The organism is Pseudomonas sp. GWSMS-1 (genome assembly GCF_049847425.1).
Lineage (GTDB): Bacteria > Pseudomonadota > Gammaproteobacteria > Pseudomonadales > Pseudomonadaceae > Aquipseudomonas.
The window spans coordinates 2,786,579-2,842,805 of record NZ_JBMHHV010000005.1 but is presented as its reverse complement, the minus strand read 5'-3'; the positions used below and the strand labels follow the sequence as shown (position 1 = coordinate 2,842,805).

The 56,227-nt window shown below is 59.0% G+C and carries 50 protein-coding genes, 1 tRNA gene and 8 pseudogenes (2 of these 59 cut by a window edge); 30 read left to right on the top strand and 29 right to left on the bottom strand.

Features of this window, described 5'->3' with window-relative positions; all coding sequences use genetic code 11:
* From rlmF to ACEPAJ_RS17045, 9 genes and pseudogenes are all read right to left on the bottom strand, one after another.
* Positions 1–554 carry the 5' portion of a 23S rRNA (adenine(1618)-N(6))-methyltransferase RlmF gene (rlmF, locus tag ACEPAJ_RS17085; RefSeq protein ID WP_425916428.1) on the bottom strand. The gene continues 475 nt to the left of window position 1, outside the view, so the window shows 554 of its 1,029 coding nt (coding positions 1–554); the start codon lies at positions 552–554; its stop codon lies off the left edge, out of view.
* Between the two features lie 93 nt (positions 555–647).
* The gene (locus ACEPAJ_RS17080; RefSeq protein WP_425916426.1) at positions 648–1,211 is read right to left on the bottom strand and encodes a VTT domain-containing protein; all 564 of its coding nucleotides are present in this window, start codon (positions 1,209–1,211) and stop codon (positions 648–650) included.
* Positions 1,212–1,226: 15 nt separating this feature from the next.
* Positions 1,227–1,523, bottom strand: a complete 297-nt coding sequence (locus ACEPAJ_RS17075) for a winged helix-turn-helix domain-containing protein (protein WP_425916424.1) — start codon at positions 1,521–1,523, stop codon at positions 1,227–1,229.
* Positions 1,524–1,592: 69 nt separating this feature from the next.
* Positions 1,593–2,969 carry a sodium:proton antiporter NhaD gene (gene nhaD / locus ACEPAJ_RS17070; protein ID WP_425916422.1) on the bottom strand — a complete coding sequence of 459 codons (1,377 nt, stop codon included), beginning with the start codon at positions 2,967–2,969 and terminating at the stop codon, positions 1,593–1,595.
* Between the two features lie 156 nt (positions 2,970–3,125).
* Positions 3,126–4,646, bottom strand: coding sequence for a Na+/H+ antiporter NhaC (gene nhaC / locus ACEPAJ_RS17065; protein WP_425916420.1), 1,521 nt, complete (start codon positions 4,644–4,646; stop codon positions 3,126–3,128).
* A gap of 130 nt (positions 4,647–4,776) precedes the next feature.
* Positions 4,777–7,607: pseudogene (locus ACEPAJ_RS17060) on the bottom strand (valine--tRNA ligase).
* A 116-nt stretch (positions 7,608–7,723) separates the two neighbouring features.
* On the bottom strand, positions 7,724–8,125 hold the full coding sequence (locus ACEPAJ_RS17055) for a DNA polymerase III subunit chi (RefSeq protein WP_425916418.1): 402 nt from the start codon (positions 8,123–8,125) through the stop codon (positions 7,724–7,726).
* 177 nt (positions 8,126–8,302) lie between these two features.
* Positions 8,303–8,722, bottom strand: coding sequence for a DNA polymerase III subunit chi (locus tag ACEPAJ_RS17050; protein ID WP_425916416.1), 420 nt, complete (start codon positions 8,720–8,722; stop codon positions 8,303–8,305).
* Positions 8,723–8,885: 163 nt separating this feature from the next.
* Positions 8,886–10,376: a leucyl aminopeptidase gene (locus ACEPAJ_RS17045; RefSeq protein ID WP_425916414.1), complete on the bottom strand. Its 1,491-nt coding sequence runs from the start codon at positions 10,374–10,376 to the stop codon at positions 8,886–8,888.
* Positions 10,377–10,519: 143 nt separating this feature from the next.
* Between ACEPAJ_RS17045 and lptF the strand changes: the two genes are divergently transcribed.
* Together lptF and lptG are read left to right on the top strand one after the other, a co-directional pair.
* Positions 10,520–11,641, top strand: a complete 1,122-nt coding sequence (lptF, locus tag ACEPAJ_RS17040) for an LPS export ABC transporter permease LptF (protein ID WP_425916412.1) — start codon at positions 10,520–10,522, stop codon at positions 11,639–11,641.
* A complete protein-coding gene (gene lptG, locus ACEPAJ_RS17035; RefSeq protein ID WP_425916410.1) occupies positions 11,634–12,695 on the top strand; it encodes an LPS export ABC transporter permease LptG in 1,062 nt (353 codons plus the stop codon). Before lptF ends, lptG begins: the two co-directional genes overlap by 8 nt.
* Positions 12,696–12,758: 63 nt before the next feature.
* Here the strand turns inward: lptG and ACEPAJ_RS17030 are convergent, their stop codons facing one another.
* The 9 genes from ACEPAJ_RS17030 to ACEPAJ_RS16990 form a co-directional block, all read right to left on the bottom strand.
* Positions 12,759–13,253: an RDD family protein gene (locus ACEPAJ_RS17030; RefSeq protein ID WP_274088112.1), complete on the bottom strand. Its 495-nt coding sequence runs from the start codon at positions 13,251–13,253 to the stop codon at positions 12,759–12,761.
* A 181-nt stretch (positions 13,254–13,434) separates the two neighbouring features.
* Positions 13,435–13,647 (bottom strand): cold-shock protein, encoded by a 213-nt coding sequence (locus ACEPAJ_RS17025; RefSeq protein ID WP_425916407.1) that lies wholly within the window; start codon positions 13,645–13,647, stop codon positions 13,435–13,437.
* A gap of 2,550 nt (positions 13,648–16,197) precedes the next feature.
* Positions 16,198–16,566, bottom strand: coding sequence for a hypothetical protein (locus tag ACEPAJ_RS17020; RefSeq protein ID WP_425916405.1), 369 nt, complete (start codon positions 16,564–16,566; stop codon positions 16,198–16,200).
* Between the two features lie 72 nt (positions 16,567–16,638).
* On the bottom strand, positions 16,639–16,770 hold the full coding sequence (locus tag ACEPAJ_RS17015) for a hypothetical protein (protein ID WP_425916403.1): 132 nt from the start codon (positions 16,768–16,770) through the stop codon (positions 16,639–16,641).
* A gap of 875 nt (positions 16,771–17,645) precedes the next feature.
* Entirely contained in the window at positions 17,646–19,436 is a 1,791-nt protein-coding gene (locus tag ACEPAJ_RS17010) for a DUF927 domain-containing protein (RefSeq protein WP_425916401.1), read from the bottom strand.
* Positions 19,433–20,302, bottom strand: coding sequence for a toprim domain-containing protein (locus tag ACEPAJ_RS17005; protein WP_425916399.1), 870 nt, complete (start codon positions 20,300–20,302; stop codon positions 19,433–19,435). Before ACEPAJ_RS17005 ends, ACEPAJ_RS17010 begins: the two co-directional genes overlap by 4 nt.
* A complete protein-coding gene (locus ACEPAJ_RS17000) occupies positions 20,290–20,430 on the bottom strand; it encodes a hypothetical protein (protein WP_425916397.1) in 141 nt (46 codons plus the stop codon). The genes ACEPAJ_RS17005 and ACEPAJ_RS17000 overlap by 13 nt, the downstream gene beginning before the upstream one ends.
* Positions 20,431–20,433: 3 nt before the next feature.
* Complete coding sequence (locus ACEPAJ_RS16995) at positions 20,434–20,745, bottom strand: DUF3077 domain-containing protein (protein ID WP_425916395.1); 312 nt, start codon at positions 20,743–20,745, stop codon at positions 20,434–20,436.
* Complete coding sequence (locus ACEPAJ_RS16990; protein WP_425916393.1) at positions 20,742–20,903, bottom strand: hypothetical protein; 162 nt, start codon at positions 20,901–20,903, stop codon at positions 20,742–20,744. Before ACEPAJ_RS16990 ends, ACEPAJ_RS16995 begins: the two co-directional genes overlap by 4 nt.
* Before the next feature lie 330 nt (positions 20,904–21,233).
* On the opposite strand from ACEPAJ_RS16990, the gene ACEPAJ_RS16985 reads away from it, so the two are divergent.
* Both ACEPAJ_RS16985 and ACEPAJ_RS16980 read left to right on the top strand, forming a co-directional pair.
* Positions 21,234–21,506: a BrnT family toxin gene (locus tag ACEPAJ_RS16985; protein WP_274086984.1), complete on the top strand. Its 273-nt coding sequence runs from the start codon at positions 21,234–21,236 to the stop codon at positions 21,504–21,506.
* Positions 21,487–21,792, top strand: coding sequence for a BrnA antitoxin family protein (locus ACEPAJ_RS16980; protein ID WP_274086983.1), 306 nt, complete (start codon positions 21,487–21,489; stop codon positions 21,790–21,792). The genes ACEPAJ_RS16985 and ACEPAJ_RS16980 overlap by 20 nt, the downstream gene beginning before the upstream one ends.
* 109 nt (positions 21,793–21,901) lie before the next feature.
* Here the strand turns inward: ACEPAJ_RS16980 and ACEPAJ_RS16975 are convergent, their stop codons facing one another.
* The 5 genes from ACEPAJ_RS16975 to ACEPAJ_RS16955 all read right to left on the bottom strand — a co-directional run bounded on the left by ACEPAJ_RS16975 (position 21,902) and on the right by ACEPAJ_RS16955 (position 25,090).
* Complete coding sequence (locus tag ACEPAJ_RS16975; protein WP_322948429.1) at positions 21,902–22,279, bottom strand: hypothetical protein; 378 nt, start codon at positions 22,277–22,279, stop codon at positions 21,902–21,904.
* Positions 22,280–22,498, bottom strand: a complete 219-nt coding sequence (locus ACEPAJ_RS16970; RefSeq protein WP_425916390.1) for a helix-turn-helix transcriptional regulator — start codon at positions 22,496–22,498, stop codon at positions 22,280–22,282.
* A 113-nt stretch (positions 22,499–22,611) separates the two neighbouring features.
* The gene (locus ACEPAJ_RS16965) at positions 22,612–23,490 is read right to left on the bottom strand and encodes a hypothetical protein (protein WP_425916388.1); all 879 of its coding nucleotides are present in this window, start codon (positions 23,488–23,490) and stop codon (positions 22,612–22,614) included.
* A 99-nt stretch (positions 23,491–23,589) separates the two neighbouring features.
* The gene (locus ACEPAJ_RS16960) at positions 23,590–24,798 is read right to left on the bottom strand and encodes a tyrosine-type recombinase/integrase (RefSeq protein WP_425916386.1); all 1,209 of its coding nucleotides are present in this window, start codon (positions 24,796–24,798) and stop codon (positions 23,590–23,592) included.
* 207 nt (positions 24,799–25,005) lie between these two features.
* Positions 25,006–25,090 (bottom strand) — tRNA-Leu (locus ACEPAJ_RS16955).
* A 112-nt stretch (positions 25,091–25,202) separates the two neighbouring features.
* Here ACEPAJ_RS16955 and queA point away from each other — a divergent pair.
* The 6 genes from queA (at position 25,203) to ACEPAJ_RS16925 (ending at position 31,255) form a co-directional block, all read left to right on the top strand.
* The gene (gene queA, locus ACEPAJ_RS16950; protein ID WP_425918078.1) at positions 25,203–26,252 is read left to right on the top strand and encodes a tRNA preQ1(34) S-adenosylmethionine ribosyltransferase-isomerase QueA; all 1,050 of its coding nucleotides are present in this window, start codon (positions 25,203–25,205) and stop codon (positions 26,250–26,252) included.
* A 14-nt stretch (positions 26,253–26,266) separates the two neighbouring features.
* Positions 26,267–27,382, top strand: a complete 1,116-nt coding sequence (gene tgt / locus ACEPAJ_RS16945) for a tRNA guanosine(34) transglycosylase Tgt (protein ID WP_425918076.1) — start codon at positions 26,267–26,269, stop codon at positions 27,380–27,382.
* Between the two features lie 39 nt (positions 27,383–27,421).
* The gene (gene yajC, locus ACEPAJ_RS16940) at positions 27,422–27,757 is read left to right on the top strand and encodes a preprotein translocase subunit YajC (RefSeq protein ID WP_339410434.1); all 336 of its coding nucleotides are present in this window, start codon (positions 27,422–27,424) and stop codon (positions 27,755–27,757) included.
* Positions 27,758–27,819: 62 nt separating this feature from the next.
* Positions 27,820–29,688, top strand: coding sequence for a protein translocase subunit SecD (gene secD, locus ACEPAJ_RS16935; RefSeq protein ID WP_425916383.1), 1,869 nt, complete (start codon positions 27,820–27,822; stop codon positions 29,686–29,688).
* Between the two features lie 9 nt (positions 29,689–29,697).
* A complete protein-coding gene (gene secF / locus ACEPAJ_RS16930; RefSeq protein ID WP_425916381.1) occupies positions 29,698–30,603 on the top strand; it encodes a protein translocase subunit SecF in 906 nt (301 codons plus the stop codon).
* 124 nt (positions 30,604–30,727) lie between these two features.
* Positions 30,728–31,255 (top strand): glycine zipper 2TM domain-containing protein, encoded by a 528-nt coding sequence (locus tag ACEPAJ_RS16925; protein WP_425916379.1) that lies wholly within the window; start codon positions 30,728–30,730, stop codon positions 31,253–31,255.
* Positions 31,256–31,307: 52 nt separating this feature from the next.
* On the opposite strand, the gene suhB is transcribed toward ACEPAJ_RS16925, so the two are convergent.
* Positions 31,308–32,123 (bottom strand): inositol-phosphate phosphatase, encoded by an 816-nt coding sequence (suhB, locus tag ACEPAJ_RS16920; protein ID WP_425916378.1) that lies wholly within the window; start codon positions 32,121–32,123, stop codon positions 31,308–31,310.
* Positions 32,124–32,267: 144 nt separating this feature from the next.
* Between suhB and trmJ the strand changes: the two genes are divergently transcribed.
* The 20 genes and pseudogenes from trmJ (at position 32,268) to ACEPAJ_RS16820 (ending at position 49,986) form a co-directional block, all read left to right on the top strand.
* Positions 32,268–33,047: a tRNA (cytosine(32)/uridine(32)-2'-O)-methyltransferase TrmJ gene (trmJ, locus tag ACEPAJ_RS16915; protein WP_425916373.1), complete on the top strand. Its 780-nt coding sequence runs from the start codon at positions 32,268–32,270 to the stop codon at positions 33,045–33,047.
* Positions 33,040–33,815: pseudogene (gene cysE / locus ACEPAJ_RS16910) on the top strand (serine O-acetyltransferase). Before trmJ ends, cysE begins: the two are co-directional and overlap by 8 nt.
* Before the next feature lie 139 nt (positions 33,816–33,954).
* Entirely contained in the window at positions 33,955–34,446 is a 492-nt protein-coding gene (gene iscR, locus ACEPAJ_RS16905; RefSeq protein ID WP_274086971.1) for a Fe-S cluster assembly transcriptional regulator IscR, read from the top strand.
* Between the two features lie 48 nt (positions 34,447–34,494).
* On the top strand, positions 34,495–35,709 hold the full coding sequence (locus ACEPAJ_RS16900) for an IscS subfamily cysteine desulfurase (protein WP_425916371.1): 1,215 nt from the start codon (positions 34,495–34,497) through the stop codon (positions 35,707–35,709).
* 47 nt (positions 35,710–35,756) lie between these two features.
* Positions 35,757–36,143, top strand: a complete 387-nt coding sequence (gene iscU, locus ACEPAJ_RS16895; protein WP_425916369.1) for a Fe-S cluster assembly scaffold IscU — start codon at positions 35,757–35,759, stop codon at positions 36,141–36,143.
* Positions 36,144–36,155: 12 nt separating this feature from the next.
* Positions 36,156–36,479, top strand: coding sequence for an iron-sulfur cluster assembly protein IscA (gene iscA, locus ACEPAJ_RS16890; RefSeq protein ID WP_298187603.1), 324 nt, complete (start codon positions 36,156–36,158; stop codon positions 36,477–36,479).
* 7 nt (positions 36,480–36,486) lie between these two features.
* Positions 36,487–37,008: a co-chaperone HscB gene (hscB, locus tag ACEPAJ_RS16885; RefSeq protein ID WP_425916366.1), complete on the top strand. Its 522-nt coding sequence runs from the start codon at positions 36,487–36,489 to the stop codon at positions 37,006–37,008.
* A gap of 40 nt (positions 37,009–37,048) precedes the next feature.
* Positions 37,049–38,914 (top strand): Fe-S protein assembly chaperone HscA, encoded by a 1,866-nt coding sequence (gene hscA / locus ACEPAJ_RS16880; protein WP_425916364.1) that lies wholly within the window; start codon positions 37,049–37,051, stop codon positions 38,912–38,914.
* A gap of 2 nt (positions 38,915–38,916) precedes the next feature.
* Complete coding sequence (fdx, locus tag ACEPAJ_RS16875; RefSeq protein ID WP_322950565.1) at positions 38,917–39,258, top strand: ISC system 2Fe-2S type ferredoxin; 342 nt, start codon at positions 38,917–38,919, stop codon at positions 39,256–39,258.
* Between the two features lie 14 nt (positions 39,259–39,272).
* The gene (gene iscX, locus ACEPAJ_RS16870) at positions 39,273–39,473 is read left to right on the top strand and encodes a Fe-S cluster assembly protein IscX (protein WP_274086965.1); all 201 of its coding nucleotides are present in this window, start codon (positions 39,273–39,275) and stop codon (positions 39,471–39,473) included.
* Between the two features lie 93 nt (positions 39,474–39,566).
* Positions 39,567–39,998, top strand: a complete 432-nt coding sequence (gene ndk, locus ACEPAJ_RS16865) for a nucleoside-diphosphate kinase (RefSeq protein WP_274086964.1) — start codon at positions 39,567–39,569, stop codon at positions 39,996–39,998.
* 23 nt (positions 39,999–40,021) lie between these two features.
* Positions 40,022–41,169: pseudogene (rlmN, locus tag ACEPAJ_RS16860) on the top strand (23S rRNA (adenine(2503)-C(2))-methyltransferase RlmN).
* 13 nt (positions 41,170–41,182) lie between these two features.
* Positions 41,183–41,941, top strand: a complete 759-nt coding sequence (pilW, locus tag ACEPAJ_RS16855; RefSeq protein ID WP_425916361.1) for a type IV pilus biogenesis/stability protein PilW — start codon at positions 41,183–41,185, stop codon at positions 41,939–41,941.
* On the top strand, positions 41,941–42,921 hold the full coding sequence (locus tag ACEPAJ_RS16850; protein WP_425916359.1) for a RodZ domain-containing protein: 981 nt from the start codon (positions 41,941–41,943) through the stop codon (positions 42,919–42,921). Before pilW ends, ACEPAJ_RS16850 begins: the two co-directional genes overlap by 1 nt.
* Position 42,922: 1 nt before the next feature.
* Positions 42,923–44,031, top strand: a pseudogene (gene ispG / locus ACEPAJ_RS16845) (flavodoxin-dependent (E)-4-hydroxy-3-methylbut-2-enyl-diphosphate synthase).
* A gap of 18 nt (positions 44,032–44,049) precedes the next feature.
* Positions 44,050–45,336, top strand: a pseudogene (gene hisS, locus ACEPAJ_RS16840) (histidine--tRNA ligase).
* Between the two features lie 100 nt (positions 45,337–45,436).
* Positions 45,437–46,019: pseudogene (locus ACEPAJ_RS16835) on the top strand (tetratricopeptide repeat protein).
* A gap of 329 nt (positions 46,020–46,348) precedes the next feature.
* Positions 46,349–47,113 (top strand): annotated as a pseudogene (locus ACEPAJ_RS16830) (PQQ-binding-like beta-propeller repeat protein).
* 156 nt (positions 47,114–47,269) lie between these two features.
* Positions 47,270–48,740 (top strand): annotated as a pseudogene (gene der / locus ACEPAJ_RS16825) (ribosome biogenesis GTPase Der).
* A gap of 97 nt (positions 48,741–48,837) precedes the next feature.
* Positions 48,838–49,986 carry a pyridoxal phosphate-dependent aminotransferase gene (locus tag ACEPAJ_RS16820; protein WP_425918074.1) on the top strand — a complete coding sequence of 383 codons (1,149 nt, stop codon included), beginning with the start codon at positions 48,838–48,840 and terminating at the stop codon, positions 49,984–49,986.
* Positions 49,987–50,129: 143 nt separating this feature from the next.
* Here the strand turns inward: ACEPAJ_RS16820 and ACEPAJ_RS16815 are convergent, their stop codons facing one another.
* The 5 genes from ACEPAJ_RS16815 to xseA all read right to left on the bottom strand — a co-directional run.
* Positions 50,130–51,422, bottom strand: coding sequence for an OprD family porin (locus ACEPAJ_RS16815; RefSeq protein WP_425916357.1), 1,293 nt, complete (start codon positions 51,420–51,422; stop codon positions 50,130–50,132).
* A gap of 256 nt (positions 51,423–51,678) precedes the next feature.
* Positions 51,679–53,349 (bottom strand): 2-isopropylmalate synthase, encoded by a 1,671-nt coding sequence (gene leuA / locus ACEPAJ_RS16810; protein WP_425916355.1) that lies wholly within the window; start codon positions 53,347–53,349, stop codon positions 51,679–51,681.
* 319 nt (positions 53,350–53,668) lie between these two features.
* Positions 53,669–54,925, bottom strand: a complete 1,257-nt coding sequence (locus ACEPAJ_RS16805) for a mechanosensitive ion channel family protein (protein WP_425916353.1) — start codon at positions 54,923–54,925, stop codon at positions 53,669–53,671.
* 102 nt (positions 54,926–55,027) lie between these two features.
* Positions 55,028–55,852 (bottom strand): peptidoglycan DD-metalloendopeptidase family protein, encoded by an 825-nt coding sequence (locus ACEPAJ_RS16800; RefSeq protein WP_425916351.1) that lies wholly within the window; start codon positions 55,850–55,852, stop codon positions 55,028–55,030.
* Between the two features lie 51 nt (positions 55,853–55,903).
* Positions 55,904–56,227, bottom strand: partial view of an exodeoxyribonuclease VII large subunit gene (xseA, locus tag ACEPAJ_RS16795; protein WP_425918072.1) — the end only. It continues 1,056 nt past the right edge of the window; only the last 324 of its 1,380 coding nucleotides appear in the window; its start codon lies off the right edge, out of view; its stop codon occupies positions 55,904–55,906.

Genomic DNA, 56,227 nt, shown 5'->3' with positions numbered 1-56,227 from the left:
GCGTCTCGCAAACCGGGGTTGGCCTGCACGATGGCCTTGGCTGAGGCGATGGCCTCGGCGGCAATGTCCGAGCCGAGAAACTGCCAGGCGTATTCGCGGTTACCCAACAGTGGGTAGATGCAGTTGGCGCCTACGCCGACATCCAGCGCGCGCACCTGGGCGCCGCGCGGGATCTCGCCAGCATTACTGGCGGCGAGCAGGTCTGCCAGGTAATGCAGGTAGTCCGCGCGGCCAGGGATCGGTGGGCACAGGTAATCTGCCGGAATATCCCACTGATTGATGCCATAGAACTGCTTGAGCAGCGCCCGGTTGAAGACCTTGACCGCCGCCGGGTTGGCGAAGTCGATGCTCTCATTGCCATACGGGTTGATGATCACAAACGCCGCCAGCTCCGGGCTGGCCTTGATCAGCGCGGGAAAGTCATAGCGGCCCTGATGGCGATTGCGCGGGTGCAGCAGCCCCTTGGCTGTATCGGGTTTGGCCGCAGCAGGCTTGCTGGGCGTAGGGCGCGGCGTTGCGGGTTTACGGCTGGGGCGTTTTGGCGGCAGGGACATGGCAGGCGGATCGCAGGCTTGGGGCGCGGGATTTTCCCACAGCTGGGCGCAGGTTGCTTGCTGGCAGTCTGTAAACTGCTCAGTGCCGGGCGGCTAGTGGGCAATATTCAGCAGTATCGCCAGGTAATCGAAGAACACGCAGTACAGGGCAATCGGCAGCGGCAGGCCCAGCAATGTGCCGAGCAGGTAGCTGCGAAAGCGCACGCCGGACAGCGCCAGTGTGTAGTTCAGCGCCGGCACGGTCTGAAACAGCATGCGCAAGATGATGATGCTGGTCAGTGGGCGGCGATCAAGCCCGCTCAGCAGGCGCTGCGCCAAGGGGCTGTTCAACTCGCGCAGGGCGTTACCGCCCAGATAACGAATGGTCACGTAGGTGGCGATGCAGGACACGCAAGCGGCTACGTAGGTGACGATGCCGCCATAGAGCCGGCCCAGGGCAAGCACCGCTGCAGCGAGAAACACCCAGCCAGGAATCTGGATCAGGTTGCCGAGGGCGAACAGCAGGGTAAACAGCAACAGGCCTGCGACCGGGTGCATAAGAATCAGCGCCTGCAGGGCCGGCAGATTGAATTGCGCGCGGATACCCAGGGCTTCGAACACGACGAACAAACCCAGGAGAAACACCATGACCAGTAACAGACGGTGCGAGCTGCGCATGCGGGTCTCGCGGGGTCAGGGATAACCGAGGGTGGCTTTGATCTGCCCCAGGTTCGCGGCAATCCACTGTGGATTGATCGCGCCCCAGCTGCGGATCACGTAGTGGCCAGCATTGTTGCGCTCGCCGGCGTCCTGCTCGAAGGTGCAGTCAATGTCCAGCTCGGCCAGCGCCGCGAGGGTGTCCTGGGCAGTGCGCCGGGGCATGCCGGTGGCCTCCATCAGTGCCGGCACGCTACAGGCCGTGCCGCTGTCGATCAGCCAGGCCACGTAGAGGCGGCGGTAAAAGCTGGTTTTGGTCTTGCTGACATCCATCAGTGCGGTGCTCCTGCGTTTAATCCAGGCGCGCGGTCAGTTGAGCGCGCCCTCTCCGGGTGAAGATAATCAGCCCAGGGTGGCAATGCCAATGTAGGTGGCTGCACCGGCGATATAACCGACAAAGGCCAGCAGGCTGATTTTCTTCAGGTACCAGATGAAGTTGATCTTCTCCATGCCCATGGCCGCCACGCCGGCCGCTGAGCCAATGATCAGGCAGCTGCCGCCGGTGCCGGCGCAATAGGCGAGCATTTCCCAGAAGGTGCCGTTGACCTGGAAGTTGCTCAGCCAGGTCGTATCCGCCCCGGCCAAGGCCAGCGCTTCTGGGCTCACCAGGGGGTACATTTTCATCGCGCCGGCCACCAGTGGCACGTTATCGACCACCGATGACAGCAGGCCGATGGCGATGTTGATGGCATAGACATCACCCAATCCTTCGCGCAGCAAGGTCGCGACCTGGGTCAGATGGCCGGCAGTGGCCAGGCTGGATACCGCCAGCAGGATGCCGAGGAAGAACAACACGCTGGTGGTGTCGATGCGGCGCAGCACGCCGACCACTGATAGTGGGTGTTTGTCTTCATCGTTTTTGCCGCGGTGGATGATTTCAGTCACCACCCAGAGCACGCCCAGGCCAAGCAGAATGCCCATGTAAGGCGGCAGGTGGGTCACGGTCTTGAACACGGGGACGAACACCAGTGCGCCAATCCCCAAAACAAACACCAGGTTGCGCTCGAATGGGGTGGTCGGGTCGCGGCGTTCTTCGGCCAAAGGCTTGACCTCGGCGCGCTGGATCTCACCCTTCATGGTCACGCTGAGAATCAACAACGGCACCAGCAGACACACCAGGCTCGGGATAAACAGGTTGGTCACGATACCGCTGGTGGTGACCTGGTTGCCGATCCACAACATGGTGGTGGTGACGTCGCCAATCGGTGACCAAGCGCCGCCGGCGTTGGCCGCGATCACCACGATGCCGGCGTAGAACCAGCGTTCTTTCTGATCCGAGACCAGCTTGCGCAGCAGCGAGACCATGACGATGGTGGTGGTCAGGTTATCCAGCGCCGCTGAGAGGAAGAAGGTGATCAGCGCGACGGTCCACAGCAGGGTGACGCGCTTGTTGGTGCGGATACGGTCGGTGATGACCTTGAACCCTTCATGGGCGTCGATCAGCTCGACGATGGTCATCGCGCCCATCAGGAAGAACAGAATCTCGGAGATCTCGCCCAAATGGTGGCGCAGTTCCTCGGTGACGTGGTGGCCATTGCTGCTGGCGCCGGCCGTGCCTGAGCCAATCAGCGGCAGAATGGTGTCGGCACCGAGCACCAATAAGGTCCAGCAGATCACCGCGGTGAGGATCGCCGAGGCGGCCTTGTCGATTTTCAGTGGGTGTTCGAGGGCGATGCACAGGTAACCGAGGACAAAGATCAATGCCATCAACGCATACATGGTCAGAATTCCATTTGCAGGGCTTTTTTATTGAATTAGAGGTGCCAGAGGTTTTGATGCGTCGACGAAGATGCCTGAATTGCTCAGAAATTGGCAGGCTATTTATCGCGCAGCCAGTGCGCCTGCGCCCTGCATGGGCGATTTCTGACTGATCGGTTAGTGCTGCAGCGCCCCAGTTGCGCGGTGTTGCGCAACTGGGGCGGGCTTTTCGATTAAGCCTGCGGCAGGGCGTCGCGCACAGCCGTGGGGGGGCGCAACCGGTTGCGGCGGGAAGATAAACGCGAGGAACATCGCCAGCAGCGGCATCAGTAAGTTAAAGAAGCAGTACGGCAGGTAGCTCAGGGTCGCGACACCGAGGGTGGCCGCCATGTAAGCCCCGCAGGTGTTCCACGGCACCAGCACCGAGGTCAGGGTGCCGCCGTCTTCCAGGGCGCGCGACAAGGTCACCGGGGCAAGGCCGCGCTTGGCGTATTCCTCACGGTACATGCGCCCGGGCAGCACAATGGCGATGTATTGGTCGGCGGTGATGATATTGCTGCCAATGGTGGTGGCGATGGTGCTGGCGATCAGGCTGCTGGTGCTTTTCGCCAGGTGCAGGGTGCTTTGCAGCAGGCGTTGCAGCAGGCCGAGTTTTTCCAGTACGCCGCCAAAGCACATGGCGCAGATGATCAGCCATACGGTGGTGAGCATGCTGCCCATGCCGCCCTTGGACAGCAGGCCATCCAGCGCCACGTTGCCGCTGTTGGACTCGTAACCGGCGAACAGTGCGGTCCACACGGTTTTCAGTGGCGCCAGCGCGCCTGCAGCGGGGTCGGCCAGGCGTTGCATGACATCCGCCTGAAAGATCAGCGCAAACACCGCGCCGACCAGTGCGGCGAGAAACACTGCAGGAAAGGCCGCCCACTGGCGCACCGCCAGAAACAGCAAAAACGCCACCGGCAGCAGCAGGTGCCAGCCGAGGCTGAACTGGCTCTCAAGGGCTTGCAGCACCTCGGCGATACGCGCGGTGTCATGGCTACCGCTGGCTTGCTGACCGAGGATAAAGAAGATCACCAAGGCGATTAGCAGCACTGGCACGGTGGTCTGCAGCATGTAGCGAATATGCGCGAACAGGTCGGCACCAGCGGCGGCGGGCGCCAGGTTGGTGGTGTCCGATAGCGGCGAGAGTTTGTCACCAAAGTAGGCGCCGGAAATAATCGCGCCGGCGGTGATAGCCGGGTCCAGGCCCAGGCCGGCGGCTACGCCCATCAGGCCAATACCTAGGGTGCCGGCTACGGTCCAGGAGCTGCCGATGGACAGCGCCGTGAGGGCGCAGATCAGGCAGCTGGTGACGTAGAAGTATTCGGCTGAAATCAGCTTGAGGCCGAACCAGATCATGGTCGGTACGGTGCCGGCGAGAATCCAGGTGCCGATCAGCGCGCCAACCGCCAGCAGAATCAGGTTGGCCTTCATGGCCATATGGATGCCAGCGAGGATACCTTCCTCGATTTGCACCCATTGCAGGCCATTTTTCAGGCCGATCAGGCCGGCGACAAAGGCGGCGCTCATCAGTGCAATCTGGTTGGGCCCACTGGAGGAGCTGTCGCCGTACAGGTAAACGGAAAGGGCCAGCAAGACCACCAGTACGCCGATGGGCAGTAGGGCGTCGAGCAGGGAAGGGGAGCGTGCATCAGTCATGGGTGTACCGATCAATCAATGGAAACAGGCAAAGGCGGCCGCCACGACGGGCAAGGCGTCGCGGGTAAACCCTTCCTATGAAAAAACAAAACCCGCGCCGGTAAGGGCGCGGGCTTGATATGGCAGTGGCTTAGAGCGCGGCGATTTTGCCGCGCTGTTCGACCATCTTGCCCAGTGCTTGCTCGGCCTCTGCCAGCTTGGCGCGCTCTTTGTCGAGCACTTCGGCTGGCGCTTTGGCGACGAAGCCTTCGTTGGCCAATTTTCCGCCGACGCGTTTGACTTCGCCATCCAGACGGGCGATTTCCTTATCCAGGCGCGCCAGTTCGGCGTCCTTGTCGATCAGCCCGGCCATCGGCACCAGCACCTGCATGTCGCCAACCAAGGCGGTGGCAGACATCGGTGCTTCTTCGCCGGCTTCCAGCACGCGTACCGACTCCAGCTTGGCCAGCTTGTTCAGCAGCGGCGCATTGTCGGCCAGGCGGCGCAGGTCTTCCGCGCTGGCGTTCTGCAGGATGATGTCGATGCGCTTGGCCATGGAGATTTTCATCTCGCCACGGATCTGGCGCAGGCCGAGCATCAGCTGCTTGACCCACTCGATATCGCCTTCGGCAGCGGCATCGATGCGGCTCTCATTCGCCACTGGCCAGGCCTGCAGCATGATGGTGTCACCACTGACACCCGCTTGCGGCTTGATCCGCTGCCAGATTTCTTCAGTGATAAACGGCATAAACGGATGCGCCAGACGCAGCGCCACTTCCAGCACGCGCACCAGGGTGCGACGGGTGCCACGTTGGCGTTCGATGGACGCGTTCTCGTCCCACAGCACGGGCTTGACCAGCTCCAGGTACCAGGCGCAGTACTCGTCCCAGATGAATTCGTAGAGTGCGTGTGCGGCCAGGTCGAAGCGGAAGGCATCAAGCTGACGGGTCACTTCGGCTTCAGTGCGCTGCAGGGCGGAGATGATCCAGCGGTCTACCGAGGACAACTCGACTTCTTCACCGTTAACGCCAGTGTCCTGGCCATCGGTGTTCTCGATGACGAAGTTGGCGGCGTTCCAGATCTTGTTGCAGAAGTTGCGGTAACCCTCAACCCGGCCCATGTCGAACTTGATGTCGCGGCCGGTGGAGGCCAGCGCCAGGTTGGTGAAGCGCAGGGCGTCGGTGCCGTAGGCGGCGATGCCGTCAGGGAATTCCGCTTTGGTCTGCTTGGCGATCTTCTCGGCGAGCTTCGGTTGCATCAAACCGGTGGTGCGTTTCTCCAGCAGGGCGTCGAGGGTGATGCCGTCGACAATATCCAGCGGGTCGAGCACGTTGCCCTTGGACTTGGACATCTTCTGGCCCTGGCCATCGCGTACCAGGCCATGTACGTACACGGTCTTGAACGGAATCTGCCCGGTCAGGTGGGTCGACAGCATGATCATCCGGGCGACCCAGAAGAAGATGATGTCGAAACCGGTCACCAGTACGTCGGTCGGGTGGAAGGTTTTCAGTGCATCGGTCTGCTCAGGCCAGCCGAGGGTGGAGAAGGTCCACAGGCCGGAGCTGAACCAGGTGTCCAGCACGTCTTCGTCCTGGCGCAGGTTAGCGTCGCCAAGGTTGTGTTCAGCGCGCACTTCCGCTTCGTCACGGCCGACATAGACGTTGCCGGCATCGTCGTACCAGGCCGGAATACGGTGACCCCACCACAGCTGACGGCTGATGCACCAGTCTTGGATGTCGCGCATCCAGCTGAAGTACATGTTTTCGTACTGCTTGGGCACGAACTGGATTTCACCGCTTTCGACCACAGCGATGGCTTTTTCTGCCAGCGGCTTGGTGCTCACATACCACTGGTCGGTCAGCCACGGCTCGATGATGGTGCCGGAGCGGTCGCCTTTCGGCACTTTCAGCGCGTGCGGCTCAATGCCTTCAAGTAGCCCGGCGGCTTCGAAGGCAGCAACGATCTGCTTGCGCGCTTCAAAGCGGTCGAGGCCGGCGAACTGCGTTGGCAGGCTGCCGTCGAATTCGCTGTTAACGCTGCCATCGATGTTGAACGCCTGGACTTGCGCCAGTACCGCCGCGTTTTTGTCGAAGATGTTCAGCAGCGGCAGGTTGTGGCGTTTGCCGACTTCATAGTCGTTGAAGTCGTGGGCTGGGTGATCTTCACGCAGCCGGTGCCGAATTCGGGGTCGCAGTAGTCGTCAGCGATGATCGGAATGCGCCGGCCTACTAGAGGCAGCTCGACGAAGGTGCCAATCAGCGCTTGGTAGCGTTCGTCACTCGGGTTTACCGCAACGGCGCTGTCGCCGAGCATGGTTTCCGGGCGAGTGGTGGCGACGATCAGGTAGTCCTTGCCGTCGGCGGTTTTGTTGCCGTCAGCCAGCGGGTAACGCAGGTTCCAGAGGCTGCCTTTCTCGTCGTGGTTTTCCACTTCGAGGTCGGAGATGGCGGTGTGGAACTTGGTGTCCCAGTTGACCAGGCGCTTGCCGCGGTAGATCAGGCCGTCTTTGTGCAGGCGTACGAAGGCTTCTTTAACCGACTCGGACAGGCCGTCGTCCATGGTGAAGCGCTCGCGCGACCAGTCCACCGAGCTGCCCAAACGGCGAATCTGCCGGGTGATGGTGCCGCCGGACTGTTCTTTCCATTCCCAGACTTTTTCCAGGAACTTCTCGCGACCCAGGTCGTGGCGGCCAATGCCGTCAGCGGCGAGCTGACGTTCAACCACCATTTGGGTGGCGATGCCGGCGTGGTCGGTGCCCGGTTGCCACAGGGTATTGCGGCCCTGCATGCGGCGGAAACGGATCAGCGCATCCATGATCGAGTTGTTGAAGCCGTGACCCATGTGCAGGCTGCCGGTGACGTTCGGCGGCGGGATCATGATGGTGTACGGCGCGCCTGCACCTTGCGGGGCGAAATAGTTGTTCGCTTCCCAGTTCTGGTACAGGGCAGTTTCAATGGCGTGCGGCTGGTAGGTCTTGTCCATGCGCGGCGGGACCCTTATGACGGCTAGACGGAAAAGCCGGCAAGTATAGCGGGGATGGCCTGTGTGACGTAAGGGTGAGCGCGCCGGGGCTGACTGATGGGCGTGTGCGCCCGTGCTTATGGCCGGCGTGGTGGCAGCAGGCGCGCCAGACGTGCTTCCAGGCGGCGTTTCAGCTCGGCCTCGATCTGCGGCACAAAGTCGTCGATCACGTCTTGCAGGATCAATTGGGCGGCGGCGCGCAGTTCACTGTCCAGGCGGTTCACCTCGCTGTCGCGGCTGATGCTCTGGTTGACGGTTTCACGCAGGGTATGTGGCGCTGGCGGCTCGGTAGGCTTGGGCGCAGGGCTGGGTATGCCGGGCGCCGGCGTGACGATCTCGGAGAGCAGGGGGATGCTGTCCGGGTCGATCGAGTCAATCAGTAAGGGTGGTTCGAGGTTTTCATCGCCCAGCAGTTGGCGGATCGACTCCAGGTCGTTCAGCAGGTGTGCGGGTTTGTTCGGTGTGTTTGGGTTGTCCATGGTGTGCAACTAGCAGGCGGTTGAGAAGCGTAGGCGAGGCGGGCAAGGGCGGCGCAGTTTACCTGTTGTAAATCAGCATGACGCGTTTTCGGCTCGCGCTAACGCAGGTTAGCTGCAGTAGCCTTACGCGCCGCTTTAACGCCGGTTTGCCAGCGCCGGTGGTTTTGCAACGGCCGGTTAGAGTTCGACTCGTTTGGGATCATACCCGCGCTGACGATAGCTGCGGAAATTCTCCCGGCAGGCGGTCAGCAGGTCGGGTTCCTGATTGACGATCTCAATCACCCGGCTGAAGTGTTCAACTTGCGGTGACAGGTCGCTCCCCAGGTTGATCAGCACACCTTGGGCGCTCGCAGGTTCCTCATTCAGGCCAATCACCACCGGTGCTTGCGCATCGTCCTGATGCAGGCTGTGCGGCACAAAACTTTCTGCCTTAAAGCGCCACAGCAGTTCGTCCAGTTCGCTGCACTGCGCCGCATCGCTGCCGCGCAAGAATACCGGCAGACCAGCACGCCAGGCCTTCATGGCCAGCTGACAGGCCGCGCGCAAACGGTCACCCGGTAGCGTGGTGGAGAGTACATAGAATTCAATTCGGGGCATGGCGGTACGCTTGGGCGTTAGTTGCAGGAGCGGCTTGCTGATAGGCGCGCAGCTTACCAGTCAATCGCGGTCAAGACCGCTCCTACAATGCGCCAGGGGTGTAAGGCCCGCTTCGGATCGCGCGCGCCAAGACCACGACGCGCAGCTGATCCGTTGCAGGTTCTTAGGCGTTGCTGCGATCCAGCAGGTATTGCGTCAGCATCGGCACCGGACGGCCCGTTGCGCCTTTGTCCTTACCACCGCTGATCCATGCTGTGCCGGCGATATCCAGGTGCGCCCAGTGGTAGTTTTTGGCAAAGCGCGAGAGGAAGCAGCCCGCGGTGATGGTGCCGGCTTTCGGCCCGCCGATATTGGCGATGTCGGCGAATGGGCTGTCGAGCTGTTCCTGGTACTCGTCGTACAACGGCAGCTGCCAGGCGCGGTCGTCGGCGGTCAGGCCAGCGCCGAGAATCTGCTGCACCAGTTCATCGTTATTGCCCATCAGGCCAGAGACGTTGCTGCCTAGGGCGACGATACAGGCGCCGGTGAGGGTGGCGATGTCGATCACGGCTTGCGGCTTGAAGCGCTCGGCATAGGTCAGGGCGTCACACAGCACCAGACGGCCTTCGGCGTCGGTGTTGAGGATTTCCACGGTTTGCCCGCTCATGGTGGTGACGATATCGCCTGGGCGAGTCGCGCCGCCGCTCGGCATGTTTTCTGCGCAGGCCAGCAGGCAGACCAGGTTGATTGGCAGTTGCAGCTCAAGTACGGCTTTAAGGGTGCCGAACACGCTGGCGGCGCCGCACATGTCGTACTTCATTTCATCCATGCCGGCCGATGGCTTGATGCTGATGCCGCCGGTATCGAAGGTGATGCCTTTACCAACCAGGGCGTAAGGCTTCTCGGTTTTCTTGCCGCCCTGGTAGTTGAGCACGATCATCCGTGGTGGCTGGTCGCTGCCTTGGGCCACGGCGAGAAAGGCGCCCATGCCGAGTTCCTTGAGCTTCTTCTCGTCAAGGATTTCGACTTTGAGGTTCTTGTAGGCCTTGCCCAGCGCCTTGGCTTCTTCCGCCAGGTAGCTTGGGTGGCAGAGGTTGGGGGGCAGGTTGCCGAGGTCCTTGGTGAAGGCCATGCCGGTGGCAATCGCCTGAGCATGGCTGCTGGCGCGCTCAGTGTCGGCCAGGTTGGTTTTTTCAGTGAGCAGGGTGAGTTTCTTCAGTGCACCGGCTTCGGCCTTCAGGCTCTTGAAGCGGTCAAAGCAGTAGCCCGCATCGGCCAGGCTTTCCACCATCAGGCGGGTTTTGCCGTAGCTGTCGCGGTTTTTGACCTGAAGTTCGTCGAGCGCCAGTACCGCGTCGCTGCCGCCGAGGTTTTTCAGGCTGCTATAAACGCTAGTGATCACTTTGCGCAGTTGGCGATCAGACAGTTCGCTGTCCTTGCCAGTGCCGACCAGCAATACGCGTTCGGCTTTGAGGTTGGGCAGGTTGTGCACCAGCAAGGTCTGGCCAACCTTGCCGGCCAGGTCGCCACGCTTGAGCAGCGCGCTAATGGCGCCATCGCAGACACTGTCGACGGCCTTAGCGGTTTCGCCAAGTTTGCGGCCTTCGCCGACAGGGATAACCAGGGTGGCGGTTTTTAGTGTTTCTGGGCGTACGCTTTTAACAATAAATTCCATTACGTGGTGTCCCCAAGACAACGAGTCGCTATTACAGGATAATGCCGGCTGAAATTTCGAGGTTCGCCCGTTGAGCGAGCCGGCAAGCAGTCTGGCTAGTTTGAGCGTAGCCAGCTGAGCCTGACAACCCTGGAGTGTCTGGTTTGATCGTCTTCCGTTATCTGTCCCGTGAAGTGTTACAGACCTTAGGCGCCGTAAGTGCGGTGCTGTTGGTCATAATTATGAGTGGTCGCTTTATTCGTTATTTGGCCCAGGCGGCGCAAGGGGCACTCGACCCTAGCGTGCTGCTGATGATCATGGCCTATCGAATTCCCGGTTTCTTGCAGCTGATTCTGCCGCTCGGGCTGTTTCTCGGCATTCTCCTGGCCTATGGGCGGATGTACCTGGACAGTGAGATGACCGTGCTCTCGGCCACCGGCATGAGCCAGCAGCGCTTGTTTGCCTACAGCCTGGCGCCGGCAGCCCTGGTGGCGTTGCTGGCCGGCTGGCTCAGTCTGGGTCTGGCCCCGCAAGGTGTTGAACATGTGGCGCGGATTCTTAATCAGCAGAGTGCCCTGACTGAGTTGGATACCCTGGAGCCAGGGCGTTTTCAGTCGATGCGCAATGGTTCACGAGTGACTTACACCGAAGAGTTATCCGAGGACCGTGGCGCGTTGGCCGGGGTGTTTATCTCCGAGACTCAGCTGTCTCGAGCAGGTGACAAAGAGCGCGGTATTTCTGTGCTGGTGGCAGAGTCCGGGCGTCAAGAGATTCAGCCAGACGGCAGCCGCTACCTGATTCTGGAAAATGGTTACCGCTACGACGGCAATCCGGGGCAGGCCGATTACCGCGCCATCAAATACGACACTTACGGCGTGCTGCTGCCCAAACCAGAAGTGGCCACTGAGGTTACGGAGCGCGAAGCGATCCCGACGCGCGAGCTGATTGGTAGCGACAATCCACGTATGCAGTCCGAGTTGCAGTGGCGCTTGTCGATTCCCCTGCTGGTGTTTGTCGTCACCTTGCTGGCGGTGCCTTTGTCGCGGGTCAACCCACGGCAAGGGCGATTCCTCAAGCTGTTACCCGCGATCCTGCTTTACATGGCTTACCTGGCGCTGCTGATCGGTGCACGTGGTGCGCTGGACAAGGCAAAAATTCCATCAGCGTTGGGCTTGTGGTGGGTGCACGGGCTGTTCGCATTGATCGGCCTGCTGTTGCTGTATTGGGAGCCGCTGCGTTTGCGCTGGGCGGCCCGTCGTGTGGCGCAGGAGGTGGCCCGTGGTTAAGTTGGATCGTTATATCGGCACCCAGGTGTTTCTCGCCATCATTGCGGTGTTGGGCATCATTGTTGGTCTGGCCCTGCTGTTCGCTTTTATTGATGAGCTGGGCGATGTCGAGGACAGCTATACCCTCTTGGATGCGCTGGGCTATGTGCTGCTGACGGCGCCGCGGCGTATCTATGAAATGCTGCCAATGGCCGCGCTGATCGGCTGTTTGATCGGTCTGGGTTCGCTGGCCAGTAATAGTGAGCTCACCATCATGCGCGCCGCCGGAGTCTCGATTGGGCGGATTGTCTGGGCGGTGATGAAGCCAATGCTGGTGCTTATGCTGGTCGGCTTGCTGATCGGTGAGTACCTGGCGCCGTATAGCGAGAATCAGGCGCAAGCCAGTCGCGCCATGGCCCAGGGCGGTGGTGAAGCGCAGACATCCAAGCACGGTATGTGGCATCGCCAGGGGCAAGAGTATGTGCATATCAATGCCGTGCAGCCGGATGGTGTGCTGTTCGGTGTGACCCGCTATCGCTTTGATGAGCAGAAGCGCATGCAGTCCGCAAGCTTTGCCCGTCGTGCGCAGTACCAAGGCGATCACTGGCAGCTGGAAGACGTGTCGACCACGCATTTCCGTGAGCGCAGCAGTGAAGTTATCCAGCAGGCGAACGAGCGTTGGGATGTTGAGTTGACTCCTCAGTTGCTCGGCACTGTAGTGCTGGCGCCTGACGCGCTGTCGATGACCGGGCTGTGGAGTTACATCCACTACCTGGCTGAGCAGGGTCTGAACAATAGCCAGTACTGGTTGTCGTTCTGGACCAAGGTGCTGCAGCCATTGGTAACGGCCGCGCTGGTGCTGATGGCGATCTCCTTTATCTTCGGGCCGTTGCGTTCAGTGACCCTCGGTCAGCGCGTATTTACCGGCGTGCTGGTGGGTTTCGTGTTCAAGATCAGCCAGGACCTGCTCGGGCCGTCGAGCCTGGTGTTCGGTTTCTCGCCGTTGCTGGCGGTGTTGATCCCGGCAGGCATCTGCGCTCTCGCGGGTATGTTTCTACTGCGCCGCGCCGGTTAATCAGGCGCAAAAAAAAGCCGGCGTCCCCACTGTGGGTACGCCGGCTTTTTTTATGCCTGCGGTTTACTTCTTGTGAATATTCTTCGGCAGCTGGATGACTTGGCTGTCTGAGTAAATGTCGTGCCAGCTGCGCTTCTCCTTGTCCCGAAGGATCCAGAGAAAGCCCAGGCCGAACAGCAGCCAAGAGCCTATGGCAACCAGGAAGCGCAGCAGTGCCTGCCACAGGCTGATGGCAGAACCGTCACTGTTCTGAATGCGCAGGCCCCAGACCTGCATGCCCAGCGTCTGACCGCTGTGGGTCCAGAACTTGGCGAAGAACCCAAACAAACTGAAAAACAGCAGGGTCGAGAGCAGGGGGTCGCCATCCAGTGCGCCGGCATCGGACATCTGCTTGAGCTGCGCCTCGCCATAGAAGCCCATCAGGATCAGCTTGTAGATAAAGGTCACCACGATCAGCAGTGCGATGCATAGCAGGAAGTCATAAAACATGGCAGCAAGGCGGCGGATCAGTCCGGCGCTGGGGAATTCACCCTGCGGGCGCAGCAGGTGGTTTGGCATGATGGGCTCTTTACTCGGTCGGCTGGCTGAATGGCGGCAACAATACGGCATTCATGGCTGGAAAAAATGGCCGCGAGGCATTTTGGCGTCGTTCGGCGGCGGCCTGTGGTGTGCTTACGGTGGATGATGGGCCATAAAAAAACCCTGATGGCGTCACCAGGGGTTCTTTGAGTCGGCAGGCTTATTCCTGAACTTGGACTTCGTCAGCCTGCATGCCTTTCTGCCCTTGCACCGCGATAAAGCTGACTTTTTGGCCTTCTTTCAGGCTCTTGAAGCCGTTGCTCTGGATCGCGCGGAAGTGCACGAACAGGTCCGGACCATCTTCTTGGGCGATAAAGCCAAAACCTTTCTCGTCGTTAAACCACTTGACGGTACCGTGCTGACGATTCGACATGGTGTATTTCCTTGAACCTAGAGTTGATGACAGCCACTACTCGACATGAGGGGCTGATACTGGTTGCAAGGCGGTGTGTGACGCTGAACTGGATGTAGCGGATCTCGATGATCGACTGCACCAGGTCACGACTTTTCGCGACCCATGCAAACACAGTGGCGCAAACTTTACGCCAGCGGCCAGGCATATGCCAAGCCTGCCAGCGCATGCATATACCGGCTTCAAACCACGCCTGCGCGGGTTTCATCGCAAGTGTGCGGGCGGATGATTTAGGGTGCATAAGGCGCTTTCGCCTCGCTGTCCTAATGCCTTGCCGCTTTATTGCAGGCAATAAAAAAGGCCTTGATAATCAAGTCCTTTTTCGAGATTTATGGTCCGGGGGAGACTCGAATCTGGCGCTACAGGCCACGTATTTGTTGGGTTTAAGGTCTGTGTGGTTTTCGATCTACTCACAAATCTACTCACTATTTGTTTTGTGCCCACCTAAAACATGAATTTTGGGGCGTAAGAAAAGGCACCACCGTCGTTCGGCCAGCCGGTGCCAGTCGTGTTGACCATAGCCTTGTTAATGTCGCAGCCTCTCGGTAGCGCACTCACTCGCTCAAGGATGACCAGTTATGTCGATGCCAGTCGTTACCTACGGTTGTACCACATGCGATCTTAGCTGCTGGGACGCAGGCACCTGGGGTTACAGGTATTACCTGTATGGCGAAATCAAGGTGCGGATGCGGGTCGCCATTGGCTGGTGCCACGCATGCGCTGACCTTGGAGTGATTGAAGTCCTACCTGATGCTGCTGGCGAGCTGGAGTGCCAACGAACGCTGGAGGCCTGCCGGGCCGAACTTAGCGAAGTGCTTGTCACTGACCCACCCCTTAAGCGCTGGTGGCAGTTCTCGGCTAACAAAAGCACCAGGCAGATGATATTGGCGGGCGCAGTCAAATCAGCAGCGGAGGCGCTCGCTGAATATCAGTTAGCGCGCGAAGCGTTGTCCTCGAGGGGCAGCCGGGGGCGCTGCCTGAGCTGCGGGTCTGATGATTGCCTACAGCTGCCACCGCATGAAGCCAAGTACTACGATCCAGAGCCAGTGCCAGAACCTGTCGGCCTTGAGCATCCAGGCTGCGGCGGACAGCTGACGATATTCTGTGATGATCTGCGCCTCAATATGCGGCTGACAGAGAAGGGGTATGACCTTGAAGGCTTTCTGGTGGAAGAGGTTATGCCGGAGCGCTAAGCGCAATGTCGCGTAGAGCTGCGAGAAACGGGCTATTTGCTGGCAACTATGGTGGAAACCTCTCGTTTGGAAACGTGTGATGCCCGCACGGTAATACCCGCTTGCCTCGCGTACGCGCGCGTATTGGTCCCTAAACTATGCTGGTGCCGCCATGCAATCAAGGCCGCCTGCCGCCTGAATGTAAACTTTTGACAGCACGCATCACGCATTGTTGGGCGCAGTAATCACGGCCGGAAGGTTAGCTTCTGTTAGCACGTCAGCCTCGCGCGCACGCGCGTATCTGTTACGAAACTCGCTGCCGGTAATACGTTTTACCGCTCTAGGGCAACGGTCTCCGGCCATATCAGTGGCAGTAAAGCGCTTACCTAAAAGTGAGGTTCTGTGAGGTTCTGCGGCTTGCCTGGATGACAGGTTTTGACAGGTTCGAGGGCGGCCAGAACTGAGGTTTTATGAGGTAGCCGGCTACCCGCGCTTGCGTGTGCGTAGGGGTGTTAACTCGGGTGTTAACACCGTTTCCAATTGGCGGCCCAATGCACCGTTTTGCTGGATACCGCTTTGGATACCTCGCTACTGGATACCAGCGCTTTGGCCTTCGCTTTGGTCTACGCATTCACGCCGCGCGCAGTGCTATGCACATTGGTGGGACTATTTAGCTACTGGTCTAAGGCGCACGGTTGGCGCTGGGCTGGTGCGTAATTTGTAGCTGATCAGTTATTCAGACCGTGCTTGGAACGCAGCAATTCGTCAATTGTCACCGGTGCGGCGCTGTCTTTGATGACAGTTACGCCAGGCGTATTAGTGAAATCGCCTCGCATGGCTTCTCGTCGTGCCATGCGTGATCGAAGTATTTCACTCATTGTTGGCGCCCGGGAGCTATCCCTTACAATGGTTACTTTGGTCTTGCCCTGCGTAGGTTTTGGCTGGCCCATTATATTGGTAGAGGCTTGATTCCTGAGGTGCGCTACCTCCGACTCTAGCCTGTCTATCTCTTTAGGCTGAGACTGCCTTTTGACAGCAAGACTTGCATCCCCTACGTCCGCATTGCAGGGGATCGAAGAAAACTCCAGGCCTCCATCAGGCTTTACGCATTTGAATATTTGCGCGTTAGCGTTAGCAGATATAGTTAATAACGCTGCCATCACAAGTATCTGCCTCATTGGGCGAACTCCTTTTCAATGCTTGTATTCTTCACTGGCACGCCGTTTACCGAAACGGCTACCGATCGATTCATTCGGAACCTATCTGTCGATACTCTCATCTCCCAAACGCCCTGATCTTCACTCATCATGCGGTGGTTTCGCAACGCTATTTCTGCATATCACATCACGTGCAACACAGGCGGCAGCTTCGGCCCAAACACTTCACCAGGGGCGAACGGGTCAGCTAGCAGGTGCTCAAGGCAGGCGCGGATAAAGTCAGTCATGCCCTCGCCCCGGGCCTCGCTCTGTCGGTCGGCGCTGTCTTCCAGGCGTGCGATAAAGGCCAAACCCTGCAATGTTTCGTCACCCTCTATACGGGCCTGCTTACGGTGTATCGGATTGATGCTCAGGTGGTCGGCCAATTGATCGAAGCTAAGCGCAACAGCGATGCCTTCCCAGTCGTGAATGATGCTTTGCCCGTATGCGATCAGCACACGGCGCAGTGCGTCAAGTTCTGCGGTGTGGTGGTCGCTGGCGTGCCCATCCATTGTGTCTACTTGCTGCTGTGTGAACGGTAGGAACTGGCGCAGCTTGCGTGCCTGTCGGCGCACGGAGTGACATTAATCAAGTATTTCGCGGCGGCGCTGGCAGATGATGCGCAGCACGCGGCGGGTAATGGTCAGGGTGTCGCGCTTGGTGACTCTGGGGTTTTCCATGATTCCAGCGAAGGAACGGATGGTTGTAGGGGGCATTGGGCGCACTCCATTGAAGTCTGCTCATAACGCTGGCGCAGCTCAGCACCAGCAGGGCAATACCGCCCCGTCGGCGCGTAGCAGGATCGGCATGGCATCAGGTGATGATAGACGGCATCACGCGCCGCCAGCCATTCGGGCGAGGCAGTGACAGCGGTTTGAATGAAGTGCTGCGGCTGTTCGGGGGCTTCCTCAATTTGAGGGAGTGTCACCATTCTCTGACGTTGGTTAGATGCCCTCAGTTTCGGGGGTATCTCTGCCGGGTGATCCACCAATGGTGGGCTATCCCTTGCCGGCATTCGCTCGGTTCTCGCTTGCTGGTGCTGCTCCAGGTGCGCGGCTGGTGCACGCTCCATGCGCGCCACAGTCTGTGGGTGGGATTGCGGGCCACTGCCTTTTTTGGGTAGTGCCCCTCCGGCCCGGCGCTATTCGTCGTTGCCGCCCCGCTTTCACTCACTACAAAACGTGGCGCGGGCACTTTCTCCAGCTCGGTAAACAGTCCAGAAAGCAGGCTCATGGCGTACCCCCGCACCGTAAAAACACACATACACATGTGCGTCTGGTTTCAAAAACACCGGCAACAGTGGCAACAGTGGCAACAACCGCTCTAGAACGGGCCTTCCAAGCGTTGCCAAACCCTCGTTTTTGTTGCCAGTGCTTTTTTACCGGCAACAGTGATAACCAAATTGAGGGCAGGTGGCGCGCTCTTTGATATATGAACAGAGGTGTGTTGCCAGTTGTTGCCACTTCTTTTATTAACCGGCAACGGCTGAAAGCCCCGCGCCGCAAGGCCGTTGCCGGTGTTGCCACTGTTGCCAGTGATTTTAGGTTCCTGTGTAATTGTGTTTGCTGGGTAAGGGCTGTTCTTGGCGTACTCATACCCCAGCCCCCTCGGTATCTATCGCCACTGGGTCGATCACATAGAGCCGCGATTGACCGCCACCAGGTAGCCGGTAGTTTTTGGTTTTGCGCTCGGTGTCGCGCCCTGCGATTGCTCCGGCTCCCTCCAGTGCTTTGACCACTCGGCTCAGGCCATACCCGTGCGCGGCCTCAATTAACGCAGCCCTGTTGAACAGGTACAGCCGCTTGGTGCCTGCCAGCTCCCAGAAGCCGGCCCGGTTGATTACCTTGGAGTCTGTCGCGTGGTCATCCACGTCTGAGAAGCGGCTACTGCCGTGCTTGTCGATAAAGTCCAGAATGCCGGCCAGTATCTGGCGATCCTCGGCATTGCCGCTGCCGACTCGGCTCAGCCACTCGCCATACAGCAACTGACAATCGGCCAGGGCGCTACCCTGGGGCCATGGCAGCAGGCCGTAGGCAATCGCCATTTCCCCAGCCAGGGCGATCACGGCGAAGCGGTCCGCCACGCGCCCGGCTTGGGCGTTGTCTTCGACGAACTGGCCGCGCACCTGGGCGAAGTCTTGCAGCAGGCCGGGACGGTCGTCGTCCTTTAGCAGCCGCTCAACAAATGCCGGGCCTAGGTGGCCGTGCTGGTGTGCTACGGCGACGGTCAGCAGGCGGTGGAAGTCGGCACCCTCCAGCCCGTGCAATTGGTCAAAGGCGCGGTGTGTGCGAGTGCCGGCGTTCACGTCCACCATGCGCAGTTCAGCACCAGCATGGGCGGCGTTGCCGGATATAGCAGCGTGCTCAGACAGCGAACGCTCACCACTGGACAGCGCCAGCAGCCGCCACGTCAGCTTAGGCCGGCCCTCGCGCTCTCGGGTCATGGTGCCTTTGCCCTGGCCGTTGGCGAGGGAGTAGGCCATGGCCTGTACCTGCTTGGGGTCGGCGCGTTTGATTTCGTCCAGCGGCAGGATGGTGTCATTACGGCTGGCCGCTTCAATCTCCAGCCCGCCCTTGCTCATATCCCAGCTGGCAGCAAACACACCGGGATCACCCCACACCGACGATCCCACCAGCTGCGCCAGGGACTTACCGCTGGAGCTGTCGCCCACCAGGTGAACGCCTCCGCCGACCACCCCGACCAGGCTCAGCAGCGGCCCCGCCAGCGCACAGCCAATGGCCAAGGTCAGTACCGGATTGCCCGCGCACTTGGCGGCCACCTCGGTTTGCCATTGCTCAAGCGTGCCGCTGGTGCTGTACAGGTTGAGGCTGCGTGCGCCGGCCTGATAACGCACGGTGTCGCTACCTATGGTGCGCTGGGGCAGCACGAATGCCCCGGAGGCGTGCCAGCCTGGCCGCGCCGTGGTGATAATGGTTTGATCCGGGCGCTGCTCCAGCAGGTACTCCATGAACTGACCGCGCTTGCGTGGTGCGATGATGGCCCCCATGCCGAACAGAGCACGGCGTGCGTCTTCACCGCTCCCGCCAAACACCTCCATTGGAATGATCCATTCCTTGGCACCGCTGTTGGTCAGCAGGCGCAGCAACCGGCCCTCGCTGCCGTCGTCGCTGTTGGTGGTGCGCGCGGTCACGATCACGGGTGTGGCCAGCCAGTCGTCAGTGATGGGGCGGGTGGTTTCTTCGCTGTCGTCATCACCCACGGCGGCACGCTTGAAGCCGTGCCAGTACACGCCTGGGCGCAGCTTGCGGCCCACCTCATTCGTGACCCAGTGCTCATACACGCCCCAGCATGGCCGCTCGGGCATGATGCTTGGCGACGTGGGCGAAGGCACCAGGGATAAGGTCGGTTCGGCGGCGCTCATTGGGCGGCCCTCCAGTTGGCCAAGTCATTAAAGTCGGTTAGGTCGGCGGGGGCGTCTTGCGGCCACAGCGGGAAGACCACCAGCCCACCCACCGCCACAGCGGCGGCATTGGCAGCCATGCGCCCTGGGTTGCCTTCGGTCTGACGGTCGTCGTCGCCCGCGATGATGAGCGAGGCGTGCGGGTGCTTCTCTCGCAGCGCCAGCGCCGCTGGCCTGAGGTTGCCGGCATTCATCGCGCAGGCCACAGCGGCCCCGGTGTCGGCGTGGATCGTCGCGCCGGTTGCCCAGCCCTCGCAGACGTACAGCGGTGCACCCGGTGTGATAACGCCCAGCGGCGAATAACACCCGGTGACGATCCCGCCACTCAGGAAGCGCTTACTGCCGTCCAGGTAGATGCGTTGCAGGTTGGCCAACACGCCATTGCGCACCAGCGGCACCAGCAATGCGTCACCATGCTGGCGCAGGCCATAGGGGCGCACGCCCTTGGTGATCAGATACGGGTGGCCCGGGTCAGCGCGGCGAGCGTCACGCCATAGGCGGTTGGCATATTCAGCCGCGGACTGCTGGCGCTTGTGCTGCTCGGCTTGGCGCTGGCGACGTGCCTGCTCGATACGCTGGCGCACCTGCTCGGCTTCCCTCGCGTCTACCGGCTCACGGCTACACCAGGTGTGCGCGCTGCCGGCCTTCCAGCTGCCGAACGCACCTGAGGCGATGCCATCCAGGTACAGCACATACCAGCCGTTAAGGGTGCCGGCCTTATCGCCCGGAACGTGAAAGCGTTGAATGCTGCCGTCTGCAATGGGTAGCCAATCAAGCAGGCCGAATGTGCTTTGCATGGCGTCACGGAATGCGATTACACCGTCCATAGCAGCACCTCGATAGCGATCATCAGCACCAGGTCAGCGCCAGCCGGTGCGAGGGCGAATAGGTAGCGATTGGCTAAATTCGGGCAAGCCTTCGGCGTAGGCGCTAGAGCACCTTGATTAATTTGCATGGGTTACACCTTGGCGGGTTGTTGTGCGTTATCGGTGTCTTCTGCGTGTTCCACCGCTTGCCACAGCGAGTCAATCACGGCCTTGGCGCTGTTCAGCGCATGAAGCACAAGCCAGGCGTGGCTACCCTTTAGCGGCTGTTCACCTAGAGCTGCGGCATAGATCGGATCGTGCAAGCTATCCAGCATGTCCGAAGCGCTATTGAGGGCGTCCAGTAACGGAACGTCAGGCATGACGGAGAACAAGTTTTGCTTTTTGCTCACGTCACCTGTGCTGTGGAAGGTGTGCCGGGGCACTGTCTTGATGGCGTTGCTCATACTGCCACCCCCGCGTCTTCGATTTGGCGGGCGCGAGCCATGGCGGCGTTGTACCGGGCAAGCCTTACGCTCAAGCTGGAATCAGCGCGCAGGGCTGCCATAGCGCGGGCCTTCCAGGCAGCGGCGTGTGGTGTGGACGGATTGAGGGCGTGTTTCATGGGTACGGCTCCTTTTGCTGGGGAGCTGTCACCGTTCGCGGCCAAGCGAATTTGGGTGGCAGCTGTACGCGGGTTGGCCGACCGGGGCAAAAGGAACCCGGCACGCCCGAAGGCGTCCCACGCACAGCCGCCATAACTCGAAGCTGCGGGCACAAAAAAAGCGCCTACTTTCGGATATGGGCGCTTGTGCGCCTTTTGCATATTCGACCGGCCAAGGTCGGTCACTGATTTTGCAGCGACGGTCGCACGATAACGCCGATGCGCCAGCTTGGCAATGGTGGGGAATGCTTGGGCGTTGTCAGGCTGAATTAGTGTAGCTACAATAAATCCATGCAAATCACCTACGATCCCGCCAAATGCGAGCGCAACACAGCCGAGCGTGGGTTGTCTTTCGAGCTGGTGCGCGCCTTCGATTGGTCGGCGGCCTTGGTGCTTGAGGATCAGCGAAACGACTACGGCGAAAGACGCTTTCAGGCGCTGGGCTTTATCGGTGATCGGCTTTACATGCTGGTGTTCACGCCGCGCCCGGGTGCGGTTCACGTCATCAGCTTGCGCAAGGCAAACAAGCGGGAGGTAACAGGCTATGAGCAAAGTCAGGTCTGAACAGGCGCGCACCGATAACCCCGTATGGGGTGCGGCAGAGTTCGCCAAGGCAGAGCGGGCCAGCGATGTGCTGGGCGAGTTGTTCGGCGCTGAGCAAGCGGCGGCCATGCTCAAGCCCAAGCGCGGGCGCCCGGTTGCGGCGGCGCGCAAAGAGCTGGTTAGCGTGCGGTATGACGCCGAGGTGCTGGCCGCCTTTCGGGCATCCGGCCCCGGCTGGCAGGCCCGCTTAAACGCGGCCCTGTCGGACTGGTTGAAGACGCACAAGCCCGAAGACGTGGCAGCATAGGCGGCGTCACCGGCTACGGTCGGCAGGAATCTGGAACCCTTCACGGTTGATCCAGTAACGCGGGTGTAACGGTTGCTAGCCGATACCCCGCGTTTTTTATTGGGCGCTGTCATGCGGCCACCTTCTTGCCCTTGCGGGCAAACATCATGGTGAGCACCTTGTCAGCCTGCTCATGCTGGCTTGCTGGCAGGCGGTAGCGGGTCACGCCGCACGGGGCACCCCAGTGGTTCGCGGCCTTTTCCGGCATGTGCTCGAAGGTCAGCCCGTATTGGCTTTCCAAGGCCGGGATCGTCGAGTTAAGGCAGGTGTCCCCGACCTTGCGGGCCGCCTCAAATCTGTTGAGCGTGTCGAAGTGGCGAACGTAGACCAGGACGCGAGCAATCTTGCTTGGCGCTGTGCTCAGCAGTTCGGCGGGCGTGGGGGCGGTGGTGGTATTCTTGCCGTGCGACTGGCTGCGTTTCTCTTCGGGGATCGTGGCCTTTTTCATTTAAGCCACCTTGCGCTGTGCGGCCAGCGAATCACACCAGGCCAGCACCTCGGCTTCGATCCAGGCAACAGACTTGGGGCCAAGGTTCACTTGAGCGGGGAAGGTGCCGGCGGCAATGCGGCGGTAAATCTCGGAGGTGGAAAGGCTGGTGTGATCCTTCACCGCTGGCAGCTTGATAAAGCGGCGGGGGAATTGGGTGGGAGTGGTGTGTGCGGCCATGTTGTGCGCCTCCTTGGGTGGCGTTGGGAACATGGCGCTATTCTTCTAATCTATAGGCAGCCTGGGGACGGCAAAGTCTGGTGCTTTGCGTTGAGCTTCGTGAACAGAAATACTCAGCCCTGCGGCTCTTCTTCTGTAGTCAGAAGTTCATCCGAAATATCCGATTTTGTGACCCTGTCTACTTGGGCGTGGGATGGCTTTTTCTTGGCCTTTATCAAGCGCTCGATGGTTCGCATCTCAAGCGGCTTGTCTATAAATGGCAGGCCCATGAGCTGGAATACTGCTCGCTTGTGCGGGCCGTCGAAGTGGTAGCAGTGTAGTCGGATTAACTCTCCAGCCATTAGGCGGGTGGCTAGGTCGGGGTCATTACGCTTGCTGGAGGGGCGGCGATTTGAGGCGATATCATTGATTTTATTCCCCACTCGAGTGATGTGGCCGAACAACGATCCTTGATCGTTAGCGTCGATCCAGTCACTCGCTGACAATTGTGTTAGCTCGTCAACCAAGCGGTTCATGCGGGCAATCGTTTCTGCTCCGCTCAGTGCTGCCCTCACGCTCTTGCCAGTTAGATAGTTATGGCAGGCAAGGGCTACTCCTGAAATATAGTCCAGATAAAGCCCGGAGCCATTGATAAGGCGGGGCCAGAGCGTGCGCTGCCTGCCATTTTCGCGTTGATAATACTGGATTAACTGACGCTCAAAGAAATCTGCAAAGCCTTCCGTTGCCCTGATCGGGAGGGATTTGGTCGCTACTTGAAAGGCCGGAGTGGAATGGAGCCAATTGTAGGTGTCGGCAGATGCCTGGTGCAGGCTGGCATCAAAACTATCGCGGTGCGCGTCGTTTAACTTGCTAGCGAGAGCGGCAAGCTCTGGCGAGGTGTAAGCGTTTTTATCGGGGTGGTCCAGCGTGTATACCCTATTCCAAAATTCAGATCTGTACCTCTCGAAAGCCCCTGACAAAGCTTCAAATTGTTCAGCTGTCGGAGTGTCCATTATCTGCTCTCCCAAGGTGTTGCCCATTCTGAATAGAGCGGCTGGTCAGGCGGGTGGGTGCCCGCTTTTCTCCCCGTCGGGATAGGCCAGCCAAAACCGTTAAGCCTTGCGCTTGATGCTAACCACGTTGGCCCCAGCGCACAGGGCGTCTATCGAGTCGGCCCACGCTTGCATCATTTCCCGGCGCTGCTCCAGGTAGGCGGCGTGGTTGTAAGTGTCGCGCATCTCGTCGTCATCGCCGTGAGCAAGCTGGCGCTCGATCCAGTCGCGGTTATAGCCGCGTCCGTTTAACTCTGTGCTCAGCAAGTGGCGGAAGCCGTGGCCGGTTTGCCTGTCTTTATAGCCGGCGTCGGCCAATGCCTTGTTGATGGTGTTTTCACTCATTGGGCGGTTGGTGTTGTTGCGCCCGGCAAATACCAATGCATAACCCCCGGTGACTTCTTGAAGCTGGCGCAGGATGGCAACGGCCTGGCGTGGCAGTGGCACCGAGTGGTCGCGTCGGGCTTTCATGCGCTCTTTCGGAATCGTCCAGGTTGCGGCCTCAAGGTCGAACTCGGCCCAGGGTGCGGCGCGCAATTCACCAGGGCGCACAGCCGTCAGCACCAGCAGGCGGATGGCGTGGCGGGTCAGGGTATTGATGTTGGCTGCTTCGATCTTGCTCAGCAGTTCGGGTAACTCTGCACAGGTGACGTGCGGATGGTGCCGCGTTGCTGGTGCGTGAGCTGCGATCACGTCCAAGTCAGTTGCTGGGTTTGCCTCTACCGACCCTTGTGCCAGGCCAAAGCGGAAAATCTGACTTAGCCATTGGCGGGTTTTCTTGGCGACGTTGTGCGCCCCGCGTGATTCGATCTTGCGGATTAGTGCTACCAGCTCAGGGCGGGTAATGGCCTTGACGGGGCGGTGGCCAAGGGCGGGCAATAAGTCAGACTCTAAGTAAGCAGCGGCCTTGTCGGCTGTGGACTTTGCCCAGCGTGGCGAGCGGTAAGCGTGCCACTCACGCGCCAGTTCCTCGAATGTCTGCGCCTCAAGTGCTTGCGCCTGTTTAGTGGCTTGGCGTTCTGCGCCTGGGTCTGTGCCTTCGTCCAGCAGTAAGCGGGCGTCATCACGCTTGCGGCGGGCCGCGGCCAAAGGCACGGCAGGATAGGCACCCAAGGAAAGCATTTTAGCTTTGCCGTTGAAGCGGTAGCGGTAGCGCCACAGCTTGGAGCCTGTAGCGGCGACCTCTAAGCACAGGCCGTTGCTGTCGGCTAAGCGATACAGCTTGTCCTTGGGCTTGGCTGTTTTGATTGCGGAATCGGTCAGCGGCATGGTGCCCCCGTGTGAGCCATGCCGGGCGGCGTTTGGCGGCTCAGGTGTGAGTAGATTTATCGACCAAACTCGATCTACTCACAAATCTACTCACAATCCAGTGGGCTTACAAGGTAACGGTAGGGAACTGCGGGCAATAAAAAACCGGCTCAAGTGGCCGGTTCTCTAGGGTTTCAGGTCGTTTCGGTACGTCCTGAGATGTTTGTATGGTGCCCCGGGGGAGACTCGAACTCCCACTTCTTTCGAAAACGGATTTTGAATCCGCCGCGTCTACCGGTTCCGCCACCGGGGCACAATGGCGGCGGAGTATAGAGATGGTATTTGCATTGGTCAATGCATTGCGTGTTCAGAATGTGCGATTTCCGGTAAGCTTTGCCGCCCTTCTAGATGACCCCACTCTGACCATGCGTGTTGCCGACTTCAGTTTTGAGCTGCCAGACGCTCTGATTGCCCGCCACCCTCTTGCTGAACGCCGCGCCAGCCGCTTGCTGGTGCTCGATGGGCCGACGGGTGAGTTGGCGCACAAACAGTTCAGCGACCTGCTGGATTATCTTCGCCCCGGCGATTTGATGGTGTTTAACAATACGCGGGTCATTCCGGCGCGGCTGTTCGGCCAGAAGACTTCGGGCGGCAAGCTGGAGGTGCTGGTTGAGCGGGTGCTGGACAGTCATCGTGTGCTGGCTCATGTGCGTTCGAGCAAATCGCCCAAGCCCGGTTCGACCATTCTGATCGACGGTGGTGGCAAGGCTGAAATGGTCGCGCGCCACGATGCCCTGTTCGAGCTGCGTTTCAGCGAAGAAGTGCTGCCGCTGCTGGAGCGGGTCGGGCATATGCCGCTGCCGCCTTATATCGATCGCCCGGATGAGCAGGCTGACCGTGAACGTTATCAGACCGTGTATGCAGACCGTGCCGGTGCCGTGGCTGCGCCGACCGCAGGGCTGCATTTTGATCAGGCGCTGTTGGCGGCGATTGCCGAGAAGGGCGTTGAGCGCGCTTTTGTCACCCTGCACGTAGGGGCGGGGACGTTTCAGCCGGTGCGGGTTGAGCGCATCGAAGACCACCATATGCACACTGAGTGGCTGGAGGTCGGCCAGGATGTTGTTGATGCCGTGGCGGCTTGTCGGGCGCGCGGTGGGCGCGTAATTGCTGTCGGCACCACCAGCGTGCGGTCACTGGAAAGTGCAGCGCGCGATGGTGTGCTCAAGGCCTTCAGCGGCGATACCGATATTTTTATCTACCCAGGCCGGCCGCTGCATGTGGTTGATGCGCTGGTAACCAACTTCCATTTGCCGGAATCGACCCTGCTGATGTTGGTGTCGGCGTTTGCCGGCTACCCGGAAACCATGGCGGCTTACCAGGCGGCGATTGCCGGCAAGTATCGTTTTTTCAGTTACGGTGATGCCATGTTTATCACCCGCAACCCCGCACCGCGCGGGCCAGAGGAACAGCTATGACGCGCACGTGCCGCATGTCTTTTGAATTGTTGGCGACCGAGGGCAAGGCGCGCCGTGGTCGGCTGACCTTCCCGCGTGGCGTGGTGGAAACCCCTGCGTTTATGCCGGTGGGCACCTATGGCACGGTCAAGGGCATGATGCCGGACGATATCGAGGCGATTGGCGCACAGATCATCCTCGGCAACACCTTCCACCTGTGGCTGCGCCCCGGCACTGAGGTGATCAAGAAACACGGCGACCTGCATGACTTTATGCAGTGGCAAGGGCCGATCCTTACCGACTCCGGCGGCTTCCAGGTGTTCAGCCTCGGCGCCATGCGCAAGATTAAAGAGGAGGGCGTGTACTTCGCCTCGCCGGTCGACGGTGCCAAGGTGTTTATGGGGCCGGAAGAGTCGATGCAGGTACAGCGCGATCTGGGCTCTGACATTGTGATGATTTTCGACGAATGCACGCCGTACCCGGCCGAGTTCGATGTGGCCAAAAAGTCGATGGAGTTGTCCTTGCGTTGGGCCAAGCGCTCGAAAGAGGCCCATGGCGAGAACTCCGCAGCGTTGTTTGGCATCGTTCAGGGCGGTATGCATGAAGAGCTGCGCAAGGTTTCGCTGGATGGGTTGGAGCAGATTGGCTTTGACGGTTATGCGATTGGCGGGTTGTCAGTCGGTGAGCCGAAAGAAGAGATGATCAAAGTCTTGGATTACCTGCCTGCGCAATTGCCGGCCGATAAGCCGCGCTACCTGATGGGTGTCGGCAAGCCAGAAGATCTGGTCGAAGGTGTGCGCCGTGGCGTGGACATGTTCGACTGCGTGATGCCGACCCGTAACGCGCGCAACGGTCACCTGTTTGTCGATACTGGCGTGCTGAAAATTCGCAATGCCTTCCATAAACAGGACAATTCGCCGCTGGATCCGACTTGCGATTGTTACACCTGCAAACATTTCTCCCGCGCCTACCTGCATCACCTGGATAAGTGCGGTGAAATGCTGGGTAGTATGCTCAATACAATCCACAACTTGCGGCATTATCAGGTGCTTATGGCTGGTTTGCGCGAGGCTATTCAACAGGGTACATTGGCCGCCTTTGTCGATGCCTTCTATGCCAAGCGCGGGCTACCAACGCCGCCTCTGGACTGATTTCCCAACCTTTTAAAGACCTTTTAACAGGAGTGTTATATGAGCTTTTTTATCCCCGCTGCGTTCGCTGAAGGTGCCGCACCGGCTGCCGGTCCTGCTGGTAGTGGTTTTGAGTGGGTGTTTCTGGTCGGCTTTCTGGTCATCTTCTACCTGATGATCTGGCGTCCACAGGCCAAGCGTGCGAAAGAGCACAAAGGTCTGATTGGTGGTCTGCAGAAAGGCGACGAAGTGGTCACCAGCGGCGGTATCGCTGGCAAGGTGTCGAAGGTTTCCGATGACTTCGTGGTGATTGAAGTATCCGACACCGTCGAGCTGAAGATTCAGAAAGTGGCGATTGCCGCTTCGCTGCCTAAAGGCACGCTGAAAGCGATCTAAGCCACACACCTTTACCATTCGACGGGGCGCTTAATGCGCCCCGCGTCATAACGGGCGGCGTCATGCTCAACAAATTTCCCCTCTGGAAGTACCTGCTGATTCTGGCTGTGCTGGCAATCGGCTTTCTTTATTCCGCGCCCAATTTGTACCCGGATGATCCGGCGATCCAGATCAGTGGCAACAGCTCCGCCATGCGCGTCGAGCAGGCCGACCTAGAGCGTGCTAAGCGTGCGCTGGAAGCGGCCGGTATCAGTGTAAAAGCAGTCAGTGTGGCGAATCAGGGCCGTGCTGGTTTGCTGCGTTTGAACAGCGCTGAAGATCAACTGCCCGCCAAAGAGCTGGTGCGCAAGGCGTTGAGCGATGAGTTTGTGGTGGCGTTGAACCTGGCGCAGACCACGCCGGATTGGCTGCGTAACCTGGGCGGTAGCCCGATGAAGCTCGGCTTGGACTTGTCCGGTGGTGTGCACTTCCTGATGGAAGTGGATATGGATAAAGCCCTGGATGCGCGCCGCAAGGTTTACGAGGGCGAGGTCAAGAGCCTGCTGCGTAAAGAACGTGTGCGTTATCGCAGCCTGCCTGAGCTCAATGGCGCCATTCAGCTCGGCTTTACGGACGAAGCGGCGCTGGAAAAAGCCCGCCAATTGATCCGTAAAGACTTCACAGATTTTGATATGACCACTGTGCAGCGTAATGAGCTGCAGGTTCTGCGTTTGGCGCTGACTCAGGCCAAGTTGGTCGAGATTCGCGAGTACTCGATCAAGCAGAACCTGACCACGGTGCGTAACCGGGTCAATGAGCTGGGTGTGGCTGAGCCACTGGTTCAGCGTCAGGGTGCCAACCGCATCGTGGTTGAGCTGCCGGGCGTGCAGGATACCGCTGAAGCCAAGCGTATTCTCGGCAAGACTGCCAACCTGGAATTCCGTCTGGCCGCCGAGCCAGATGCCGCTAGGGCTGCGACTGAAAGTTTCGAGTTCCGCCAAGAAGGCCGTCCACCCGCGCTGCTGGAGCGTGACCTGATCATCACGGGTGATCAGGTGACCGATGCGCAGGCCAGCTTCGATGAAAATGGCAGCCCGCAGGTGAATATCCGTCTGGATGGCCGCGGTGGTGATCTGATGAATCGCGCCACCCGTAACAACGTCGGGCGCAGCATGGCGGTGATCTTTATCGAGCAGAAGCCGGTGACGCGCTACGTGCGTCAGGTGGTCGATGGCGTCGAAAAAGAGGTTGAGCTGCAGACCTTCGTTGAAGAGAAGAAGATCATCAGCCTGGCCACTATTCAGTCACCGCTGGGTAGTCAGTTCCGCATCACTGGTCTGGATGGTCAGGGTGAGTCGTCTGAGCTGGCCTTGCTGCTGCGTGCCGGTGGTCTGGCCGCGCCCATGTACTTTGCGGAAGAGCGCACCATTGGCCCGAGTCTTGGGGCTGACAACATTGCCAAGGGCGTGAATGCGTCGTTGTGGGCGATGCTGTTTGTTTCGCTGTTTATCATTGCCATATACCGCGCTTTTGGTGTGTTGGCGACCATCGCGCTTGGGTTGAACATGGTGCTGTTGCTGGCGCTGATGTCGTTGCTCAGCGCCACGCTAACCCTGCCAGGTATTGCCGGTATCGTACTGACCATGGGTATGGCGGTGGACGCCAACGTGCTGATCTTCTCGCGTATTCGTGAGGAAATTGCCAATGGCATGTCGATCCAGCGCGCTATCCATGAGGGCTTTGATCGGGCGTACTCGGCAATTGTCGATGCCAACCTGACCACGCTGTTGGTCGGCGGCATTCTGTTTGCCATGGGCACGGGGCCGGTTAAAGGCTTCGCGGTGACCTTGTCGCTGGGCATCATCACATCGATGTTTACCGCCATTCTGGTCACGCGTTGCATGGTCAACCTGACATGCGGCGGGCGTGACTTTAAGAAGTTGTGGATTTAAGGGGCTGTGATGAATCGTACGATCAACTTCATGGGGGTTCGCAATATTGCGTTCGCCCTCACCGTGGTCCTGACGCTGCTGTCGCTGGCGAGTCTGTTTACCAAAGGCCTGAACCTGGGGCTGGACTTTACCGGTGGTACGCAAATCGAGCTGAGTTACGAGCAGTCGGCCGACCTCGGTAAAATCCGTGAGCAGCTGGCCGGTGCTGGCTATGCCGATGCCGTGGTGCAGAGCTTTGGTGCCACCACTGATGTAGTGGTGCGCATGCAGGGCAATAATCCTGAGCTGGGTAATAATGTGGCCGCAGCGCTGCGTCAGACGGGTGAGCAGCTTGAGGTGAAGAAGGTTGAATTCGTTGGTCCGCAGGTCGGTGAAGAGCTGCGCGATCAGGGTGGGCTGGGGCTGTTGTTAGCGTTGGGTGGGGTGATGCTCTACCTGGCCTTCCGCTTTCAGTGGAAGTTCGGCGTGGCAGCGATTGTCTCGCTGGTCCACGACGTGATTGTCACCCTCGGCATTCTCTCGTTCTTTGAGATCACCTTCGACCTGACTGTGATGGCGGCTTTGCTGGCGATCATTGGTTACTCGCTGAACGATACTATTGTGGTGTTCGACCGGGTGCGTGAGAACTTCCGGGTGCTGCGTAAGGCGACGTTGATTGAGAACATCAACATCTCCACCACGCAGACCCTGCTGCGTACCATGGCAACGTCCATCTCTACCTTGCTGGCCATCGGTGCGCTGTTGCTGTTTGCCGGCGACAACCTGTTCGCTTTCTCGGTGGCGCTGTTTGTCGGCGTGGCGGCGGGTACTTACTCGTCTGTCTATATCGCTAACGTGCTGCTGGTATGGCTTGACCTGACGGTTGATGACCTGATTCCGCCAGTGGTGGAAGAAGAGGTCGATGAGCGCCCCTGATTCTGTGGGTTTCATCGCAAACGTTTGAATAGGCCGGGCATGTGTTGAACTTGCCCGGCTTTTTTATGCTCCAAGGCAAGGATTAAGGCGCATTGCGCGCTAAGCAGTGGTTTAGGAGGTTTGTATGAATAAGTCTTTGTTGGTCGGCGCCGTATTGGGTGCGGTGGGTGTAACGGCGGGCGGGGCGGTGGCCACTTATAACGTCGTTACTGCGCCGAAATATGCGGAAGTGCTGGCGGTGAAGCCGGTTAACCAAACCATCAAAACCCCGCGCGAGGTGTGCAAAGACGTGACGGTTACCCGTCAGGCGGCGGTCAAGGATCAGCATAAGATTGCCGGTACGGCGATTGGCGCAGTGGTCGGTGGTTTGCTGGGTAATCAGGTGGGTGGGGGTAATGGCAAGAAGTTGGCAACAGTCGCCGGTGCGGTAGGCGGTGGTTATGCCGGCAATAAGGTGCAGGGCAATATGCAGGAAAACGACACCTACACCACCACCGAAACGCGCTGCAATACGGTCACTGACACCAGTGAGAAGCTGGTGGGGTATGACGTTAAATACGAGCTGGACGGCAAGATCAGCCAGGTGCGTATGGCCAATGATCCGGGTCAGCGGATACCGGTACGTGATGGCGAATTAGTGTTGGTCGAGTAAATTGTCCAGGCAATAAAAAAGCGCCCGTGGGCGCTTTTTTATTGTTGGCTATTTAGCGCTTCAGCGAGGCTGATAAGTGCGGCTGAATAGCGGTAAGGGCTGCTTTGAAACACTTAGTGTTGCCGGCGACGATCTGGCCTTTTTCAAGAAATTCGTGGCTGCCGCTGAAGTCGCTGACCAAGCCGCCTGCTTCTTGAATCAGCAGGGCGCCGGCGGCCATGTCCCACTCGGACAGGCCGAACTCCCAGAATGCATCAAAGCGGCCCGTGGCAACGTAGGCCAGGTCTAAGCTTGCTGCCCCGCCGTGGCGTAGGCCAGCGGCCTGGCCAACCAAGCTGCGGAACATGCCGATGTAGTTCTCGAGGTTGTCCATCTGGTTGTCGCGGAACGGGAAGCCGGTGCCGAGCAGTGCGCCTTCCAGGCTCTTGCGATTGCCGACGCGCATGCGGCGGCCGTTGAGGGCAGCGCCACGGCCGCGGCTGGTGGTGAATTCTTCTTGGCGCACGGGGTCGATGACCACTGCATGTTCAAGGCGGCCACGGTATTTGCAGGCGATGCTCACGGCGTAATGCGGAATGCCGCGGATAAAGTTAGCGCCGCCATCCAGTGCGTCGATGATCCACACATAGTCGGCGCCGTCGACGCTGCCTGCGCTCAGGCCGCTTTCCTTGCCGAAGATGCCGTGAGTCGGGTAGGCCTTGCGCAGTGCTTGGATGATCAGCTGCTCGGCGGAGCGATTAAGCTCGGTCACGTAATCCTTGGCTTCTTTCTCGTCGACCGAGATGACGTCCAAGCGTTCGGTCGAGCGGAAGATCATTTCGCCGGCGCTACGGGCTGCGCGCAGCGCGATATTCAGCATGGGCTGCATGGATGTTCACCTGGGTCGTTAAAGAAAGCCGGCCATTCTAGCAGAAAAGCCCGGCGGTTGAAGTACAACCTGCACCTTGCGTGGCGTAAGGTGGGTTGCTTCTGTAAGATTTGCCCCTCTAAGCCTTGTCTGTGAGCGTTTGCGTTGCTAGAAAATATTCGCGTTGTTTTGGTCAACACCAGTCACCCAGGCAATATCGGTGGCGCGGCGCGGGCCATGAAGAACATGGGGTTGTCGCAGTTGGTGCTGGTTGATCCGCAGGATTTCCCGAGCGCTGACGCGGTGGCCAGGGCGTCGGGCGCTAACGATGTGCTCAATGCGGCGCAGGTGGTAGGCACGCTGGAGGAGGCGTTGGTGGGTTGCAGTCTGGTGCTCGGCACCAGTGCGCGTGATCGGCGTATCCCGTGGCCGCTGCTGGATCCGCGTGAGTGTGGCGTGGCGGCGTGCGAGCAGGCGCAGCAAGGTGCGCAGGTGGCGTTGGTGTTTGGGCGTGAGTATGCCGGGCTGACCAACGATGAGCTGCAGCGCTGTCACTTTCACGTGCATATACCGTCTGATCCTGAATTCAGCTCGCTGAATTTGGCTGCGGCGGTGCAAGTGTTGGCCTATGAGGTGCGGATGGCCTGGTTGGCGGCAGAAAATCAGCCGACCAAGACGCTCAAGCTGGAAACTACGTCCATGCAGAGTTCGCAGCCGGTAACGGCGGATGAGCTGGAATCGTTTTACACGCACCTTGAGCAGGCGCTGGTTGAGATTAAGTTTCTCGATCCGTCCAAGCCGCGGCATTTGATGAGTCGCCTGCGCCGTTTGTATGGGCGCAGCGAGGTCAGCAAGCTGGAAATGAATATCTTGCGCGGCATCTTGACGGAAACCATCAAGGCGGCGCGTGGCGAGCACCCAGGGCAGGAGAAGGCAGATGTTTGAGCGCATGCGAGAAGATATACAGAGCGTATTTCATCGCGACCCGGCGGCGCGCAATACCTTTGAGGTGGTTACCTGCTATCCGGGGTTGCATGCGGTATGGCTGCACCGTGTGGCGCATGCACTGTGGGTGTCTGGTTGGAAGTGGTTAGCGCGCGTGGTGTCGAACATTGGCCGTTGGATGACCGGCGTTGAGATTCATCCCGGCGCGAAAATTGGCCGGCGTTTCTTTATCGATCACGGCATGGGCATTGTGATCGGGGAGACCGCTGAGATCGGCAATGACGTCACCCTTTATCAGGGTGTGACGCTGGGCGGCACCAGCTGGAACAAGGGTAAGCGTCATCCAACCCTTGAAGACGGTGTGGTGGTGGGTGCGGGGCCAAGGTGCTTGGGCCATTTACGGTCGGCGCGGGTGCCAAGATTGGCTCTAATGCCGTGGTCACCAAGGCAGTGCCGGCGGGTGCTACAGCGGTCGGTATTCCGGGGCGAGTTATCGTCAAGGCGGACGACGAGCAGGAGGCCAAGCGCAAGGCGATTGCCGAGAAGCTCGGCTTCGATGCCTATGGTGTGGGTCAGGACATGCCTGATCCGATTGCTCGTGCTATCGGTCAGTTGCTTGATCACCTGCATGCGGTCGATGGGCAGTTAGAAGGTATGTGTGGTGCGCTCAAGTCCCTGGGTAGTGATTACTGCTCCAAGGATTTTCCCGAGCTGCGTAATGAGGACTTCGGGGACGTGGTCAAGGATGCAGACAAGCCTGCGGCTTGATGGCGTTGGGGTGCGCTTTTTTGCTAAACTGCGCGCCCTTCATTCTGTTTAATCCCGACAAGAGCGCTAGGTCTTATAGTTGACTTAAATACTCGGGAATTGCATACTTGCTGCATATTGCGACCACGCGGTAACCCTCATGCGACTAACCACCAAAGGCCGTTATGCCGTCACCGCCATGCTTGATCTGGCGCTGCATGCGCAGAGTGGGCCGGTGTCCCTGGCTGATATTTCCGAGCGGCAGGGCATTTCCTTGTCTTACTTGGAACAGCTGTTTGCCAAGCTGCGTCGTGGCAACCTGGTTTCCAGTGTGCGCGGGCCTGGCGGTGGTTATCAGCTGTCACGAGGCATGCAGGGCATTCAGGTGGCTGAGGTGATCGATGCGGTCAATGAATCTGTCGATGCCACACGCTGCCAGGGGCAGGGTGATTGCCACGCAGGCGATACCTGTCTGACCCACCATCTATGGTGTGATCTCAGCCAGCAGATACATGAATTTCTCAGTGGCATCAGTCTTGCTGACTTGGTGACCCGTCGTGAAGTACAGGAAGTTGCGCAGCGCCAGGATCAGCGCCGTTGCAATGGCAGTACGCCTTACTTAGATAAGATTGAAACGTCCGCCGTCGATTGAGCGCTAGGCGCTGGCTAGCTGGCCTGATACCTGATTAGGAGAGAATTGATGAAGTTGCCGATTTACCTCGATTATTCCGCCACCACGCCGGTTGATCCGCGTGTTGCGCAAAAAATGAGCGAATGCCTGCTGGTTGACGGTAACTTCGGCAACCCAGCGTCGCGCTCTCACGTGTTCGGCTGGAAGGCCGAAGAAGCGGTAGAGAATGCCCGTCGCCAGGTGGCTGATCTGGTCAATGCTGATCCGCGCGAGATTGTTTGGACGTCCGGTGCTACCGAATCCAACAACTTGGCGATCAAAGGCATTGCCGACTTCTACAAGAGCAAAGGCAAGCACCTGATTACCTCGAAGATCGAGCACAAGGCAGTGCTCGACACCATGCGCCAGCTTGAGCGTGAAGGCTTTGAAGTCACTTACATCGAGCCTGGTGAAGACGGTCTGATTACGCCGGCTATGATCGAGGCTGAGTTGCGTGATGACACTATTCTGGTGTCGGCCATGCACGTGAATAACGAGATCGGCACCATCAACGACATCGCTGCGATTGGTGAGTTGACCCGTTCGCGTGGTGTGTTCTTCCATGTCGACGCGGCGCAGTCCACCGGCAAGGTCGCAATCGACCTGCAATCGCTGAAAGTCGACTTGATGTCGTTCTCTGCACACAAAACCTACGGCCCTAAGGGTGTTGGTGCGCTGTACGTGTGCCGTAAGCCGCGCGTGCGTCTGGAAGCCCAGACCCACGGCGGTGGCCACGAGCGCGGCATGCGCTCCGGTACCCTGGCAACCCACCAGTGTGTGGGTATGGGTGAGGCCTTCCAGATTGCAAAGCAAGAAATGGCTCAGGAAAACCAGCGCATTCTGGCTTTGCGTGATCGCTTCTTTAAGCAGGTCGATGGTCTCGAAGAGCTGTACATCAACGGCAGCATGACCGCTCGTGTGCCGCACAACCTCAACCTCAGCTTCAACTATGTTGAGGGCGAGTCGCTGATCATGGCGCTCAAGGATTTGGCTGTTTCGTCCGGTTCGGCTTGCACTTCGGCTTCCCTAGAGCCGTCCTACGTGTTGCGTGCCTTGGGCCGCAATGACGAGCTGGCGCACAGCTCCATTCGCTTTACCTTCGGCCGCTTCACTACTGAGGAAGAGGTCGATTACGCCGCGCAGAAGGTTTGCGAGGCGGTCACCAAGCTGCGCGAGTTGTCGCCGCTGTGGGATATGTACAAAGACGGTGTCGACATCTCCAAGATCGAGTGGGCGGCGCACTAAGTAGTCGCCGAGCAAGAGCGACTCTCTGATGAGGAAGGAATACCAGCATGGCTTACAGTGAAAAGGTCATTGACCACTACGAGAACCCGCGCAACGTCGGCAAGATGGACGCGGAAGACCCAAGCGTAGGCACCGGCATGGTCGGTGCGCCGGCTTGCGGTGACGTGATGCGTTTGCAGATCAAGGTCAACGAGCATGGCGTTATTGAAGACGCCAAGTTCAAGACTTATGGCTGCGGTTCGGCCATTGCCTCCAGCTCGCTCGCCACCGAGTGGATGAAGGGTAAAACCCTGGACGAAGCGGAAACCATCAAGAACACCCAGCTGGCCGAGGAATTGGCCCTGCCGCCGGTAAAAATTCACTGCTCGGTCCTCGCGGAAGATGCCATCAAGGCAGCCGTACGCGACTACAAGCAGAAGAAAGGCTTGCTCTAAGGAGGTTTGTCGATGGCTATCAGCATGACCGAAGCAGCGGCTCAGCATGTGCGTCGCTCGCTTGATGGGCGTGGCAAGGGTGAGGGCATCCGTTTGGCTGTCCGCACCACGGGCTGTTCTGGCTTGGCCTATGTGCTGGAGTTTGTCGATGAGACTGCCGGCGAAGATCAGGTGTTCGAGAGCTTTGGGGTCAAGGTGATCATCGACCCGAAAAGCTTGGTTTACCTCGATGGCACTGAGCTCGACTTCGTAAAAGAAGGGTTGAATGAAGGCTTCAAATTCAACAACCCGAACGTGCGCGGCGAATGTGGCTGCGGCGAAAGCTTCAACATCTGAGGCGCCCGTGGGTACTCCTTGTCACTTTGCGTTGTTTGATCTAAAGCCAGGTTTTCGTTTGGACCTGGAGTTGCTAGCTAGCCGCTACCGTGAGCTGGCGCGGCATGTCCATCCGGACCGTTTTGCCGATGCTTCCGAGCGCGAGCAGCGCTTGGCGCTGGAGCAATCTGCCAGCCTTAACGAAGCCTATCGAACACTGAAAAATCCTCCGCAGCGCGCGCGCTACCTGCTCGCGCTGAGTGGGCCTGAATTGCCGCTGGAAGTGACCGTGCAAGACCCGAGCTTCTTGCTGCAGCAGATGCAGTGGCGCGAAGAGCTAGAGGATCTGCACGACAGTGCAGACCTGGCTGGGGTTGCGCAATTCAAGCGGCGGTTGAAGGTGGCTCAGGATGAGCTGAATGAAAGTTTTGCCGTTTGTTGGGACGATGCCTCGCGGCGTGAAGAGGCCGAGCGCCTGATGCGCCGCATGCAGTTTCTCGACAAGCTCTCTCACGAGGTTCGCCAGCTGGAAGAGCGCCTCGACGATTAACGCTGGTGCGCTGCACCCGATACCTAAGCATTGATTACTCATGGCCTTACTGCAGATCGCTGAACCCGGACAAAGCCCTCAGCCCCACCAGCGCCGGCTGGCGGTGGGGATTGATCTGGGTACCACCAATTCGCTAGTCGCCGCTGTGCGTAGCGGGCTCTCTGAACCTCTGGCTGATGCCGCCGGGCAGGTCATTCTGCCGTCCGCAGTGCGCTACCACGCTGATCACGTTGAGGTCGGCGAGGCCGCCAGGGCGGCGGCCTCGGGCGACCCCTTGAATACCGTGCTGTCAGTCAAGCGCCTGATGGGGCGTGGCCTGGCCGACGTCAAACAGCTGGGTGAGCAGCTGCCTTACCGCTTTGTCGGTGGTGAGTCGCACATGCCGTTTATTGAAACGGTGCAGGGGCCGAAAAGCCCGGTCGAGGTTTCCGCCGATATTCTTAAAGTGCTGCGTCAGCGCGCTGAGGCGACACTGGGTGGCGAGTTGGTCGGGGCGGTGATCACTGTGCCGGCTTATTTTGATGACTCGCAGCGACAGGCTACCAAGGATGCGGCGCGTCTGGCTGGGCTGAATGTGCTGCGCCTGCTCAACGAGCCGACTGCCGCAGCGGTTGCCTACGGGCTCGACCAGCACGCTGAAGGCGTGGTGGCGATTTATGACCTGGGCGGCGGCACCTTCGATATTTCCGTGCTGCGCCTGACCGGTGGTGTGTTTGAAGTGCTCGCCACTGGCGGTGATAGCGCGCTGGGTGGTGATGATTTTGATTACGCCATCGCCGGCTGGATTGTGCAGCAGGCGGGCGTGTCGGAAGACCTGGATCCGGGTCAGCAGCGCTTGTTGCTACAAACCGCCTGTGCAGCCAAAGAAGCGCTGACCAATAACGCGACTATCACGCTCAGCTATGCCGGCTGGCAAGGTGAACTGAGTCGCGAGCAGCTTGATGCGCTGATTGAGCCGATGGTCGCGCGCAGCCTCAAAGCATGCCGCCGTGCGGTGCGTGATGCGGGTATTGAGCTGGAAGAGGTCGAGGCGGTGGTCATGGTTGGTGGTTCGACCCGCGTGCCGCGCGTGCGCCAGGCTGTCGCCGAATTATTCTCCCGTGAGCCGCTGGCCGATATCGATCCCGATCAAGTGGTGGCCATTGGTGCTGCGATCCAGGCGGATGCTTTGGCGGGTAATAAGCGTGGTGACGGTGAAGAGTTGCTGCTGCTGGACGTGATTCCATTGTCGCTTGGTTTAGAAACCATGGGCGGGCTGATGGAGAAGGTGATTCCGCGCAACACCACCATTCCCGTAGCGCGCGCCCAGGACTTCACCACCTACAAAGATGGCCAAACAGCCATGATGATCCATGTGCTGCAGGGTGAGCGCGAACTGATCAGTGACTGCCGTTCCCTGGCGCGCTTCGAGTTGCGCGGTATTCCGCCGATGGTGGCCGGTGCGGCGAAAATTCGTGTGACCTTTCAGGTGGATGCCGACGGCCTGCTCAGCGTGTCAGCCCTGGAGTTGGCGTCGGGTGTTGAAGCGAGTATCCAGGTCAAACCGTCCTACGGTCTGACGGATGGCGAGATTGCCCGCATGCTGCAAGATTCCTTCAAAAACGCCAGTGACGACAAAGTGGCGCGCGTGTTGCGCGAACAACAAGTCGATGCTCAGCGTTTGCTGGAGGCGGTGGAAGCCGCCTTGCTGGCGGATGGTGACCGCTTGCTCGAGGCCGATGAGCGCCTGGCCATCGAAGCGCAGATGCAGCAATTACGTGACTGCATGGCGGCCAAAGACGGTTTGGCCATTGAGCAGCAAACGAAACGACTGACCCAGATAACCGATGCCTTTGCGGCGCGTCGTCTGGATGCCACGGTCAAAGCCTCGCTGGCTGGCCGTAGTCTTGATGAGATTGAGGAATAAGCATGCCGCAGATTATCTTTCTGCCCCACGCTGTACTGTGCCCGGAAGGTCTGGTGGTAGAGGTTGCGCCCGGCACGTCGGTGCTTGAGGTGGCGCATGAGCATCACATCGAGATCGAAAGTGCCTGTGGGGGCGTCTGTGCCTGCACCACGTGTCACTGCATTATCCGTGAAGGTTTTGATTCGCTGGCTGAGGCGGATGAGTTGGAAGAAGACATGCTCGACAAGGCTTGGGGTTTGGAGGCGCAATCACGCCTGTCCTGCCAGGCTATCGTGGGCGATGAAGATATTACTGTCGAGATTCCTAAATACTCGCTCAATCATGCCGCCGAAGCGCCGCACTGATTCAAGGAGCTGTTATGACGCTGAAATGGGCTGATGTTCTGGAAATCGCTATTCAGTTGGCTGAGTCCAAGCCGGATGTCGATCCGCGTTACGTTAATTTTGTCGATTTACACAAATGGATTCTGGCGCTGCCCGAATTCAGCGACGATCCGACTCGCGGTGGCGAGAAGGTGCTGGAGGCCGTTCAGGCTGCCTGGATCGAAGAGGCTGACTGAGTCAGCCCTGTACGCTGTTAGGCAATCCCAATAAACCCGCGTATAATTCGCGGGTTTAATTTTTCGCTTTAACCACTGTTTCTGGAGTTTCACATGGCTGTTCAACGCACTTTCTCCATCATCAAGCCTGACGCTGTTGCTAAAAACGTTATCGGCGAAATCACCAGCCGTTTCGAAAAAGCCGGCCTGCGCGTCGTCGCTTCGAAAATGCTTCAGCTGTCTGAGCGCGAAGCTGCTGGTTTCTACGCTGAGCACAGCGAGCGTGGCTTCTTCAAAGACCTGGTTGCTTTCATGACCTCCGGTCCAGTTATCGTTCAGGTTCTGGAAGGCGAAAACGCTGTTCTGGCTAACCGCGATCTGATGGGCGCTACCAACCCTAAAGAAGCTGCTGCCGGTACCATTCGTGCTGATTTCGCGGTTTCCATCGACGAAAACGCTGTCCACGGTTCGGACTCCGAAGCTTCTGCTGCTCGCGAAATCGCTTACTTCTTCGCGTCCACTGAAGTTTGCGCTCGTATTCGCTAAGCGAATTGAGTGAGGGTGAAACCATGATCGCATCGACCGGTAAAACTAATCTGTTGGGTCTGACCCAGGCAGAAATGGAACAATTCTTCGAACAAATCGGGGAAAAACGTTTCCGCGCCGGTCAGTTGATGAGGTGGATTCACCACTTTGGCGTCGATGACTTCGATGCCATGAGTAATGTCAGCAAGGCCTTGCGCGAAAAGCTCAAGGCCTGTGCTGAAATCCGCGGCCCGGAAGTGGTCAGCGAAGATATTTCCACTGATGGCACGCGCAAGTGGGTAGTGCGGGTGGCGTCAGGTAGCTGTGTTGAAACTGTTTATATCCCCAGGGCACGCGCGGCACTTTGTGTGTCTCGTCGCAGGCCGGTTGTGCGTTGGATTGCAGTTTCTGTTCGACCGGTAAGCAAGGCTTTAACAGCGACCTTACTTCTGCTGAAATCATCGGTCAGGTGTGGATTGCCAATAGGTCGTTTGGCAGTGTGCCGGCGAAGATTGACCGGGCGATCACCAACGTGGTGATGATGGGCATGGGCGAACCGTTGTTGAATTTTGACAACGTGGTCGCTGCCATGAAACTCATGATGGATGACCTCGGCTATGGCATCTCCAAGCGCAAGGTGACGTTGTCCACCTCGGGCGTGGTGCCGATGATCGACAAGCTGGGCGAGGTCATCGATGTGTCGTTGGCGCTGTCGCTGCATGCGCCCAATGATGAGCTGCGCAGCCAATTGGTGCCGATCAACAAGAAGTATCCGTTGGAAATGCTGCTAGCGGCCTGTAAGCGTTATGTTTCGCGGCTGGGTGAGAAGCGCGTGCTCACCATCGAGTACACCCTGCTTAAGGATGTAAACGATAAGATTGAACACGCTGAGGAAATGATCGCACTTCTCAAAGATGTGCCTTGCAAGATCAACCTGATTCCGTTTAATCCCTTCCCCCACTCGGGGTACGAGCGGCCTAGCAATAATGCGATTCGCCGTTTCCAAGACCTGCTGCATAAAGCCGGGCACAATGTCACCGTGCGCACCACGCGGGGCGAGGACATTGACGCAGCCTGTGGCCAATTGGTTGGCCAGGTAATGGACCGTACCCGCCGTAGTGAACGTTATATCGCTGTGCGTGAATTGAGTAACGAGGCTGAAACGCCGAGTGCCGCCGCCAATCGAACCTGAGGGGAGGATACCCATGACCTTGCGACCCGCGTTATTGCTGTTGGCCGCTAGTCTGTTAGCCGGTTGTGTCACAACGGGCACAGTAGATCCGATGAAAACCGGTAAGGGTCGTGACGAAGCGCGCGATGCCTATGTGCAACTGGGCATCGGCTATCTGCAACAAGGTCAAACTGAGCGTGCCAAGGTGCCGTTGAAAAAGGCCTTGGAGCTCGACTCGTCGAATGCTGACGCGCACGCCGCGCTGGCGTTGGTGTTCCAGATAGAAATGGAACCCAAGCTGGCCGATGAGCACTTTCGCAAGGCCATTTCGCAGCGTCGTGATGATGCGCGTTTGCTGAACAACTACGGCAGCTTTCTGTATGAGCAACAGCGTTACCAGGAAGCACTGGAGCGTTATACCGAAGCAGCCCAGGACAACCTTTACCCCGAGCGTTCGCGGGTGTTCGAAAACCTCGGTTTGACTTCGCTGCAGTTGCAGCAGCGTGAGCAGGCCAAGGCTTATTTTGAACGCTCACTGCGCTTGAATAGCCGTCAGCCGCGGGCGTTGATGGAGATGGCGCAGCTGTCCTACGAGGACAAACAATACGTGCCTGCCCGTAGCTATTACGAAGCCTATATGTCTTTGGCGCCGCAGAATGCGCGCAGCTTATTGTTAGGCGTGCGTTTGGCGAAGATTTTCGAGGAGCGCGACAATGCCGCGAGCCTCGGTTTGCAGTTGAAGCGACTTTATCCGGGCACGCCGGAATATCAGCAATACCTGTCGGAGCAATGATGAAAGCGGCGCATCCTGAAGTGCTAGCAGTTCCCCGTATCAATCCGGGGGAGACTTTGCGCGAGGCTCGCGAGAGCCGCGGTTGGACCGTCGCCGAGGTCGCTGCGCAGTTGAATTTGACCTCACAACGCTTGAATCAGGTCGAACAAGGTGCCTTCGACAAGTTGCCTGGGCATACCTTTGCGCGTGGCTATGTACGGGCTTACGCCAAGTTGTTGGAGCTCGATCAGAACCGTCTGGTGCTGGAGTTCGATCAATTCACTGGTAGCGATGCCGCAGGCAGCAGCGTACACAGCCTGGGTCGCATCGAAGGGCCGGTGAGCTACTCGCAGCGTATTCTGCGCATGGTCAGTTTTGTTTTGCTGCTCGCCCTGGCTGGCTTGAGTTTCTTCTGGTGGCAAGAAAAGACTGAGCGTCAGGCTGAAGACCTTGCCGCTAACAGCCTTGAGCATGTTGAAGTGGACGGTGCTGACGGCACCACACAGATTCACCCTTTGGATGAGCCAGAGGATCAGGCCGTGGAAGCGGCCCAGATGGAGAGCGAAACTGTCTTGCCGCTGCAGTCTGAAGGTGCGCCCGCTATGCCAGAGTCTGCCGTTGCTGAAACGGCTAATGAGGATGCTCAGGCAGAAGAGCCGCTTTCGCCAGTCGCCGCGGCTACCGCTCCGGTAGCTGTAGAGACATTGCCTGTTGCATCCGCTGAACCTTCACCTACGCCGGTTCAGGCTGGCGCAGGCGAAGCGGTGGTCAGCTTGAACTTTATTGCCGATTGCTGGACGCAGTTGACCGACGCTAATGGCAAAGTGCTGTTCAGTGCCCTCAAGCGTAAGGGCGATAGCCTGCAGTTGACTGGTAAGGCGCCGCTGGAACTGCGCCTGGGTTATGTCCGCGGTGCGCAGGTCAGCCTCAATGGCAGCCCGGTTGATGTGGCGCCTTTTATCTCTGGTGAGACCGCGCGTCTGAAGTTGGGTGGGCAGTAATATGCATGGCGAATCACCAATAAAACGTCGTATTTCACGCAAAATCTGGGTCGGTTCTGTACCGGTTGGCGGCGATGCACCGATAGCCGTGCAGAGCATGACGAACAGCGATACCAACGATGTGGCAGCGACTGTGGCGCAGATTCGTCGCCTGGAAGATGCCGGCGCTGACATTGTGCGGGTCTCGGTGCCGGACATGGATGCCGCCGAGGCGTTCGGCCGGATCAAGCAGCAGGTCAAGGTGCCGCTGGTGGCTGATATCCACTTCGATTACCAGATCGCCTTGCGTGTGGCGGAACTCGGGGTCGATTGTCTACGCATCAACCCGGGCAACATCGGCCGTGAAGACCGTGTGCGTGCGGTGGTTGAGGCGGCGCGTGACCGAGGCATCCCGATTCGCATCGGCGTCAACGCTGGCTCGCTGGAAAAAGATTTGCAGAAGAAATACGGCGAGCCCACGCCTGCTGCGTTGGTCGAGTCGGCGTTGCGCCATGTCGAACACCTCGAGCGTCTGAACTTCCCCGACTTCAAAGTCAGCGTAAAGGCCTCCGATGTGTTTATGGCCGTTGAGGCCTATCGACTGCTGGCCAAGCAAATCGAACAACCGCTGCATTTGGGATTACCGAAGCGGGTGGCTTGCGCTCCGGTACGGTCAAGTCGGCAGTAGGTCTGGGCATGTTGCTGGCTGAAGGCATCGGCGACACCATCCGCATTTCCTTGGCCGCTGATCCTGTTGAAGAGATCAAGGTTGGCTACGACATCCTCAAATCGCTGCGCTTGCGTTCCCGTGGCATCAACTTTATCGCCTGCCCAAGCTGCTCGCGGCAGAACTTCGATGTGGTGAAAACCATGAACGAGCTGGAGCAGCGCGTCGAAGACCTGCTGGTGCCGCTGGATGTGGCCGTGATCGGTTGTGTGGTCAACGGCCCCGGCGAAGCCAAAGAGGCCCATATCGGCCTGACCGGCGGCTCGCCCAACCTGATTTATATCGATGGCAAGCCGGCGCTCAAACTGGGTAATGACAACCTGGTCGATGAGCTGGAAAAGCTGATCCGCCAGAAAGCGGCCGACAAGGTCGCCGCTGACGCCGCCGTTATCGTGCGTAGCTAACACCGTTAAGGAATTGAATTGAGTAAGTCCCTGCAAGCCATTCGTGGCATGAACGATATCCTGCCTGAGCAGACCCCGCTTTGGCGTTATTTTGAAGGTACCGTCGCCAGTCTGTTGGACGGTTACGGCTATCGGCAGATTCGTATGCCGATCGTCGAGTTCACTGAGCTGTTCAAGCGCTCCATCGGCGAAGTCACCGATATCGTTGAAAAAGAGATGTACACCTTCGACGACCGCAATGGCGATTCCCTGACCCTGCGCCAGAAGGCACTGCGGCGTGCGTACGTGCGGTGCTTGAGCATGGCCTGTCCGGCGGCGGTCAAACGCAGAAGCTTTGGTACATCGGTCCGATGTTTCGTCACGAGCGTCCGCAGAAAGGCCGTTATCGCCAGTTCCACCAGATTGGTGTGGAAGTATTCAATATCGACGGCCCGGACATCGATGCCGAGTTGATCGTGTTGACCTGGCGCCTGTGGGCCTGCTGGGTATTCGTGATGCGGTGAAGCTTGAGCTCAACAGTCTTGGCACCAGTGCAGCCCGTGCGGTGTACCGTGATGCGCTGGTCGAGTTTCTCTCGGCACATGCCGATCAGCTGGATGAAGATAGCCGCCGTCGTATGGGCAGCAATCCGCTGCGTGTGCTCGACAGCAAATCGCCAGAAACCCAGGCGGTATTGGTCAATGCGCCGAAGCTGGCGGATTACCTTGATGAAGAGTCGCGGCTGCATTTCGAGGGGCTGAAGGCCCGCCTGGACGCCGCGGGCGTGCCGTACGTAATCAACCCCAAGTTGGTGCGCGGCCTGGATTACTACAGCAAAACCGTGTTCGAGTGGGTCACCGACCAGCTCGGTTCTCAGGGCACGGTTTGCGCCGGTGGCCGTTACGATGGCCTGGTTGAGCAGATGGCGGTAAACCGACGCCGGGGGTGGGTTTTGCCATGGGCATCGAACGCTTGGTGCTGTTGCTCGAAACTCTAGGTAAAGTACCGGCTGAAATCGCCCGCACGGTTGATGTTTACCTGTGCGCCTTCGGTGAGGCGGCTGAATTGGCGGCGCTGGCCTTGAGTGAGCGTCTGCGTGATCAGTTGCCAGGCTTGCGTCTACAAGTGAATGCCGGGGCCGGTAGCTTCAAGAGTCAGTTCAAGAAAGCCGACAAAAGCGGTGCGTTGTACGCCTTGATCTTGGGTGAAGACGAATTGGCCCAGCAAGTGGTAGGTTGCAAGCCGTTGCGCGGTCAGGGCGAGCAGCAAAGTATTGCGTGGTCGGCATTGGCCGATCATCTGGCGAACTGCGCCAATCAGGCCTGAGCGTCTGTTTAGTGATTTAGCGAAAAGGAGTGTTGGGGTGGTTTCGCGTACTGATGATGAAGATCTGGCGGTAATCAAGGACTGGTGGCAGCAAAATGGCATGCCATTGCTGACTGGCGTTGTGCTGGCGTTGGCGGTGGTATTCGGCTGGCAGGGTTGGCAGAAATACCAGAGCAATCAGGCGCAAGGCGCTTCATTGGTTTATCAGCAGCTGCTTGAGGCCGCTCTGGATCCAAGCGGCAAGCCGGATGCCGGTAAAGTTGCAGCCCTGGCTCACACCCTGAAAAGTGATTACGCCGGGACTCATTACGCCCAGTACGGCAGCCTGTTCGTGGCCAAAGTAGCCGTTGAAGCGGGCAAGCTGGACGACGCCGCTAGCGAGCTGCAGGCGATTGTTGATAAGCCGGCTGACGACAGCCTGGCTGAGTTGGCCCGTCAGCGCCTGGCACGCGTGCTGGCTGCTCAAGATAAGGCCGACGATGCGTTGAAGCTGCTGGATGCCAACGTGGCGCCGGCCTTTACCGCCAGCCGTGAAGAACTCAAGGGCGACTTGTTGGTGCAGCTCGGCCGTGCCGATGATGCACACGCTGCCTACGAAAAAGCCAAAGCAGCCCTCTCTGAAGAGGCGGCTGTCGGTGGTCTGCAAAATGAAGCTGGATGATCTGGCAAAAGGGGATGCGTGACGTGATGCGCTGGAAGAATGCCGCACTGCTGGCCCTGGCCGTTTGGCTGTGGGTTGCAGCAGTAATAGTAAGAAGAACTGCCCCCGGCCGATCTGCCCAAGTTTGAGAAGAGGTCAGCCTGCAAAAAGAATGGAGTCGCTCGATGGCGAAGGCCAGGGCGAAACCTTCAACATGCTAACGCCTGCGATGACGTGAGCAGATCTATGCCGCCGACGTTGAAGGCCTGGTCGTCGCCATGAACCGCATGACCGGCAAGGTTCTTGGAAGACTGAGCTGGAACTTCCGGTTTCCGGTGCCGTCGCTGCAGGCTGGCCTGGTCGTGTCGTACTTTGAAGGGCGAAATCATCGCCCTCGATACGGCTAACGGTGAAGAAAAGTGGCGTGCTCGTGTCACCAGCGAAGTGCTGGCTGCGCCTGCGTTGAACGGTGATGTGGTGCTGGTACAGACCCAGGATGACCGCCTGTGCATTTGATGCTGACAGCGGTAACCAGCGCTGGATCTTCGAAAACACCCCGCGGTACTCACGCTGCGTGGCACAGGCAGCCCGGTTCTGACCAATCGTCTGGCCGTTGCTGGCTTGTCCACTGGCAAGGTGATTGCGCTGGATGCGCAGCGGTATTCCGGTTCGGGAGCAGCGCGTAGCCGTTTCCGCAGGGCCGCTCCGAGCTGGAGCGTTGTTGATATCGACGGCGGGCTGCTGCTTTCGGCCGGTCACGCTTTATGCGGTCAGCTATCAAGTCGTGTGGCCGCGATGGATCTGGAAAGCGGTCGTATCCTTTGGCAGCGCGAAGCCTCTAGCTCCGTGGGTGTTTGCCCAGGGTTATGGCAGTGTTTATGTAAACCTGCCAGCGGTACCGTTGAAGGTATCGATGAGCGTTCTGCGTCGGCACTTTGGAACAATGACGCACTGGCTCGCCGTCAGCTGTCTGCGCCAGAAGTGTTCTCCAGTTACGTAGCATTCGGTGACCTGGAAGGTTACCTGCATCTGGTGAGTCAGGTGGATGGCGCTTTGTCGGCCGTACACGTATCGACAGTAATGGTCGCGTGCGCGTCCATTGGTGGCGGGTGGCTGGCTGTATGCCTTTGGCAATAGCGGCAAACTGGTGGCGTTGACCATCAAGTAGCCGTCTGTCGCTTTGGCTATGCTTTGCAGCACCTGAGGCTGTAAAGCGTGGCCAGCGCAATGAATTCCGGCCGCTGCTCGTGCAGCGGCTTTTGTATTTTCTGAAATAACGAAGTGGAGAGCCTAATGGTTCCCGTAATTGCCCTGGTGGGCCGCCCGAACGTCGGCAAGTCCACCCTGTTTAACCGCTTGACCAAGTCCCGTGACGCGATTGTCGGCGACCTGTCTGGTCTGACCCGTGATCGCCAGTACGGTGAGGCCAAGTGGCAGGGGCGCACCTATATCGTCATCGACACGGTGGTATTTCCGGTGACGAAGAAGGCATCGACGCAAAGATGGCCGAGCAGTCCCTGCAGGCCATTGAAGAAGCCGATGCCGTGCTGTTTCTAGTGGATGCCCGCGCTGGCTTGTCTGCCTCTGACCAGATGATTGGCGAGCACCTGCGTCGTCGTAACAAGCGAAGCTTCCTGGTGATCAACAAAGTCGACAACATCGACGCCGACCTGGCCCGCGCTGAGTTTTCCAGCATGGGCATGGGCGAGTCGTTGGCGATTGCCGGCGCCCATGGTCGCGGTATCACCCAGATGCTCGAAGCCGTGTTGGGCTCCTTCCCCAAGGATGCCAGCGAGCTGCAAGAAGGCGAGGAAGAGGAAGTTGTTCTCGAAGGTCAGGAAGCCAAGCGCATTCCCGGCCCAAGCGAGAAGGACGGCATCAAGCTGGCGATCATCGGCCGGCCCAACGTCGGCAAGTCTACCCTGGTCAACCGCATGCTCGGCGAAGAGCGGGTCATCGTGTATGACCAGGCCGGCACCACCCGCGACAGCATCTATATCCCGTTCGAGCGGGATGACGAGAAGTACACCCTGATCGACACCGCCGGAGTACGCCGCCGCGGCAAGATCTTCGAGGCGGTGGAAAAGTTCTCGGTGGTGAAAACCCTGCAGGCGATCCAGGACTCCAACGTCGTGGTGTTCGTTATGGATGCCCGCGAAGGTGTGGTCGACCATGACCTCAACCTGCTCGGCTTCGTCCTCGAAAGCGGCCGTGCGCTGGTGATTGCCCTGAACAAATGGGACGGCATGGAGCCGAGCGAGCGCGACTATGTGAAGGTCGAGCTGCAACGCCGTCTGTTCTTTGTCGACTTTGCCGATATCCACTTTATCTCGGCGCTACACGGCACGGGTGTGGGTAATCTGTACAAGTCGGTGCAGGCTTCGTTCAAGTCGGCGATCACTCGTTGCCGACCAACCGCCTCACGCAGATTCTCGAAGATGCAGTGGGCGACCACGCGCCGCCCATGGTCAACAACCGCCGCATCAAGCTGCGTTATGCCCACCTCGGCGGTGCCAACCCGCCGCTGATCGTAATCCACGGCAACCAGGTCGAGTCTGTTCCCAAGTCTTATATCCGTTACTTGGAAAACACCTACCGCCGTGTACTCAAGCTGGTTGGTACGCCGATCCGTATCGAGTTCAAGGGTGGCGAGAACCCTTACGAGGGTAATAAGAACACCCTCACGGACCGCCAGGTGAACAAGAAGCGCCGCCTGATGACTCACCACAAGAAGGCCGAGAAGAAGCGCAAAGACAAGCGCTAAGTTTGGATTGAAACGCTCTAAAAAGGCACCTTCGGGTGCCTTTTGCGTGTCTGGGGGATCGGCTATCCTGCGCCATCACCAGCCGGATGCCGCCTCGATGATTATCAGCAAGTTGCCGAATGTCGGCACCACCATCTTTACCCGCATGTCGCAGCTCGCCGCGCAAACCGGTGCGCTCAATCTGTCGCAGGGCTTCCCTGACTTTGATGGCCCGCAGGCGCTGCGTGATGCAGTCGCTCGGCATATTGCCGTCGGGCATAACCAGTACGCGCCGATGACCGGCTTGCCCGCGTTGCGCGAGCAGGTGGCGGCGAAGATCGCTCGCAGTTATGGCCGAGAGGTCAGCGCCGACAGCGAGGTCACCATTACGCCAGGGGCCACTCAGGCGATTTTCTGCGCGGTGCAGGCGCTGATCCGCCCGGATGATGAAGTCATCGTGTTTGATCCCTGCTACGACAGTTATGAGCCCGCGGTCGAGTTGGCCGGCGGGCGCTGCGTGCATGTACCGCTGGCTTTGCCTGGCTTCGGTATCGACTGGCAGCGGCTGCAGGACGCGCTGAGTAGCAGGACGCGATTGATCATTCTCAATAGTCCACATAACCCCAGCGGCGCATTGATCAGCCAAGCGGCGCTGGATCAACTCGCTGCGCTGATTCGCGGGCGCGATATTTATCTGATCAGTGATGAGGTTTACGAGCACTTGGTGTTTGATGGCGCAAAACATGTCAGCGTCGTGGCCCATGAGGAGCTGTATCAGCGGGCGTTTGTGGTCAGCTCGTTCGGCAAGAGTTACCACGTGACTGGCTGGAAAACCGGTTATGTGGTGGCGCCGCCCGCCTTGAGCGCGGAGCTGCGCAAAGTGCATCAATACGTCAGCTTCTGTGGCGTGACGCCGCTGCAATGGGCGCTGGCGGACTATATGGCTGAGTATCCTGAACATGTCGACGAGCTGCCTGCTTTTTACCAAGCCAAGCGTGATTTGTTTTGTGAGCTGCTGACCCGCTCGCGTTTTAGTTTTACCCGCGCTGCCGGTAGTTTTTTCCAGTTGCTCGACTACTCGGCTATCCGCCCTGATCTGGATGACCTGGCCATGGCTGAGTGGCTGACCCGCGAACATGGCGTGGCGGCAATCCCGGTGTCGGTTTTTTACCAGGCTCCACCCAAGGGTCTGCGCGTGGTGCGTTTGTGCTTTGCCAAGCGCGAAGAGACCTTGCGCCAGGCGGCGGAAAAATTAAGCGCGATCTAAGCCTGCCATCGGTGCGTTAGTTAAAACGCGTGCCGCTTAGTATCGGTTTGCTCGTTGCTGCGCTAAGCACCCACAAAAAAGCCCGAACCAGTCGGGCTTTTTGTGGGCTCACAGCCTGGTATCAGGCGGCGCTTAGCGGCTGATCAGAACACGCTGATCGGGTAGTCAACGAATACGCGCACTTCGTTACCACCGTCGTTGTACCCGCTCGATTTCTGCGACACACGCAGGAACGAGCTACGCAATTTAACGCTCAAGTCTTTGGCTGCGCCGCTCTGCACCACGTACTTGAGCTGGTTGAAGATTTCGCGCTCGCTGCCGCCAGTGCTGGTAGCGGTGGTGATGTTAGTGCCGCGCACGTATGCCACGTTGTAGCTCAGGCCGGGGATGCCGAACGTGCTGAAATCCAGGCCATAACCCAACTGCCAGCTGCGCTCGTCTTCAGCGTTAAAGTCAGACCAGTAGGAGTTGGCCAAGTAGATGGTGTTGCCACCGTCGCCCGGACGGTTGCCGGCGCTCTGATAGCCGCCGTAGGCATAACCCAGGACGCTGTCGCCGGTGCTGCGCTGGTGGGCCAGGGTGAACGAGTGTGCCCCCATGGTGTAGATAGCCGCCAAGCTCCAGATTTTGTTGTCCTGGCCGCCAGCACCTTCCTGCTCGGCATAGGACTTATCCAGCTTGGTGCGGTAGCCGTTAAAGTCCAGGGTCAGCGAACGCTCGGCCGCCAACGGGAAAACGTAATTCAGGTTGACGTACTGCTTCTTCAGCACGTCTTCAACGTCAGACGCGTACAGCGCTGCGCTGAACTGCTCGCTGAACTGGTAGCTGCCGCCCAGTACGTTAATCGATTTCAAACCACCGCTGTCACGGCCTTCAGCGCTTTTACGCGATTCGGCGGTAAAGCGGCCGGCGTTGAGTTCCAGGCCCTCGATCTCGTTGGAGGTGATCAGCGTGCCGGTGTAGCTTTCCGGCAGCAGGCGCGAGTTGTCGTGGTTCAGCACCGGCAAGGCTGGCATCTGCTCACCGTAGGTCAGGACGGTGTTGGATGCGCGGAATTTGACCGCTGCGCCGGCTTTGGACAAGTCGTTGGCGGCGCTGCCGCTGTCACCCCGCTTGAAGAAGTCGATGCCGCCAGCGCCGGAGCGGCCCTTGCCGCCGTCTAGACGCAGACCATACAGCGCAAAGGCATCAACACCGACGCCGATGGTGCCTTGGGTGAAGCCCGAGGAGAAGGTGCCAATGGCCGATTGGCCCCACTCGGCTTTATCCGAGTTCGGCGCGACGTTTTTGTAGTCGCGATCAATATAGGCGTTGCGCAGCAGCACGTTGAGGCTGCTGTCTTCAACAAAGCCATTAGAGGCTGCCAGATCATTGGCCATGGCTTGAGTAGCGCTCAGTATTCCCAGAGCAATCAGCCCCATCCGGTTAGTCAGCATGTTGTGTTTCCTTGTCATGTGTTGGAAGCGCGCTGTCAGGGTTTTGCCAAACAGGCGCACAAACGCTCCCAGCACCCATCGAAAAGACGTTGGGATAGGCTTGGCTGGGGTCGCTGTTATTTTGATTTTATGGGCATAGCTACAGGCGCAGGCGCGGAGCCTAATCGCGCCCTGAGAGGGCTGTCAATTTCATCAGGCGCGCTGCAACCGGTACAAGCGGCTAAAAGCAATTAGCCGCCACTGTGTGCCGCTTGCCTTAGGCGGCTTGTTCGGCGGCCTGACCGAGGGCGCGATTCAGTGCACTAAACAGCGCACGGAAGCTGGCTGTGGTCAGGTTCTCGTCGATGCCTACGCCATGCAGCGCGCGGCCGCCGTTAACCCGCAGCTCGATATAGGCGGCTGCCTTGGCGTTGGTGCCGGCACCGATGGCATGCTCTGAGTAGTCCATGATCTCCACGGCCACCGGCAGGCCGGCGACCAGGGCTTCCAGCGGGCCTTTGCCAATGCCGCGCCAGTGCAGGGTTTCACCTTCGCTGACGATTTCTACGTCGACCGCGCTGGTGCCGTTCTCTTCCTGCAGGCGATGGCCTTTGAGGGCATAGGGCGTGGTGGCTTGCAGGTATTCGCTGTCGAGCAACTTGTAGATTTGCGCGGCGGTCATTTCCAGGCCGAGGCGGTCGGTTTCTTTTTGCACCACCTGGCTGAACTCGATCTGCATGCGGCGCGGAAGGTTGATGCCGTATTCCTGTTCGAGCAGGAAGGTAATGCCGCCTTTGCCGGACTGGCTGTTAACGCGAATCACCGCCTCGTAATCGCGGCCGATATCGGCCGGGTCAATCGGCAGATACGGTACTTCCCAGCGCGCGTCAGCCTTTTGCTGGGTAAAACCTTTGCGGATGGCGTCTTGGTGCGAACCGGAGAACGCGGTGTGGACCAGGTCGCCGGCATACGGGTGGCGTGGGTGTACGGGGATCTGGTTGCAGTCCTCGACCACCTTACGCACGGCATCGATGTCGGAGAAGTCCAGCTGCGGGTTCACGCCTTGGGTGTAGAGGTTCAGCGCGACGGTGACCAGGCAGACGTTGCCGGTGCGCTCGCCGTTGCCGAACAGGCAGCCTTCGACGCGATCCGCGCCGGCCATTACCGCGAGCTCAGTGGCCGCAACGCCAGTGCCGCGGTCGTTGTGGGTGTGCACGCTGATCAATACGCTGTCGCGCGTATCGATATGGCGACCAAACCATTCAATCTGGTCGGCGTAGTTGTTCGGCGTGGCGCACTCGATGGTCGCCGGCAAATTGAGGATCAGCGGATTGGCCGGGGTGGGCTGGAACACCGCGATCACGGCGTTGCACACCTCGACGGCGAAGTCAGTTTCAGTGCTGCTAAAGACTTCTGGCGAGTACTCAAAGCCCCACTGGGTTTCAGGCGCGGCGGCGGCCAGACGCTTGATGGTCTTGCCAGCAGCCACGGCGATGGCTTTGACGCCTGCCTTGTCCTGATTGAAAACGATCTTGCGGAAGCTCGGCGCGCAGGCGTTGTAGTAATGCACGATGGCTTTCTTTGCGCCCTTGAGGGACTCAAAGGTGCGCTCGATAAGGTCGTCGCGCGCCTGAGTCAGCACTTGAATGGTCACGTCATCCGGGATGTGGCCACCTTCGATCAGCTCGCGGACGAAGTCGAAATCGGTCTGCGAGGCAGATGGGAAGCCCACTTCGATTTCCTTCAGGCCAACCTGCACCAGGCATTTGAAGAAACGCATTTTCTTCTCGGCATCCATCGGCTCGATCAGCGATTGGTTACCGTCGCGCAAGTCGGTGGACAGCCAGATTGGTGCCTTATCGATGACCTTGTCCGGCCAGGTGCGGTCCGGAATAGCAATCGGGGTGAACGGGCGGTACTTGCTGGACGGGTCTTTAAGCATGCTCATGGGGCAATCCTTTTAGCGCGGCTGCAATCGGCGAGCCGGGCGGAATCTGAAAACAGTGCAGGGCGTTGGCGTCGGGCGTTAGCCACGCAGTCGCTGGCTGACCAGGCAGAGGTTGGCGTGTTGGCGCAGCAGGATAAGGGTGTGATGGGCGTTCATAGCGCCAACCCTAATCTTTGAGGGGAAAGCTGGCAAGCAAGGCGAATAAATTGGTGTTTATAAGCATTTTTAGCGCGTTTAATTGGTTTTAATGCTGATAAAAGCCGCTGTGCTTGGTGCCGATTGCGGGCGGCTGCGGCGCGTGCAACCGCCCGTTTTGCGGTCAGTGCTGGGCCGTCGCCAGCAGGCTTGGTTTCAATTCGCGCATATCCGCGCCACTTGGGTGTTGGAAAACCCGCAAACCAAATTCCGGAAGAATGGCCAGCAGATGATCGAAGAGGTCGGATTGGATCGCTTCGTAGCGCGACCAGGCCGTGGTGTTGGTGAAGCAGTAGAGCTCCAGCGGCAGGCCGTCCGGCGTAGGGCTGAGTTGCCTTACCAGTTGGGTCATCTCCTGATTAATGCCGGCATGCTGGCGCAGGTAATGTTCAACATAGGCCCGGAAGGTGCCGATGTTGGTGACGCGTCGGGTGTTCGCCGGCTCCTGGCTGGCCTCGGCCAACTCAGCGTTCCAGCTGTGCAACTCGCTTTGTTTGTTGCGCAGGTATTGGCCGAGCAGCAGGAAGCGCTGCAGGTGGGCGATTTCATCGGGGCTGAGAAAGGTGATGCTGGTCTGGTCGAGAAACAGGCTGCGTTTGATCCGTCGTCCGCCGCACTCTTGCATGCCACGCCAGTTTTTAAATGGGTCGCTGATAAAGCGTTTGGTCGGGATGGTGGTGATGGTTTTGTCCCAGTTCTGCACTTTTACGGTGTGCAGGGCGATGTCGATCACATCACCATCGGCGTTCAGTTGCGGCATCTCAACCCAGTCGCCCACGCGGATGATGTCGCTGGAAGAGATCTGCACGCTGGCTACCAGTGACAACAGGGTGTCCTGAAAAATCAGCATCAACACCGCGGCCATGGCGCCAAGACCCGACAGCAGGATCAACGGTGAGCGGTCGATCAGGCTGGCGACTATCAGGATGGCGGCAATGGCGAAGAGCAGTATCTTCACCACCTGTACGTAGCCCTTGATCGGTTTTAGGTGGGCGTTCGGGCGCTTTTCGTAGGCGCTGTTAAGCAGCGTCAATACACCACTGATGGCCAGGGCAATAGTCAGTACGATAAATGCGCTGCAGACATTGCGTGTTGCCGTGACGACGGCTTCTGGCAGGTGGGGGACGAGGGTGATGCCGGCGGAAATAATCAGCGCCGGCACAATGTTGGCGAGCCGCGCGGTGATGCGCGAGTCCCGCAGGGTGCCGTCCTGGCCAATGGATGTGGCCTTTAGCGCCCGGTACAGACCGCGCAGCAGTACGCGTTTGACCATCCAGTTGGCCAGCCAAGCCGCAATGATCAGCAGGGCCAAGCCGGTCAGGCTGTAGAGCTCGGGGTAATTCTCAAGCCAGTTCTGGGCGTTACTGTAGTAGTCGCTCATGCCGCTCCTTAAGGTCTCAGCGTATTGGTCAGCGTGGCCACCTTAGCAAAGGCGCTGTTGTCAGGCCGGATGGGTTGGTTGCTGCGCGTGTCTGGCAGATCGTTAGGGGGTGAAGGCGCCGATGAAAATCGCCGGGTCAACGCGGGCGTCGTTCAAGCTGACGTTCCAGTGCAGGTGTGGCCCAGTGGCGCGGCCGGTGGCGCCAACTTTACCGACCACGCCACCACGTGGCAGTTCAGCGCCGAGCTTCACGTCGATGGCTGAAAGGTGGCAGAACATGCTGATCAGCCCTTGGCCGTGGTCGACAAACACGGTTTTGCCATTGAAGAAGTAGTCGCCAATCAGGATCACCTTGCCGGCAGCCGGCGCCTTAATCGGCGTGCCGCGGCCGGCGGCGAAGTCCAGCCCGGAGTGCGGGTTGCGCTCCTCGCCGTTAAAGAAGCGGCGCAAACCGAAGGGGCTGGAGAGTGGCCCGTTGACCGGTTTGTCGAACAGCAGGTTGCTCGGCTGGCGCGGGCTGAACTGCTGGTAGGCGCGGGTCTGTTCGGCCAGTTCACGCTGGATGCGTTTGAGGTTGGTCGGGTTAGGGTTGACCTGCTGCTGGTTTTTTAGGGTGATGCGTTGTTCACGGTAGTGCTTGTTGCCCACCTGAAAACTCAGATTCTGGCTGCCGTTGACGCTGATCTGCTGGCTGCCGGGTTTGACGCTGAGCGGCACGCCGACAATGGCGATCCAGCGCTGTTGATCTTCTTTGATCACCAATACCGGTTTGTTCTGATAGCGCACATTGGGCGCTGTTTCTCCCGTGCCCAAATCGACTACTGCCACACCGCCGGGAACAGGCTTGTTCAATAGGCGGCTGATAAAACCTTCGGCATAGACGGGTAGGGTGAGGCAGAACAGGGCTAGCAGGGTGAATAGGCGCATTGAATATCCGTAGGGTGGATAACGCGAAGCTTATCCACCTGCATAAAAAGCTCAGTCGAGCAGTGAGAGGGTCACCGGCTGCACATGATTGTCTTCGACCCGCACATCCAGCTCGCCATTATCCAGTTGGGCTTTCAAACGTTGCCCGGGTTGGGTGTCGGCGGCGTTGCGGATGGCGCGGCCGCGCTCATCGAGGAGGATGCTGTAGCCGCGCCCGAGGGTGGCCAGTGGGCTGACCGCGTGCAGCGTTTGCACCTGGCTATGCAGCTGCAGGTGACGCGCCTTGAGGCCTTCACGCATGCTGCGTTGCAGCCGTTCGGCCAGCGCTTGCAGGCGTTGATCAAGCAGCTTGAGGTTGCGCTCCGGGTGCAGGCT

Bases quoted from the DNA above. Each gene is read 5' to 3' on its own strand.
- ACEPAJ_RS17080 (WP_425916426.1), bottom strand. From the start codon at position 1,211: ATGCGCAGCTCGCACCGTCTGTTACTGGTCATGGTGTTTCTCCTGGGT.
- ACEPAJ_RS17075 (WP_425916424.1), bottom strand. From the start codon at position 1,523: ATGGATGTCAGCAAGACCAAAACCAGCTTTTACCGCCGCCTCTACGTG.
- nhaD (WP_425916422.1), bottom strand. From the start codon at position 2,969: ATGTATGCGTTGATGGCATTGATCTTTGTCCTCGGTTACCTGTGCATC.
- nhaC (WP_425916420.1), bottom strand. From the start codon at position 4,646: ATGACTGATGCACGCTCCCCTTCCCTGCTCGACGCCCTACTGCCCATC.
- ACEPAJ_RS17055 (WP_425916418.1), bottom strand. From the start codon at position 8,125: ATGGACAACCCAAACACACCGAACAAACCCGCACACCTGCTGAACGAC.
- ACEPAJ_RS17050 (WP_425916416.1), bottom strand. From the start codon at position 8,722: ATGCCCCGAATTGAATTCTATGTACTCTCCACCACGCTACCGGGTGAC.
- ACEPAJ_RS17045 (WP_425916414.1), bottom strand. From the start codon at position 10,376: ATGGAATTTATTGTTAAAAGCGTACGCCCAGAAACACTAAAAACCGCC.
- ACEPAJ_RS17030 (WP_274088112.1), bottom strand. From the start codon at position 13,253: ATGCCAAACCACCTGCTGCGCCCGCAGGGTGAATTCCCCAGCGCCGGA.
- ACEPAJ_RS17025 (WP_425916407.1), bottom strand. From the start codon at position 13,647: ATGTCGAATCGTCAGCACGGTACCGTCAAGTGGTTTAACGACGAGAAA.
- ACEPAJ_RS17020 (WP_425916405.1), bottom strand. From the start codon at position 16,566: ATGGATGGGCACGCCAGCGACCACCACACCGCAGAACTTGACGCACTG.
- ACEPAJ_RS17015 (WP_425916403.1), bottom strand. From the start codon at position 16,770: ATGCCCCCTACAACCATCCGTTCCTTCGCTGGAATCATGGAAAACCCC.
- ACEPAJ_RS17010 (WP_425916401.1), bottom strand. From the start codon at position 19,436: ATGAGCGCCGCCGAACCGACCTTATCCCTGGTGCCTTCGCCCACGTCG.
- ACEPAJ_RS17005 (WP_425916399.1), bottom strand. From the start codon at position 20,302: ATGGACGGTGTAATCGCATTCCGTGACGCCATGCAAAGCACATTCGGC.
- ACEPAJ_RS17000 (WP_425916397.1), bottom strand. From the start codon at position 20,430: ATGCAAATTAATCAAGGTGCTCTAGCGCCTACGCCGAAGGCTTGCCCG.
- ACEPAJ_RS16995 (WP_425916395.1), bottom strand. From the start codon at position 20,745: ATGAGCAACGCCATCAAGACAGTGCCCCGGCACACCTTCCACAGCACA.
- ACEPAJ_RS16990 (WP_425916393.1), bottom strand. From the start codon at position 20,903: ATGAAACACGCCCTCAATCCGTCCACACCACACGCCGCTGCCTGGAAG.
- ACEPAJ_RS16985 (WP_274086984.1), top strand. From the start codon at position 21,234: ATGCAAATCACCTACGATCCCGCCAAATGCGAGCGCAACACAGCCGAG.
- ACEPAJ_RS16980 (WP_274086983.1), top strand. From the start codon at position 21,487: ATGAGCAAAGTCAGGTCTGAACAGGCGCGCACCGATAACCCCGTATGG.
- ACEPAJ_RS16975 (WP_322948429.1), bottom strand. From the start codon at position 22,279: ATGAAAAAGGCCACGATCCCCGAAGAGAAACGCAGCCAGTCGCACGGC.
- ACEPAJ_RS16970 (WP_425916390.1), bottom strand. From the start codon at position 22,498: ATGGCCGCACACACCACTCCCACCCAATTCCCCCGCCGCTTTATCAAG.
- ACEPAJ_RS16965 (WP_425916388.1), bottom strand. From the start codon at position 23,490: ATGGACACTCCGACAGCTGAACAATTTGAAGCTTTGTCAGGGGCTTTC.
- ACEPAJ_RS16960 (WP_425916386.1), bottom strand. From the start codon at position 24,798: ATGCCGCTGACCGATTCCGCAATCAAAACAGCCAAGCCCAAGGACAAG.
- queA (WP_425918078.1), top strand. From the start codon at position 25,203: ATGCGTGTTGCCGACTTCAGTTTTGAGCTGCCAGACGCTCTGATTGCC.
- tgt (WP_425918076.1), top strand. From the start codon at position 26,267: ATGTCTTTTGAATTGTTGGCGACCGAGGGCAAGGCGCGCCGTGGTCGG.
- yajC (WP_339410434.1), top strand. From the start codon at position 27,422: ATGAGCTTTTTTATCCCCGCTGCGTTCGCTGAAGGTGCCGCACCGGCT.
- secD (WP_425916383.1), top strand. From the start codon at position 27,820: ATGCTCAACAAATTTCCCCTCTGGAAGTACCTGCTGATTCTGGCTGTG.
- secF (WP_425916381.1), top strand. From the start codon at position 29,698: ATGAATCGTACGATCAACTTCATGGGGGTTCGCAATATTGCGTTCGCC.
- ACEPAJ_RS16925 (WP_425916379.1), top strand. From the start codon at position 30,728: ATGAATAAGTCTTTGTTGGTCGGCGCCGTATTGGGTGCGGTGGGTGTA.
- suhB (WP_425916378.1), bottom strand. From the start codon at position 32,123: ATGCAGCCCATGCTGAATATCGCGCTGCGCGCAGCCCGTAGCGCCGGC.
- iscR (WP_274086971.1), top strand. From the start codon at position 33,955: ATGCGACTAACCACCAAAGGCCGTTATGCCGTCACCGCCATGCTTGAT.
- ACEPAJ_RS16900 (WP_425916371.1), top strand. From the start codon at position 34,495: ATGAAGTTGCCGATTTACCTCGATTATTCCGCCACCACGCCGGTTGAT.
- iscU (WP_425916369.1), top strand. From the start codon at position 35,757: ATGGCTTACAGTGAAAAGGTCATTGACCACTACGAGAACCCGCGCAAC.
- iscA (WP_298187603.1), top strand. From the start codon at position 36,156: ATGGCTATCAGCATGACCGAAGCAGCGGCTCAGCATGTGCGTCGCTCG.
- hscA (WP_425916364.1), top strand. From the start codon at position 37,049: ATGGCCTTACTGCAGATCGCTGAACCCGGACAAAGCCCTCAGCCCCAC.
- fdx (WP_322950565.1), top strand. From the start codon at position 38,917: ATGCCGCAGATTATCTTTCTGCCCCACGCTGTACTGTGCCCGGAAGGT.
- iscX (WP_274086965.1), top strand. From the start codon at position 39,273: ATGACGCTGAAATGGGCTGATGTTCTGGAAATCGCTATTCAGTTGGCT.
- ndk (WP_274086964.1), top strand. From the start codon at position 39,567: ATGGCTGTTCAACGCACTTTCTCCATCATCAAGCCTGACGCTGTTGCT.
- pilW (WP_425916361.1), top strand. From the start codon at position 41,183: ATGACCTTGCGACCCGCGTTATTGCTGTTGGCCGCTAGTCTGTTAGCC.
- ACEPAJ_RS16850 (WP_425916359.1), top strand. From the start codon at position 41,941: ATGAAAGCGGCGCATCCTGAAGTGCTAGCAGTTCCCCGTATCAATCCG.
- ACEPAJ_RS16820 (WP_425918074.1), top strand. From the start codon at position 48,838: ATGATTATCAGCAAGTTGCCGAATGTCGGCACCACCATCTTTACCCGC.
- ACEPAJ_RS16815 (WP_425916357.1), bottom strand. From the start codon at position 51,422: ATGCTGACTAACCGGATGGGGCTGATTGCTCTGGGAATACTGAGCGCT.
- leuA (WP_425916355.1), bottom strand. From the start codon at position 53,349: ATGAGCATGCTTAAAGACCCGTCCAGCAAGTACCGCCCGTTCACCCCG.
- ACEPAJ_RS16805 (WP_425916353.1), bottom strand. From the start codon at position 54,925: ATGAGCGACTACTACAGTAACGCCCAGAACTGGCTTGAGAATTACCCC.
- ACEPAJ_RS16800 (WP_425916351.1), bottom strand. From the start codon at position 55,852: ATGCGCCTATTCACCCTGCTAGCCCTGTTCTGCCTCACCCTACCCGTC.